The organism is Streptomyces sp. NPDC104106, from assembly GCF_055584345.1.
The window spans coordinates 1-56884 of the sequence record NZ_JBVJMF010000002.1 but is presented as its reverse complement, the minus strand read 5'-3'; the positions used below and the strand labels follow the sequence as shown (position 1 = coordinate 56884).

The 56884-nt window shown below is 71.9% G+C and carries 48 protein-coding genes, 1 tRNA gene, 1 rRNA gene and 2 pseudogenes (1 of these 52 cut by a window edge); 22 read left to right on the top strand and 30 right to left on the bottom strand.

The window, feature by feature from the left end; translation table 11 throughout:
• The 4 genes from ACZ60X_RS04285 to miaA form a co-directional block, all read right to left on the bottom strand.
• Window positions 1-615, bottom strand: partial view of a RelA/SpoT family protein gene (locus tag ACZ60X_RS04285; RefSeq protein WP_469593127.1) — the start only. It extends 1773 nt beyond the left edge of the window; the window shows 615 of its 2388 coding nt (coding positions 1-615); the start codon lies at window positions 613-615; its stop codon lies beyond the left edge, outside the window.
• 296 nt (window positions 616-911) lie between these two features.
• Entirely contained in the window at window positions 912-1787 is an 876-nt protein-coding gene (gene dapF / locus ACZ60X_RS04280; RefSeq protein WP_469593125.1) for a diaminopimelate epimerase, read from the bottom strand.
• Window positions 1788-1869: 82 nt separating this feature from the next.
• Window positions 1870-2343 (bottom strand): hypothetical protein, encoded by a 474-nt coding sequence (locus tag ACZ60X_RS04275; protein ID WP_469594365.1) that lies wholly within the window; start codon window positions 2341-2343, stop codon window positions 1870-1872.
• 641 nt (window positions 2344-2984) lie between these two features.
• Entirely contained in the window at window positions 2985-3923 is a 939-nt protein-coding gene (gene miaA / locus ACZ60X_RS04270; protein WP_469593123.1) for a tRNA (adenosine(37)-N6)-dimethylallyltransferase MiaA, read from the bottom strand.
• A 184-nt stretch (window positions 3924-4107) separates the two neighbouring features.
• Between miaA and ACZ60X_RS04265 the strand changes: the two genes are divergently transcribed.
• Together ACZ60X_RS04265 and ACZ60X_RS04260 are read left to right on the top strand one after the other, a co-directional pair.
• Window positions 4108-4401, top strand: a complete 294-nt coding sequence (locus tag ACZ60X_RS04265) for a hypothetical protein (RefSeq protein WP_469593121.1) — start codon at window positions 4108-4110, stop codon at window positions 4399-4401.
• Window positions 4402-4425: 24 nt separating this feature from the next.
• Window positions 4426-4725, top strand: a complete 300-nt coding sequence (locus tag ACZ60X_RS04260; protein ID WP_469593118.1) for an antitoxin — start codon at window positions 4426-4428, stop codon at window positions 4723-4725.
• A gap of 134 nt (window positions 4726-4859) precedes the next feature.
• On the opposite strand, the gene ACZ60X_RS04255 is transcribed toward ACZ60X_RS04260, so the two are convergent.
• Together ACZ60X_RS04255 and miaB are read right to left on the bottom strand one after the other, a co-directional pair.
• On the bottom strand, window positions 4860-5597 hold the full coding sequence (locus tag ACZ60X_RS04255) for a class III extradiol dioxygenase subunit B-like domain-containing protein (RefSeq protein ID WP_469593116.1): 738 nt from the start codon (window positions 5595-5597) through the stop codon (window positions 4860-4862).
• Window positions 5598-5685: 88 nt separating this feature from the next.
• Window positions 5686-7215 carry a tRNA (N6-isopentenyl adenosine(37)-C2)-methylthiotransferase MiaB gene (gene miaB, locus ACZ60X_RS04250; protein ID WP_469593114.1) on the bottom strand — a complete coding sequence of 510 codons (1530 nt, stop codon included), beginning with the start codon at window positions 7213-7215 and terminating at the stop codon, window positions 5686-5688.
• Between the two features lie 112 nt (window positions 7216-7327).
• On the opposite strand from miaB, the gene ACZ60X_RS04245 reads away from it, so the two are divergent.
• The 3 genes from ACZ60X_RS04245 to ACZ60X_RS04235 all read left to right on the top strand — a co-directional run bounded on the left by ACZ60X_RS04245 (window position 7328) and on the right by ACZ60X_RS04235 (window position 9925).
• Window positions 7328-7687, top strand: coding sequence for a DUF6204 family protein (locus ACZ60X_RS04245; protein ID WP_469593112.1), 360 nt, complete (start codon window positions 7328-7330; stop codon window positions 7685-7687).
• Window positions 7688-7768: 81 nt separating this feature from the next.
• Complete coding sequence (locus ACZ60X_RS04240; protein WP_469593110.1) at window positions 7769-8212, top strand: MarR family winged helix-turn-helix transcriptional regulator; 444 nt, start codon at window positions 7769-7771, stop codon at window positions 8210-8212.
• A gap of 270 nt (window positions 8213-8482) precedes the next feature.
• Window positions 8483-9925 carry a hypothetical protein gene (locus ACZ60X_RS04235; RefSeq protein WP_469593108.1) on the top strand — a complete coding sequence of 481 codons (1443 nt, stop codon included), beginning with the start codon at window positions 8483-8485 and terminating at the stop codon, window positions 9923-9925.
• Here the strand turns inward: ACZ60X_RS04235 and ACZ60X_RS04230 are convergent.
• A complete protein-coding gene (locus ACZ60X_RS04230) occupies window positions 9922-10350 on the bottom strand; it encodes a pyrophosphohydrolase domain-containing protein (RefSeq protein WP_469593106.1) in 429 nt (142 codons plus the stop codon). The genes ACZ60X_RS04235 and ACZ60X_RS04230 overlap by 4 nt on opposite strands.
• A gap of 106 nt (window positions 10351-10456) precedes the next feature.
• Between ACZ60X_RS04230 and ACZ60X_RS04225 the strand changes: the two genes are divergently transcribed.
• The gene (locus tag ACZ60X_RS04225) at window positions 10457-11455 is read left to right on the top strand and encodes a TAXI family TRAP transporter solute-binding subunit (RefSeq protein WP_469593104.1); all 999 of its coding nucleotides are present in this window, start codon (window positions 10457-10459) and stop codon (window positions 11453-11455) included.
• Between the two features lie 62 nt (window positions 11456-11517).
• Here ACZ60X_RS04225 and ACZ60X_RS04220 read toward each other — a convergent pair whose 3' ends face one another.
• Window positions 11518-12921: a sensor histidine kinase gene (locus ACZ60X_RS04220; RefSeq protein WP_469593102.1), complete on the bottom strand. Its 1404-nt coding sequence runs from the start codon at window positions 12919-12921 to the stop codon at window positions 11518-11520.
• Window positions 12922-12930: 9 nt separating this feature from the next.
• The gene (locus ACZ60X_RS04215; RefSeq protein ID WP_469593100.1) at window positions 12931-13617 is read right to left on the bottom strand and encodes a response regulator transcription factor; all 687 of its coding nucleotides are present in this window, start codon (window positions 13615-13617) and stop codon (window positions 12931-12933) included.
• A gap of 300 nt (window positions 13618-13917) precedes the next feature.
• Here ACZ60X_RS04215 and ACZ60X_RS04210 point away from each other — a divergent pair, with 300 nt between their 5' ends.
• From ACZ60X_RS04210 to ACZ60X_RS04175, 8 genes are all read left to right on the top strand, one after another.
• Entirely contained in the window at window positions 13918-14694 is a 777-nt protein-coding gene (locus ACZ60X_RS04210; protein WP_469593098.1) for an amino acid ABC transporter ATP-binding protein, read from the top strand.
• 94 nt (window positions 14695-14788) lie between these two features.
• Window positions 14789-15706, top strand: coding sequence for a glutamate ABC transporter substrate-binding protein (locus ACZ60X_RS04205; protein WP_469593096.1), 918 nt, complete (start codon window positions 14789-14791; stop codon window positions 15704-15706).
• Window positions 15707-15872: 166 nt separating this feature from the next.
• Window positions 15873-16520 (top strand): amino acid ABC transporter permease, encoded by a 648-nt coding sequence (locus ACZ60X_RS04200; RefSeq protein WP_469593094.1) that lies wholly within the window; start codon window positions 15873-15875, stop codon window positions 16518-16520.
• A complete protein-coding gene (locus tag ACZ60X_RS04195; RefSeq protein ID WP_469593092.1) occupies window positions 16517-17455 on the top strand; it encodes an amino acid ABC transporter permease in 939 nt (312 codons plus the stop codon). The genes ACZ60X_RS04200 and ACZ60X_RS04195 overlap by 4 nt, the downstream gene beginning before the upstream one ends.
• Window positions 17456-17664: 209 nt before the next feature.
• Window positions 17665-19269, top strand: a complete 1605-nt coding sequence (locus tag ACZ60X_RS04190) for an FAD-dependent monooxygenase (protein ID WP_469593090.1) — start codon at window positions 17665-17667, stop codon at window positions 19267-19269.
• A gap of 248 nt (window positions 19270-19517) precedes the next feature.
• Window positions 19518-19604: a putative leader peptide gene (locus tag ACZ60X_RS04185; RefSeq protein ID WP_324608114.1), complete on the top strand. Its 87-nt coding sequence runs from the start codon at window positions 19518-19520 to the stop codon at window positions 19602-19604.
• A 68-nt stretch (window positions 19605-19672) separates the two neighbouring features.
• Window positions 19673-20215: a cupin domain-containing protein gene (locus ACZ60X_RS04180; RefSeq protein ID WP_469593088.1), complete on the top strand. Its 543-nt coding sequence runs from the start codon at window positions 19673-19675 to the stop codon at window positions 20213-20215.
• Window positions 20206-20634, top strand: a complete 429-nt coding sequence (locus tag ACZ60X_RS04175) for a rhodanese-like domain-containing protein (protein ID WP_469594363.1) — start codon at window positions 20206-20208, stop codon at window positions 20632-20634. Before ACZ60X_RS04180 ends, ACZ60X_RS04175 begins: the two co-directional genes overlap by 10 nt.
• Window positions 20635-20682: 48 nt before the next feature.
• Here ACZ60X_RS04175 and ACZ60X_RS04170 read toward each other — a convergent pair.
• The 3 genes and pseudogenes from ACZ60X_RS04170 to recA form a co-directional block, all read right to left on the bottom strand.
• Window positions 20683-21125, bottom strand: a pseudogene (locus ACZ60X_RS04170) (FtsX-like permease family protein); the annotation flags it as partial.
• A gap of 72 nt (window positions 21126-21197) precedes the next feature.
• Window positions 21198-22052: a recombination regulator RecX gene (gene recX / locus ACZ60X_RS04165; RefSeq protein WP_469593085.1), complete on the bottom strand. Its 855-nt coding sequence runs from the start codon at window positions 22050-22052 to the stop codon at window positions 21198-21200.
• A gap of 7 nt (window positions 22053-22059) precedes the next feature.
• Window positions 22060-23187, bottom strand: a complete 1128-nt coding sequence (gene recA / locus ACZ60X_RS04160) for a recombinase RecA (RefSeq protein ID WP_469593083.1) — start codon at window positions 23185-23187, stop codon at window positions 22060-22062.
• 418 nt (window positions 23188-23605) lie between these two features.
• On the opposite strand from recA, the gene ACZ60X_RS04155 reads away from it, so the two are divergent.
• The 3 genes from ACZ60X_RS04155 to ACZ60X_RS04145 all read left to right on the top strand — a co-directional run bounded on the left by ACZ60X_RS04155 (window position 23606) and on the right by ACZ60X_RS04145 (window position 26220).
• Window positions 23606-23884 (top strand): polyprenyl synthetase, encoded by a 279-nt coding sequence (locus tag ACZ60X_RS04155; RefSeq protein WP_469593081.1) that lies wholly within the window; start codon window positions 23606-23608, stop codon window positions 23882-23884.
• The gene (locus ACZ60X_RS04150) at window positions 23874-24929 is read left to right on the top strand and encodes a polyprenyl synthetase family protein (protein WP_469593079.1); all 1056 of its coding nucleotides are present in this window, start codon (window positions 23874-23876) and stop codon (window positions 24927-24929) included. Before ACZ60X_RS04155 ends, ACZ60X_RS04150 begins: the two co-directional genes overlap by 11 nt.
• A 130-nt stretch (window positions 24930-25059) precedes the next feature.
• The gene (locus ACZ60X_RS04145; protein WP_469593077.1) at window positions 25060-26220 is read left to right on the top strand and encodes an oxygenase MpaB family protein; all 1161 of its coding nucleotides are present in this window, start codon (window positions 25060-25062) and stop codon (window positions 26218-26220) included.
• Window positions 26221-26310: 90 nt separating this feature from the next.
• Here ACZ60X_RS04145 and ACZ60X_RS04140 read toward each other — a convergent pair.
• The 5 genes and pseudogenes from ACZ60X_RS04140 to ACZ60X_RS04120 form a co-directional block, all read right to left on the bottom strand.
• A pseudogene (locus ACZ60X_RS04140) lies at window positions 26311-26929 on the bottom strand (AI-2E family transporter); the annotation flags it as partial.
• Window positions 26930-27143: 214 nt separating this feature from the next.
• Window positions 27144-27338, bottom strand: a complete 195-nt coding sequence (locus ACZ60X_RS04135; protein WP_469593075.1) for a DUF3046 domain-containing protein — start codon at window positions 27336-27338, stop codon at window positions 27144-27146.
• Between the two features lie 506 nt (window positions 27339-27844).
• The gene (locus ACZ60X_RS04130) at window positions 27845-28117 is read right to left on the bottom strand and encodes a hypothetical protein (RefSeq protein ID WP_469593073.1); all 273 of its coding nucleotides are present in this window, start codon (window positions 28115-28117) and stop codon (window positions 27845-27847) included.
• Between the two features lie 28 nt (window positions 28118-28145).
• Window positions 28146-28445: a hypothetical protein gene (locus tag ACZ60X_RS04125; RefSeq protein ID WP_469593070.1), complete on the bottom strand. Its 300-nt coding sequence runs from the start codon at window positions 28443-28445 to the stop codon at window positions 28146-28148.
• Window positions 28446-28534: 89 nt separating this feature from the next.
• The gene (locus ACZ60X_RS04120) at window positions 28535-28924 is read right to left on the bottom strand and encodes an SDR family NAD(P)-dependent oxidoreductase (protein WP_469593068.1); all 390 of its coding nucleotides are present in this window, start codon (window positions 28922-28924) and stop codon (window positions 28535-28537) included.
• 173 nt (window positions 28925-29097) lie between these two features.
• Between ACZ60X_RS04120 and ACZ60X_RS04115 the strand changes: the two genes are divergently transcribed.
• The 4 genes from ACZ60X_RS04115 (at window position 29098) to ACZ60X_RS04100 (ending at window position 37469) form a co-directional block, all read left to right on the top strand.
• The gene (locus tag ACZ60X_RS04115; RefSeq protein ID WP_469593065.1) at window positions 29098-30042 is read left to right on the top strand and encodes a hypothetical protein; all 945 of its coding nucleotides are present in this window, start codon (window positions 29098-29100) and stop codon (window positions 30040-30042) included.
• A 499-nt stretch (window positions 30043-30541) separates the two neighbouring features.
• Window positions 30542-35566: an ATP-dependent helicase gene (locus ACZ60X_RS04110; RefSeq protein WP_469593063.1), complete on the top strand. Its 5025-nt coding sequence runs from the start codon at window positions 30542-30544 to the stop codon at window positions 35564-35566.
• 180 nt (window positions 35567-35746) lie between these two features.
• A complete protein-coding gene (locus ACZ60X_RS04105) occupies window positions 35747-36592 on the top strand; it encodes an Fpg/Nei family DNA glycosylase (protein ID WP_469593061.1) in 846 nt (281 codons plus the stop codon).
• 112 nt (window positions 36593-36704) lie between these two features.
• Window positions 36705-37469, top strand: coding sequence for an SDR family NAD(P)-dependent oxidoreductase (locus tag ACZ60X_RS04100; protein WP_469593059.1), 765 nt, complete (start codon window positions 36705-36707; stop codon window positions 37467-37469).
• Here ACZ60X_RS04100 and ACZ60X_RS04095 read toward each other — a convergent pair.
• From ACZ60X_RS04095 to ACZ60X_RS04050, 10 genes are all read right to left on the bottom strand, one after another.
• On the bottom strand, window positions 37417-37803 hold the full coding sequence (locus ACZ60X_RS04095) for a hypothetical protein (protein ID WP_469593056.1): 387 nt from the start codon (window positions 37801-37803) through the stop codon (window positions 37417-37419). The two genes, ACZ60X_RS04100 and ACZ60X_RS04095, sit on opposite strands and share 53 nt — an antisense overlap.
• A gap of 152 nt (window positions 37804-37955) precedes the next feature.
• Window positions 37956-38426: a Dps family protein gene (locus ACZ60X_RS04090; RefSeq protein ID WP_469594361.1), complete on the bottom strand. Its 471-nt coding sequence runs from the start codon at window positions 38424-38426 to the stop codon at window positions 37956-37958.
• Window positions 38427-38624: 198 nt separating this feature from the next.
• Window positions 38625-38999, bottom strand: coding sequence for a helix-turn-helix domain-containing protein (locus ACZ60X_RS04085; RefSeq protein ID WP_469593054.1), 375 nt, complete (start codon window positions 38997-38999; stop codon window positions 38625-38627).
• 109 nt (window positions 39000-39108) lie between these two features.
• Window positions 39109-39654, bottom strand: a complete 546-nt coding sequence (locus ACZ60X_RS04080; protein ID WP_469593052.1) for a CinA family protein — start codon at window positions 39652-39654, stop codon at window positions 39109-39111.
• Window positions 39651-40409, bottom strand: a complete 759-nt coding sequence (gene pgsA, locus ACZ60X_RS04075; RefSeq protein ID WP_469593049.1) for a CDP-diacylglycerol--glycerol-3-phosphate 3-phosphatidyltransferase — start codon at window positions 40407-40409, stop codon at window positions 39651-39653. Before pgsA ends, ACZ60X_RS04080 begins: the two co-directional genes overlap by 4 nt.
• Window positions 40406-41878 carry a 30S ribosomal protein S12 methylthiotransferase RimO gene (gene rimO / locus ACZ60X_RS04070; RefSeq protein ID WP_469593047.1) on the bottom strand — a complete coding sequence of 491 codons (1473 nt, stop codon included), beginning with the start codon at window positions 41876-41878 and terminating at the stop codon, window positions 40406-40408. The genes pgsA and rimO overlap by 4 nt, the downstream gene beginning before the upstream one ends.
• 128 nt (window positions 41879-42006) lie before the next feature.
• A complete protein-coding gene (locus tag ACZ60X_RS04065) occupies window positions 42007-42849 on the bottom strand; it encodes a helix-turn-helix domain-containing protein (RefSeq protein ID WP_469593045.1) in 843 nt (280 codons plus the stop codon).
• A 278-nt stretch (window positions 42850-43127) separates the two neighbouring features.
• Window positions 43128-45902, bottom strand: a complete 2775-nt coding sequence (locus ACZ60X_RS04060; protein WP_469593042.1) for a DNA translocase FtsK — start codon at window positions 45900-45902, stop codon at window positions 43128-43130.
• Between the two features lie 124 nt (window positions 45903-46026).
• On the bottom strand, window positions 46027-46707 hold the full coding sequence (locus tag ACZ60X_RS04055) for a response regulator (RefSeq protein ID WP_053666336.1): 681 nt from the start codon (window positions 46705-46707) through the stop codon (window positions 46027-46029).
• A gap of 309 nt (window positions 46708-47016) precedes the next feature.
• Complete coding sequence (locus ACZ60X_RS04050) at window positions 47017-52473, bottom strand: HAMP domain-containing protein (RefSeq protein ID WP_469593039.1); 5457 nt, start codon at window positions 52471-52473, stop codon at window positions 47017-47019.
• Between the two features lie 409 nt (window positions 52474-52882).
• Between ACZ60X_RS04050 and ACZ60X_RS04045 the strand changes: the two genes are divergently transcribed.
• Window positions 52883-55642, top strand: a complete 2760-nt coding sequence (locus ACZ60X_RS04045) for a SpoIIE family protein phosphatase (RefSeq protein WP_469593037.1) — start codon at window positions 52883-52885, stop codon at window positions 55640-55642.
• Window positions 55643-55685: 43 nt separating this feature from the next.
• Here ACZ60X_RS04045 and ACZ60X_RS04040 read toward each other — a convergent pair.
• From ACZ60X_RS04040 to rrf, 3 genes are all read right to left on the bottom strand, one after another.
• Window positions 55686-55761: transfer RNA gene (locus tag ACZ60X_RS04040), tRNA-Thr, on the bottom strand.
• 84 nt (window positions 55762-55845) lie between these two features.
• Window positions 55846-56508, bottom strand: a complete 663-nt coding sequence (locus ACZ60X_RS04035) for a DegT/DnrJ/EryC1/StrS family aminotransferase (RefSeq protein ID WP_469594359.1) — start codon at window positions 56506-56508, stop codon at window positions 55846-55848.
• Window positions 56509-56624: 116 nt separating this feature from the next.
• A 5S ribosomal RNA gene (rrf, locus tag ACZ60X_RS04030) occupies window positions 56625-56741 on the bottom strand.
• Between the last annotated feature and the right edge of the window lie 143 nt (window positions 56742-56884).

Genomic DNA, 56884 nt, shown 5'->3' with positions numbered 1-56884 from the left:
CACGCCGAGCGTGCGCATGTTGTGCAGCCGGTCGGCGAGTTTGATCGACATCACGCGCACGTCGCTGCCGGTGGCGACGAGCATCTTGCGGAAGGTCTCGGGCTCGGCGGCGGCCCCGTAGTCGACCTTCTCCAGTTTCGTCACCCCGTCGACCAGGTAACGAACCTCCTCGCCGAACTGTTCCCGCACCTGGTCGAGCGTCACATCGGTGTCCTCCACGGTGTCGTGGAGCAGGGAGGCGGTCAACGTCGTGGTCTCCGCACCGAGTTCGGCGAGGATCAGCGTCACGGCGAGCGGGTGTGTGATGTACGGTTCGCCGCTCTTGCGCATCTGGCCGCGGTGCGAGGACTCCGCGAGGACGTAGGCGCGGCGCAGGGGGTCGAGGTCCGCGTCGGGGTGGTGGGCGCGGTGTGCCTCCACGACATGGCCGATGGCGTCGGGCAGTTTGCCGCGGGCGGCCGGACCGAGCAGCGCGGCCCGGCCGAGCCGGCGCAGGTCGATCCGGGGCCGGGACTTCCTGCGGTCCGCCCGGGGCACGGCGGGGGCGGTGGCCGCCGCGGCCGCTGTGGGCGCTACCGGGCCAGGGGTCGCAGGGTTCGTGGCCTCCGCACTCATGGGCACCTCCGGCTCGTGGACCGGCGGACGGGGCTCCAGGGCGCACGCGGCTCAGGGATGGCGACGTTCTCCCCTGTCCGTGCCGGTGCTTGATGCTACCGAGCCCACCACGTGCTACCGACCGCCTCCGGCCGAGCGTGAAACGGATCACCCATTCGAGCGACGAGAAGGAGGTTTAGGTTTTGCGCCACGCGGCCGAGGCCCGTCGCTGGTTCTTCCTCGGCCGGGTACGTCCCCAGGCGCCGCGCATCGCTGTTCCGGGCGCCCGGGGCCGCTGCCGTGATGGTGACGCGAGGTCAGCGGAGGGCGCTTTCCAGCCATTCGGCGTCGATCTCGCCCTCGGCGACGATCACGGCCGGGCCGGTCATCTCGATCTCGCCGTCGGGCCGCTCGGTGATGACCAGGCGTCCGCCGGGCACGTCCACGGTGTAGGTGGCCGGGGTGCCGGTGACCGCCGGGTCGAGGCCGTCGCGCCGGGCGGCGGCCACGGCGACGGCACACGTGCCCGTGCCGCAGGACCGGGTCTCCCCGGAACCGCGCTCGTGCACGCGCATGGCGACGTGGCGGGGGCCGCGGTCGACCACGAACTCGACGTTCACCCCGTCGGGGTAGGCCCGCGCCGGGCTGACCGGAGGCGGGTCGAGAAGCCGGCCCGCGTCCGCGAGGTCCTCGACGAAGGCGACCGCGTGCGGATTGCCCATGTTCACGTTCCGCGCGGGCCAGCTGCGCTCGCCGACGGTGACGGTGACCTCGCCCTCGGGGAGGCGGGCCCGGCCCATGCCGACGGTGACGTCCCCGTCCTTCGCGAGGTGGACGGAGCGCACGCCCGCGCGCGTGGCGATCGCGAAGTCACCTTCGGCCACATGCCCGGCGTGCTGGAGGTAGCGCGCGAACACACGAACGCCGTTGCCGCACATCTCGGCGATCGAGCCGTCGGCGTTGCGGTAGTCCATGAACCACTCGGCCTCCGCGGCCATCGCCCTGGCCTCCGGGTGCGCGGCGGACCGTACGACATGCAGCACGCCGTCGCCGCCGAGGCCGGCCCGGCGGTCGCACAGGGCGGCGACGGCGGCCGGGGTCAGGTCGAAGGCGTTGCCGGGGTCCGGGACGATCACGAAGTCGTTCTCGGTGCCGTGCCCCTTGAGGAAGGGGATGCGCGTGCGCGTGCTCATGCCTCGATCGTACGTGGCGCCGCGCTGGTGGCGCCGATGGGAGGGGGGAGGCCGGGGAGGGAGGCGCAGCGGGTCGGGGCGCTCAGCGGAGCCTCGCGACGCGCCACACCGCGAGCACGACCACCACGGCCACCAGCAGCATGTACGCCAGCACGACCCGCCAGTCCGGCTTGCGGCCGGAGCCGCGCGCGGGCAGGCCGGGCCAGGTGTAGCCCACCCGGCGGGCGGCCATCATGCCCCAGCCGGCCGCGCACGAGCAGATCAGCAGGCCGAGCATGGCGATGACGGCCCCGCTGTCGCCGAAGTCGAAGGCGAGCGGGAAGGCGAACATCAGGGAGCCGACGGCGGACAGCCCCACGATGGGGGCGAGCTGCCAGATGCGCAGGCGGCGCTGCGGACGCAGCTCGACCTCGAACTCGGGCCCGCTCTCGTACATCTCCTCGGGCTCGGGTCCGTCGGCCGTCACCCCGTCCGGGGTCTCCTCGGGGCCGTCGTCGGCCAGCCGGTCCCCGGGCAGGCGGTCCTGGTGATCCGCCTCGAGGCCGCCCCCGCCCAGGCGGTCGTCGGCCACCCCGTCCGGGGTCTCCTCGGGGCCGTCGTCGGCCAGCCGGTCCCCGGGCAGGCGGTCCTGGTGATCCGCCTCGAGGCCGCCCCCGCCCAGGCGGTCGTCGGCCACCCCGTCACCGGTCAGGCCGTCGTCCGCCTGAGTGCCGACCGGCACACCGTCGTCCGGCACACCGTCGTCCGGCACACCGTCGTCCCGCAGACCGTCATCGGTCAGGTCGCCGCCGATCGCCGTGCCGCGGGGCAGGCCGTCGGCGGGCAGCCGGTCACGGGCCGACCGGTCCTGGGTGAGCCGCTCGCCGGTCAAGCCGTTCCTGTCGGGGAGGTCGCCGGTCGGCCGGACGGCCGCCGACCGGTCGCCGGCGGGCCCGCGCTCGCCCGACCAGTCGTCGGCGGAGCGGTTCTCGGCGGGGCGCCGTCCGGCCTGTCCGCACGCGGCCGTGCGGGCCGCGGCCGGGTCCGGTCCGGCACCGGCGGTGGTGACACGTTCGGTACTTGGTGCGGTGTCGCGAGGGCCGGCCTCCATCGCCACGCGCCCTCCCAACTAGGCTCCACTTGGTCGATCGAAGCACGATGATGGCACGGCGCCGAAGGCCCCGATGACCGGCGGCGCATCCCGATGCCATGACGTGATCAGGCTGTAACCGGTCGTTCGAGCAACGCCAGCGCCTGGTGCGGAAGTTCCCCGCGGTCAGCCGCGGCCCCACTCAACCAGTGCACCCGGGGATCGCGCCTGAACCACGAATCCTGGCGGCGCGCGAAGCGCTTGGTCGCGCGCACGGTCTCGGCCCGCGCCTCCGCGTCCGTGCACTCCCCGGCGAGCGCCGCGAGCACCTGCTGGTAGCCGAGCGCGCGCGACGCCGTGCGCCCCTCGCGCAAGCCCTGCGCCTCGAGTGCGCGCACCTCGTCCACGAGGCCGGCCTCCCACATCCGGTCCACGCGGCGCGCGATGCGCTCGTCCAGCTCCGGACGCGCGACGTCGACACCGATCTGGACGGTGTCGTAGACCGAGTCGTGGCCGGGAAGGTTCGCGGTGAAGGGCCGGCCGGTGATCTCGATCACCTCCAGCGCCCGGACGATCCGGCGGCCGTTGCTGGGCAGGATCGCGCGCGCTGCCCCGGGGTCGGCGGCGGCCAGCCGGGCGTGCAGGGCGCCGGAGCCGCGCAGCGCCAGCTCATCCTCCAGGCGGGCCCGGACCTCGGGGTCGGTGCCGGGGAACTCCAGGTTGTCCACGGCACCGCGGACGTACAGGCCGGAGCCGCCGACCAGAATCGGCCAGCGCCCCTCGGCGAGCAGGGCGTCGATCCGGGCGCGGGCGAGCTTCTGGTACTCGGCGACGGAGGCGGTGACCGTCACGCCCCAGATGTCGAGCAGGTGGTGCGGGACGCCGGCGCGCTCCTCGGGCGTCAGCTTGGCGGTGCCGATGTCCATCCCCCGATACAGCTGCATCGAGTCGGCGTTGACGACCTCACCGCCGAGTTGCTGGGCGAGGAAGACGCCGAGATCGGACTTTCCGGCCGCGGTGGGTCCGACGACGGCGATGACGCGGGGGGTGGGGAGTGCACTGCTCACCGCACCAGTTTCGCAAACCTCGCGGTGAGGCCTCGAACGAGTTACGTGACGGGTGCGTTCTCCCGTCGTTGGCCCGTGGCGAGATACCGCCGTTCGGCTCACCGGAGGCGGTGACCCGGGCGGCGCAACCGTACGCACCGGGTGACGCGGGAATTCGCCCGCACGAGTACCGTATGGAGTGAATATGGGCGTGTTTGCTCGGATCTTCGGCAGGTCGAAGGCGACTCCGGAGACGTCGGACGCCCCGGCACAGGCCGGTGCGGAGCCGGAGGGGGCCGAGGCGGAGGAGGTGGAGTCGGCGGCGACGGAGGAGGCCGGTTCGGCGGAGGCGAGGGGTGCGGCCGGGGACGGGCGTGAGGACGCGGCAGCGCAGCCGGACGCCGGTGCGGACGAGGCGTCCGACGGCTCCGGTATCCCCAAGCAGCAGTCCGCCGAAGAGGCCGCCGACAGCGCGACCGGCGAAGGCGCCCGCAGGTAACTGTCCCGCGAGGGAAGGTGGATCATGGGTCTGTTGGACAACATGAAGGCCAAGCTCGGCCCGGCCAGGGACAAGGTGTCGGACCTCGCGCGGCAGCACGAGGAGAAGGTCCAGCACGGCATCGACAAGGCCGCGAAGGCGGTCGACGAGCGGACCAAGGGCAAGTACAGCGACAAGATCCAGGCCGGCACGGGCAAGGCCAAGGACGCGTTCGACCGCCTCGCGCACAAGGAGGGCACCGGTCCGGAGACGGCCGGCCCGGGCGCGGCCGGTGCGGACCCGGCGGCGCCGCCCCGGCCCCAGGAGCCGCCCACGGCTTCCTGAGCCCTCTGAACGGCGTTCGTACGGCGTTCAGGGCAGAGGCGGGTCGGCGGACGGTCGCGAAGCGGCACCAGCGCTTCGCGACCGTCCGCCGTTGCCGTGCCCTCTGCTCCGCACACCCCATGTGCTCACGGGGCTCACGACCAGGTGGCGACCACGTACCCCACGCCGTAGGGCGCGTCCTCGTACAGCAGCGCGCCGGTGAGGTCCGCACCCTCGGCGGCACCGGCCAGGACCTGCCAGGGGGCGCGGCCGCAGGCCTGCAGTTCGGCCGCCAGCCGGGGGTCCAGCGCGCGGAGCGCCGCCAGGTCCGCGGTGCCCAGCGCCCGCGCGACCTCCGCGTCGAAGGGAGCCGCTCGCTCGTCCAGGTAACCGGGCGCCTTGAGGGTGCGGCGGGCACTGGCGTCGCCCATCACCAGCAGCGCCACCCGGTCGGCCCGGGCGCCGATCTCCCGCCCCGTCCCGAGGCACCGCTCGGGCTCCAGCGGCTCCCCGACGCCGAGTCCCTCGACGGGGGCGTCCGCCCAGCCGGCGCGCTGCAGCAGCCAGGCGCCGACGGCCAGCGACGGCGGCAGTTCGCGCTCGGCGACGGCGCCCGTGGCCGGGCCCTCCACGGCGTTCGTGACCGGGCCCAGCCGTACGGCCATGTCGACCCCGAATCCGCTAAAGGAGCCCGGCGCGCCCTGCGCGAACGCTCCGCGTCCGCGCCGCTCGGCCGGTCCCAGCACCACGAGGAGGTCCGGGCGGGCGGCGGCCAGCACACCCAGCGCGTCGGCACAGGCCGCGCGCGCGGCGTCCATCTCGGGTGCGGCCCCCGCGGCGACCTCGGGAACGAGCAGCGGAGGACAGGGGCAGACTGCGGCGGCGACAAGCATGACCGGCAGCGTACGCCGCGCCCCGGCCGGGCGCCGACTCAGTCGGCCCCACCTTGTTGAACATTGCACGAGAGGCCGGTTCAGGCCCTCAGTCGCAGCCGCAGCCGCTTCCCGTGGCGACCGGCAGGGGCTCCGGCGCCCCGATCCGCGGCAGGCCCAGCATGACGCCGGCCGGCTTGGCGGCCTCGGCGGCGTTGCGCTTCTCCCAGGCGTCACCCGCGCGCGTGCGGCGCACGGAGAGGGCGGGGCCCTCGGCGAGGAGGTGGTGCGGGGCGGCGTACGTCACGTCGACCGTGACGACGTCGCCGGGGCGGACCTCCTGGTCCGGCTTGGTGAAGTGGACCAGGCGGTTGTCGGGGGCGCGGCCGGACAGGCGCTGGGTGGCGCCGTCCTTGCGGCCCTCGCCCTCGGCGACCATCAGCTCCAGGGTGCGGCCGACCTGCTTCTTGTTCTCCTCCCAGGAGATCTCCTCCTGAAGGGCGACCAGCCGCTCGTAGCGCGCCTGGACGACCTCCTTGGGGATCTGGTCCTCCATGGTCGCGGCCGGGGTGCCGGGCCGCTTGGAGTACTGGAAGGTGAAGGCCTGCGCGAACCTGGCCTCGCGGACGACGTGCAGCGTCTGTTCGAAGTCCGCCTCGGTCTCGCCGGGGAAGCCCACGATGATGTCGGTCGTGATGGCGGCATGCGGGATGGCGGCGCGGACCTTCTCGATGATCCCGAGGTAGCGCTCCTGCCGGTAGGAGCGGCGCATGGCCTTCAGGACCGTGTCCGAGCCGGACTGCAGCGGCATGTGCAGCTGCGGCATGACGTTCGGCGTCTCGGCCATCGCCGCGATCACGTCGTCCGTGAAGTCGCGGGGGTGGGGGGAGGTGAAGCGGACGCGCTCCAGGCCCTCGATCGTCCCGCAGGCGCGCAGCAGCTTGCTGAAGGCCTCGCGGTCGCCGATGTCCGAGCCGTAGGCGTTGACGTTCTGGCCGAGCAGGGTGATCTCGCAGACGCCCTCGGAGACGAGGGCCTCGATCTCGGCGAGGATGTCGCCCGTGCGGCGGTCCTTCTCCTTGCCGCGCAGGGCCGGGACGATGCAGAAGGTGCAGGTGTTGTTGCAGCCGACGGAGATCGACACCCAGGCCGCGTACGCGCTCTCGCGCCGGGTCGGCAGGGTGGAAGGGAACGCCTCCAGCGACTCCGCGATCTCGACCTGCGCCTCCTCCTGCACGCGGGCGCGCTCCAGCAGGACCGGCAGCTTGCCGATGTTGTGCGTGCCGAAGACGACGTCCACCCAGGGCGCCTTCTTCACGATGGTGTCGCGGTCCTTCTGCGCGAGGCAGCCGCCGACCGCGATCTGCATGCCGGGCCGCGAGGCCTTCTTCGGCGCGAGCCGGCCGAGGTTGCCGTACAGCCGGTTGTCGGCGTTCTCGCGGACCGCACACGTGTTGAAGACCACGACGTCCGCGTCGCCGTCGGAGTCCTCCGGGGCCCGCACGTACCCGGCCTCTTCCAGCAGTCCGGACAATCGCTCGGAGTCGTGGACGTTCATCTGGCACCCGTAAGTGCGCACTTCGTAGGTCTTGGGTCCCTGAACGTCCACGTCGAGGCTCCGGTCACTGCTGCTGGTCATGCCTCAAGGGTAAGGGCCTGCCGACGGCGGTCCGCCCGACCCGGTTCGCGGGGCCGTTCCGGGCGCGGAAACCAGGTGGAGCCGGCGCGCGGGGTGCCTCTAGGGTCGCGGGATGAGTACACGCACCTTCCGGATCACCGTCCGCGGCGCCTTCGACGGACTCACCGACGCCCAGCGGGCCGCCCTGCTGGCCGACGCCGCCGAACACGATGTGCTGCGCGCCGCGTTCACGCCCGAGGGCACCCTCACCTACGACATCGCCGCCCGCCCCGCCTTCGTCTTCCGGTTCTCCGACACCGGCGAGGAAGAGGAGGACGTCCTGGAGGCGACCGAGCGGGCCGAGGAAGCCGCGAAGGCCTGGCTGACCGAGCACGGCTACGGCTTCAAGAACCTGCGCTCCAGCGCCGAGGACCTCTCCCAGGCGCCCCTGGGCAAGCGGCAGCGGCGCGCGGCACGTTCCGACGGGCCATGAACTTGAGCACTCAAGGAGTTATCAATAGCTTCCGGCGAGAGCGGACAGCGGGACGAGGACGAGAAGGAGAGCGGGGCGGCGATGAGTGACGCCCTCGACACGGCCCTGCGGCTGGTCAGGGCGCAGGCGGCGCTCGTGCGGCGCTTCGACGCCCGGCTGGGCGGGCTGCACGGGGTCAGCCTCGCGGACTTCACCCTGCTGCTACGGCTGGGAGAGGCGCCCGGCGGACGCATGCGGCGTGTGGATCTCGCCGAGTCCCTGGGCCTGACCGCCTCCGGGGTCACGCGCGGGCTGGCTCCGCTGGAGCGGATCGGGCTGGTCAGCCGGGAACCGGACGCCCGTGACGCGCGCGTGGCCTACGCGTCGCTGACCGCGACGGGCCGCGCACGGCTGACGGAGATGCGCGCCACGGCCGACGAGACCGCCGCCGAGGTATTCGGCGCCCGGGCGTGGAGCGGCGAGGACGTCGCGCTGCTGTCGCGCCTGCTGACCCGGCTCGGCGGGACGGGCCTGGGCGGTCACTGAAGGCCGACCCGGGCACGACGGGTGGCCGTACGCGTCCGCGGGCGGCCACCCTCAACAGGGCGGGAAATCGCGGGATTTGGTCGCCGACGGTCCGAACGCCCCGTGAGACAGCTCACGTTCGGTTGTGACCGGATGGTGTGGGACCGGTGGGGACACCGTGGCATGCTCATGGTCGACAACGGGTTACCGGCCAGTTCTACCCATGAGTAGCCAGTTCGCCGGCGCCTCTCTGCCACCCCCACCCACACAGGACCGACCTTGCGCAGACGCATGAGGCACAGGCGTGCCCTGCTGCCCGCCTTCGCCGTGACCACCCTCATCCTCACCGCGGCCTGCTCCTCGCCCGCACCACACGCCGGGTCCACGGCTGCCGGCGGGCACGCGGAGCGCGTCACGGCGGACGCCCAGGCCGCCGACGGCCCGGACCGCTCGCTCACCGTCGCCGCCGCTCCCGCCGCCGCCCCGACCGCCACGGCCGGCCCGTCCGGCACCGGGCAGCGGGCCCGCAAGACGACGCTCGCCGTCAGCTCCTACGACAGCCGCACACGACGGGCCGTACTGACCAACCGACCATCGGGGCAGGGGAGTTCACACGCCACCCCCTCTCCGACGGACACGTCCTCCGCCGTCCCGCACCGCGCCGCCGTGGGCGATGTGATCGCCAGCGCGCCCGCGCCCGGGGCGCCGCACGGCCTGCTTGCCAAAGTCACCCATGTGCTCGGCACCTCGGGCCGCGGCACGGAGGTGCAGACGGAACCGGCCACGCTCAACGCGCTGCTCGGCGACGACACCGCGAAGGGTGCCGTACCGGTCGACCCGTCCTCCTTCGCCGTCGCCAAGCTGCTGCCCGATGTGCAGGTGTCCTGGGCGAAGAGCGGTGACGTACGGGTCGGGCCGAAGGGCGCGACCGTACCGCTCGGCAGCCTCAGGCTCGATGTGCGCGCCACGGTACCGACGGCGGCGGACGCCCCGGCCTCGGCGCAGGCCTCGGTGCGCGGCTTCGTCCAGGTGGCCCCGCGGGTCGACTTCGCCTACGGCGGCACCGGGGCCGGCACGGCGCCCGGCTCGGCGTACCTGGGCGTCTCCGGCAGGTGGACCTCCGGCTGGTCGGTCGGGGGCCGCGTCACCGCGACCACCGGCGCCCCCCTGCGGATCCCGTTCGCCACGCTGCGCGCCGACCCCGTCCTCCAGGTCGGCCCCGTCCCGGTCGTCGTCAACCTCGACCTGACCACCTACCTCCAGATCAGCGGCGACGGACGGGTCACCGTCGATGTCGAGCAGAGCCTCGAGGGCGCCTTCACGGCGGGCGGCACCTTCGGCCCCGCCAGGGGATGGACGCCGGTCAGCTCGTCCGACATGACGAGCACTCCCGTCCACGCGTCCGTCACCACCGCCGGAAGCGTGCGGACCACCCTCGGCGCCGAGGCGTCGGTCGGCCTCTACGGCGCCGTCGGCGTCACCGCCGACCTGGCCCCGTACCTGCGCGGCGAGGCCTCCGGCACGGCCTCGGCCTCCACCGGCACGGCCGGGCTGGCCTGGCGGGTGTACGGCGGGGTCGATCTGTCCGGGGCCCTGCGGCTCCAGCTGTCCGTCTTCGGTACGCCGGTCGTCCGGCGGGACGTCCCGCTCGGCACGCTGCACCGCGAGTGGAAGCTGGCGGGCGGCACCCTCGGCTCTCCCGCGGCCGGCGCGCGCACGCCAGGAGCCGCCTAGGCGCTCCGCTCCGTGGCGTCCTGCCGTACCGCCGGTATCCAGCCCTGGTGGCGCAGCACCGCGGCGACGTCCGGGGCCCGGTAGTGCTCGCCCTTGAGGACCTTGCCGTCGGCCCGGCGGGCGACCTGTCCGTCCGGGCCGAGCTTGCTCATGTTGGCGCGGTGGATCTCGGCGATCACCTGGTCGAGGTCGATGCCGTGGACGAGCGCCGTGCCGTACGCGACGTAGACCACGTCCGCCAGTTCGTGCGCGAGCTTGTCCAGCGGGCCGTCGACCGCGACCTCGGCGACCTCCGCGGCCTCCTCGGCGAGCAGTTCCCCACGGTGCGCGGCCAGCCGGGGGTCCACCTCCGTCGGCGTACTGCGGGCGTCGAGGCCGAAGGCCTGGTGGAACTCACGGACGAGGTCGGCGGGCGAAGTGCTCATGCGACGACTCTAACGGCCGCCACTGACAACGCCGCTGGCGTCCGCACCGCCGGGAAGTGCCCCCCGGCCCTGGTCAGCGCCGTGCCCCGGCTGGCAGGATCGCCGCATGTCGAAGGTGTTCCCCCGGCTCGGCAGGCGCCGGGCGCTGCCGGTCGCGGCCGCCGGGGCCGTGGTGCTCGGGCTGCTGCTGTGGTGGCTGCTGCCGCTGGGCGAGAAGCCGCCGAGCGGCACGATCGTCTTCAGCACGGGCACGGCCTCGGGCGTCTACCAGGAGTACGGCGAGCGGCTGCGCACCGAACTGGCCAGGGACATGCCCGGCCTGAAGGTGAAGCTCCTCACCAGCGCCGGTTCGCAGGAGAACGTGCAGCGGGTGGCGACGGGCCGGGCCGACTTCACCATCGCGGCGGCCGACGCCGTGGAGACGTACGAACTGGCCCACGGCAGCGGGGCCGGGCGGCTGCGCGGGGTGGCCCGGCTCTACGACGACTACGTGCATCTCGTCGTGCGCCGCGGCTCGGGCATCAAGAACGTGGCGGACCTGCGGCACAAGCGGGTGGCGACCGGGCTGCCCGACTCCGGGGTGCGGCTGATCGCGGACCGGGTGCTCAGGGCCGCCGGGATCGACCCGCGCAGGGACATCACCGCGGTCGGGGACGGCATCGACACCGGACCCGAGCGGCTGCGCGAGAACAAGATCGACGCGTTCTTCTGGTCGGGCGGGCTGCCCACCAAGGGGCTGGTCCGGCTGGCGAGACAGGCCGCCTTCGCGTTCGTGCCGATCGACGTCGATCTCGTCGCCAAGCTCCACGACGAGGGCCAGCAGACCCGTTACTACCGGGCCACCAACATCCCCGAGTCGGCCTACCCGGCCGTACAGCAGGGCAGCCAGGTCCCCACGATCGCCGTCTCCAACCTCCTGATCACCCGCACGGACGTGGACCCCCGGCTCACCGAGTGGATGACCCGCACGGTCATCAAGAGCCGCGACGGCATCGGTGCCCACGTCCACTCCGCCCAACTGGTCGATCTGCGCACCGCGATCTACACCGACCCGTTGCTCCTGCAGGAGGGCGCCCGTCGTTACTACCGATCGGTGAAACCATAGGCTCCGGCGAGGCCCGGCACCGCCGTGCGACCGGCCTCGCGCAAGCCCCCGGGCCCCGCCGTTCAGCGCTCCCGGTGTCTTCGCACCCGCACCGTCACGCGCAGGCCGCGCGGCTCGTGATGGCCGTAGTCGATCGAGCCGCCGCCCGCCGCGAGCAACGCGCGCGTGATGGACAGGCCGAGACCCGAGCCCTTGATGTTCTGGTGGCGTCCGCTGCGCCAGAAGCGGTCGCCCACACGCGCGAGTTCGTCGTCGGTCAGGCCCGGGCCGGTGTCCGTCACCACGACCGTGGAGCTGTCCCCGTCGGCGGTCACGGCGACCGCGACCGTGCCGCCCTCGGGGGTGAACTTCACGGCGTTGTCGATCACCGCGTCCAGGGCGCTGGACAGGGTGATCGGGTCGGCCCAGGCCGTCGTGGGCGGGCAGTCGGCCGTCAGCCGGACGCCCTTGGCGTCGGCGGCCGGAGCCCAGGCCGCCACCCGCTCCCCGGCCAGCGCGCCGATGTCGGTCAGCCGCAGGTCCGCCCCGGCGTGCTCGGCCAGCGCCAGGTCGAGCAGGTCGTCCAGTACCTGCGCGAGGCGCTTGCCCTCGGTGCGCACGGAGGCGATCTCCTCGTTGTCCTCGGGGAGTTCGAGGGCGAGCAGTTCGATGCGCAGCAGCAGCGCCGAGAGCGGGTTGCGCAACTGGTGCGAGGCGTCGGCGACGAAGGCGCGCTGCTGCTCCAGCACGTCCTCGACATGGTCCGCCATCTCGTTGAACGAGCGGGCCAGCCGCCTGAGTTCCGGCGGGCCGCCGGCCGCCGCGACCCGGGACTTCAGGCGTCCGGTGGCGATGTCGTGGGTGGTGGCGTCCAGCACCCGCACCGGCCGCAGCACCCAGCCGGTCAGCCGCAGCGCGGCGCCGACGGCGAGCAGCATCGCCGCGCTCTCGCCGACCGCGACGACCAGCCAGCTGTGCAGGGTCCGTGACCGCATCTGACCGGTGGGCGAGTCGGTGACCACGACCGCCACGACGTCCCCGTCCCGGATCACCGGTGAGGCGACGACCAGCCGGCTGCGCTGCCAGGGCCACACCTGCCGCGGGTCATGGCTGCGCCGGCTGAGCAGCGCCTCCTCGAAGGCCTCGCGGACCTCACCCTTCCGCGGTACGAACCAGTCGCCCGGAGCATTGGCCATGGCGGAGCCGTTGCGGTAGAAGACGCCCGCGCGGATGCCGTAGACGCCGTAGTAGCTGTCGAGTTCGCTGCGCAGCGCTTCCAGGCGGTCGTCCGTGCTCGTGCGGCGGGAGCCGCTCGGACCGTCGGTGACGAACTGGGCGAGCGCGGCGAAGCGCGCCGTGTCGTCGATGCGGTCGAGGACGACCCTCTGTTGCTGGGCGGCGGCCACGCTGATGGCGAGCGGCAGGCCGAGCGCGAGGAGGACGGCCGCCAACAGGACGATGAGCAGCGGCAGCAGACGTGCGCGCACCCGGCCCCGCTAGGCGGCCGGCGCGACGAGCCGGTAGCCGACGCCGCGTACGGTCTCGATCAGCGCGGGCATGCGCAGTTTGGCGCGCAGCGAGGCGACGTGCACCTCCAGGGTGCGTCCCGTGCCCTCCCAACTGGTGCGCCAGACCTCGCTGATGATCTGCTCCCGCCGGAAGACGACGCCCGGGCGCTGCGCGAGCAGGGCGAGCAGGTCGAACTCCTTGCGGGTCAGTTGGACCACCGAACCGGCCACCGCGACCTGCCGGGTGGGCAGTTCGATGCGGACCGGGCCGAGCAGCAGGGAGCCGTCGCCGCCGGGCCCCGCGTCCTCATGGGCGGTGCGCCGGCTGACGGCGTGGATCCGGGCGAGCAGTTCCCCGGTGTCGTACGGCTTCACGACGTAGTCGTCGGCGCCCAGGTTGAGCCCGTGGATGCGGGAGCGGACGTCGGAACGCGCGGTGACCATGATCACCGGGGTGCCGGTGAGCTTGCGGATCTTGCCGCAGACCTCGTAACCGTCCTGGTCGGGCAGGCCGAGATCGAGCAGGACGACACCGAAACCGCTGCCCTCGGGGACGAGCGCCTGGAGCGCCTCCTCGCCGCTGCGCGCGTGTGTGACGTCGAACCCGTGCCGGGCGAGTACGGCGGACAGGGCCGCGGCGACGTGGTTGTCGTCCTCGACGAGCAGCAGTCTCATCCCGGCCCCCTCCGGTTCAGCGGTCGTACGGTGTGGGTTCGCGTGCGTCGTGCAAGGCACGCGCGCGTGCACCATGGCAGTGACGCCGATGGACAAGGACGGCGTCAAGAGCGTTCCGGTTGCCTGTCGCTTCCGTTATCCGGCCGATACGCGCGCCGGTGACGGCTGCTACGACCCGTGTCCGGCCCGTGTCCGAGTGCTACCGGATCGTGATGCTCAGATCTCCCTCAGATGTGATGACGCAGGTCACACCCGCTCATTACTGTCCTGCGAAACCGAGCAGGACGGAGCCCGAGAGCGATGACCGAAGCAGCGCTGGCCGAGGAAGACGCGGTCGCGTCCGACGAACTGGTCGTCCTGAAGAGCGTCAACAAGCACTTCGGCGCGTTGCACGTGCTCCAGGACATCGACCTGACGATCGCCCGCGGCGAGGTCGTCGTGGTCATCGGGCCCTCCGGGTCCGGAAAGTCGACTCTGTGCCGCACGATCAACCGCCTGGAGACGATCGACTCCGGCACCATCACGATCGACGGCAAGCCCCTTCCCCAGGAGGGCAGGGAGCTGGCCCGGCTGCGGGCGGACGTCGGCATGGTGTTCCAGTCCTTCAACCTCTTCGCGCACAAGACCGTGCTGGAGAACGTGATGCTGGGCCAGCTCAAGGTCCGCAGGACGGAGAAGAAGCAGGCCGAGGAGAAGGCGCGGGCGCTGCTCGACCGGGTCGGCGTGGGGACCCAGGCCGACAAGTACCCCGCCCAGCTGTCCGGCGGCCAGCAGCAGCGCGTCGCGATCGCGCGGGCGCTGGCGATGGGCCCGAAGGTCATGCTCTTCGACGAGCCGACCTCCGCCCTCGACCCCGAGATGATCAACGAGGTCCTGGAGGTCATGCAGCAGCTCGCCCGTGAGGGCATGACGATGGTCGTCGTCACCCACGAGATGGGCTTCGCGCGCTCGGCAGCGAACCGGGTGGTCTTCATGGCCGACGGCCGGATCGTCGAACAGGCCGCGCCCGAGCAGTTCTTCAGCAACCCGCGCAGCGACCGGGCCAGGGAGTTCCTGTCGAAGATCCTGCACCACTGACACCACCGCCGGCTCCCTCCCCCGCGGCTCCGCCTCACGTATGCGGCCGTCGTCTCCCGCGTCTCCGTACCTGCCGACTCGAAGGATGTCCACCATGAAGCTCCGCAAGTCCGTCCCCGCAGCACTGCTCGCCACCCTGGCCCTGGCCCTGACGGCCTGCGGCGGCCAGTCCGGTAACGCCGGCGACCAGCCCGCCGGCGGGAGCACGGGTGCGAACACGCCGAAGCTGCCCACGTACGCCGTCGCGAGCGACGTGAAGATCGACTCCGCCACGCTGAAGAGGGCCCAGAAGGCGGGCAAGCTCGTCATCGGCGCCAAGAACGACCAGCCGTTCCTCGGCTTCGAGGACACCACCGGCAAGCGGTCCGGCTTCGACATCGAGATCGCCAAGATGGTCGCCGCCGACCTCGGCTTCAAGGCCGACCAGATCGAGTTCAAGACCGTGGACTCCAACGTCCGCGAGACCGCCATCTCCAAGGGCGAGGTCGACCTGTACGTCGGCACCTACACGATCAACGACGAGCGCAAGAAGCAGGTCGGCTTCGCCGGCCCGTACTTCATGGCCGGCGCGGACCTGCTCGTGCGCCAGGACGAGAAGGGCATCACCGGCCCCGACACGCTCAAGGGCAAGACGGTCTGCTCCATCAAGGGCTCGACCCCGCTGCAGGAGATCAAGAAGCCCAAGTACGGCGCGAAGACCGTCGAGCTGTCGAAGTACTCGGAGTGCGTGCAGCAGCTGCTCAACAACGAGGTGGACGCCGTCACCACCGACGACGCGATCCTCAAGGGCTACGCGGCCCAGCGCAAGGGCCAGCTGAAGGTGGTCGGCAAGCCGTTCACCAAGGAGCCGTACGGCGTGGGCATGAACAAGGACGACAAGGCGCTGCGTGACGCCGTCAACAGCGCGCTGGAGAAGCACGAGAAGAACGGCGACTACCAGAAGGCGTACGACGCGACGCTCGGCCTGTCCGGCTCCCCGTACACGCAGCCGCCGGCCGTCGAGCGCTACTGACGCCCGCTGAGACGTCGCCCTCGCGGCGTCGAGTGAGCCGGCCGCCGTCCGTCCCGTGCCCCGCGCGGGGCCTGCGGCGGCCGGCCGGCCCGTCCCGGCGACGCCTTCCGGCGCGTCGATCCCGGCGCGGCCTGCCCTGCCCGCACACCGCCACGAGGACCTCCCCGTGAACGTATTGCTCGACCATCTCGCGGACTTCCGCGAGGGGTTCATAGGCACCGTCCTGCTGACCCTCGCCAGCGGACTCCTCGCCATGACGCTGGGTGTCGTCATCGCCGGGTTCCGCGTCTCTCCGATCCCTCCGTTGCGGATGTTCGGGACCGCGTGGGTCACCCTCTTCCGGAACACCCCCCTGACCCTGCTCTTCCTCGTCGCCTGGTTCGTCGTCCCGGTCGTCTTCGCACCGGGCCTGAGCCCGTGGGCGAAGGCCCTGCTGGCCCTGGGCTTCTACACCTCGGCCTTCGTCTGCGAAGCGGTGCGGTCGGGCATCAACACCGTGCCCATGGGCCAGGCGGAGGCCGCCCGCTCCCTCGGCATGACCTTCTCGCAGACCCTGCGCGTGATCGTCCTGCCGCAGGCGACGCGCACCGTGATCGCCCCGCTCAGCTCGATCTTCATCGCGCTGACCAAGAACTCCGCCATCGCGGGCGCGTTCAGCGTCACCGAGATGTTCGGCGTGCAGAAGCTGCTGAGCGACCAGGGTTTCGCCATCACGTGGATCTTCCTGTGGGTGGCCCTCGGCTATCTCGTCATCACCTTCTCGATCAGCGGCCTGTTCCGGCTGCTGGAGCGGCGTCTGGGGGTCGCGCGATGACCGCGAGTGTGCTGTACGACGCGCCGGGCCCCAAGGCCCGGGTGCGCAACCGCCTGTACACGCTGCTCGGCACCCTGGCGCTGGCCGGGCTGCTGGTCTTCGTCGTGTACCGGCTGAACGCCAAGGGCCAGCTCGACCCCAAGATCTGGAACATCTTCAACAACGCGGGGGTGCGCACCAACATCCGCGACGGCGTGCTGACCACCCTGAAGGTGTTCGCCGTCGCCGGCGCGCTGTCCCTGGTCCTGGGGCTGCTGCTCGCCGTGGCACGGCTGTCGGAGCACCGGCCGGTGCGCTGGTTCGCGGCCGGCTTCATCGAGCTGTTCCGTGCCGTACCGCTGCTCATCACGATCTACGCCCTGTGGGTGCTGTTCCTCACCTACAAGAACGACCTCGGCGTGGTCGGGGACAACAGCGCGTTCTGGGGCCTCGTCATCGGCCTGACCGTCTACAACGGCTCGGTGCAGGCCGAGGTGTTCCGCGCGGGCATCAACGCCGTGCCCCGGGGACAGGTGGAGGCCGCGTACGCGCTGGGCCTGCGCAAGTACCAGGTGATGACGATGCTCCTGCTGCCGCAGGCCGTCCGCTCCATGCTGCCGACGATGATCAGCCAGCTGGTCGTCACGCTGAAGGACACCTCGCTCGGCTACGTGATCACCTACACGGAGCTGCTGTTCGCCACCCGGACGATGGCCAACAACATCATCGTCAACGGGGAGAACCCGTTCACGGCGGTCACGATCGTGGTCGGCGCGATCTACATCGCGATGTGCCTCGCCCTGTCCTCGGTCGCGACCTGGATCGAGCGGCGGGGACGCCGGGCCAGGACGGGTGTCGCCGTGGCGGCCGCGGCCGAGCCGGCCGCGGCACCGGGAGTGCTCGACGCCGCGGCGGGCGCGCTCGGCCCCACCACCGAACGCGAGCCGCGGGCCTGACGGCCCGGCACCTCCACGGCGGCTGGTTCCCGGCGCACCGGGAACCAGCCGCCGGCCACGGCCGGTCCGTATGTCGCCGATGACCGCCTGCCTCGCTTGACGACAGCCCCGGCAGTGGGTTGCATACGTTCTGTGATCGTTCGCCCTGCTCCCCCGCTGTGTTCGCATCAGTCCGCCAAGGCACCGCTGCGGACAGGGGGCGCCACGCCGTGGACCCGGTGATCGTCGTCGGAGCGGGGCCCGTCGGGCTCACGCTCGCCCTGGCGCTGGCCCGCCAGGAGGTGCCGTCCGTCGTCCTGGACGAGGGCCCCGGCAAGGACGAACCCCGCCCGGCGCGCACAGTCGTACTGCGCGAGGACACGGCCGCACTGCTGGAGCGGCTGACCGGCGTGCCGCTGGGCGAGTACGGCGTGCGCTGGGCCGGCTGGCGGTCCCTCAGGCGCAAGCAGGTGATGAGTGAGGTCGACTTCGCCGAGGCGGGCCCCGCCGCGCCGCTGCACATCGCCCAGCACGTCCTCACCGGGGCCCTGCGCGCGGCCGTGGCCGGCGAGCCACTGGTGAGCATGGCCGTGGACAGCCGCCTGGACGCGATCGAGCAGGAGCGTTCCGGCATCACGGCCCACACCCGCGGCCCCAAGGGCACCTGGTGGCGCGGCAGTTACCTGGTCGGCTGCGACGGCCCGCGCTCCACGGTGCGCAAGCTCCAGGACATCCGCTTCCCGGGCCGTACGGCGGTGGAGCGGCACGCGGTCGCCGCGCTGCGCGCGGAACTTCCGTGGCCGGGTCACGCGTTGCTCCATCGGACGCCGCCGTGGCGGCAGTCCGGGCCCTCGGCCGGGGAGGTCACCGCCCGCCCCCTCCCGGACGGCGTCTGGCGCCTGGACTGGCTGCTGCCGCCCGGCAAGGACCTGGTCACGCCCGAGATCCTGGTCGCCCGGGTCCGGGAGACCCTCGCTGGCTGGACGAACGGCTCCACACCGCCCTACGACCTGCTCGACACCGGGGTCCACGCGGTACACCACCGGCTGGCCCGCCGCTGGCGCGCCGGCCGGGTGTTCCTCGCCGGGGACGCGGCCCATCTGCTCGGCGCGCTCGGCACCCAGGGGCTCGACGAAGGCCTCCGGGACGCCGACAACCTCGCCTGGAAGCTGGCCGCGGCCTGGCACCACGGGCACCACGAGGCCCTGCTGGACAGCTATCAGACCGAGCGGCGCGCGGTGGTCGCCGCCCGGCTGCGCGCCGCCGACCAGGTGCTGCCCGCGCTGCGCGGCACCGGCGGGCTGCGCCAGATGGTGCCGGGCACGGCCCGGGGCCATGACGCGCTGCTCACCGACGGTCACTTGGGGCGCGGGCTGCTCGGCGCGCCGGGGTCGTACGCCGACTCGCCCCTCGCACCTCCGCCGCTGGAGGGCGAGATCCCGGTCGAGACCGCGCCCGGCGCACCGGTCACCGACGTCCGGGTCACCGCGGAGGACGGTTCCTTCGTCCGGCTGCGCGACCGGCTCGGCCGAGGTGCCCTGCTCGTGATCCTGATCGCGCCGGGCACGGGCGTGTGGGACCGCAAGCACTGGATGTCGGCCGGGGTGATGCCCCGGCTCGCGGCGGCGGTGACCGCGCTGCCGCACCCCGCCGAACTGCTGGTCGCCGAGAACTACCCGGGTGCGCCGGCGCACAGCGTGCTGCTCGTGCGCCCCGACGGCCACCTGGTCACGGCGCTGAGCGGGGTCCGCCCGGCCGACCTGTACACGGCCGCGGAGGCGGCGGTGGGCGGCACGGTGAAGGAGGAGGCGCAGGCCGCCTCCGGAGCGCGGTGACGGACACAAGGTGCCCGCTTCCGGCGCGCGGTGACCGACAGGTGGTGGCCCCTTCCGGCGCGCGGCGCCGGACCTGTCGTGGCCACTCCCGGCGCTCGACGACGGCCGAGGCACGGCGCGCGGTGGCGGGCGCGTCACGGGCCGTCTTCGCCGGGCGCCGGCCGGGCGCCGATCGCGCGCCGGTGACGCTCTGTCCACATGGTGACGGTCGGTTGACCGACGTGCGGGCACATGCTGTACTCCGGACCATGACCGACACCCGCGTGCGCCTGTGGCGGAGGGTCCACATGGACCTCGTCCGCTACGCGGGCTGCGTGTGTCGCCCGTCCTGCTGAATTCGCCACCTCTTCCCTCTCCGGGCGCCGTCGCGCGCCCGTTTCGCGAACTTCCCAGGACGGTGCACGTGTCTGTCTCCCCCGCTTCCGTGTCCCCCGCCTCCCTGGGCGCCGCTTCGGCGCCCACCCAGGCGGACCTGCTCGACTTCGCCCGGCATACGGCCGCCGACACCGGGCTCCTCGCCTCCCTTCCGCTCGATCCGCAGGGCCGCACCTGGGTGCGCCTGGCGGGTCCGGGCGGCAGCGAGGCCTGGCTGATCGGCTGGCCGCCCGGCGCCGGCACCGGCTGGCACGACCACGCCGAGTCGGTCGGCGCCTTCGTGACGGCCTCCGGCGAACTCAAGGAGAAGTCCCTCGCCGCCCGGCTGCCGACCGACGGCTGGCAGACCCTGGAGCTGACCGACGGCATCGACCGGGAACGCCGCCTGCCCGCCGGCGAGGGCCGCGCCTTCGGCCGCCACCATGTCCACGAGGTCCGCAACGAGTCCCGCACCGCGCACGCGATCTCCGTCCACGCCTACTACCCGCCGCTCCCCCGTATCCGCCGCTACAGCCGCACGGGCCCCGTACTGCGCCTGGAGCAGGTCGAGCGCCCGGTGGACTGGCAGTGAGCGCGGCGAACGACCCCGTGGGCGGGTCGCCGGTCGGCATCGACGCGTTGCTGCAACGGGTGCGCGCGGGCTACCGGCGCATCGAGGCACGCGCGGCTCACGAGGCGGCGCAGCGCGGGGAGGCCCTGCTGGTCGACATCCGCTACGCGGCCCTGCGCGAGCGGGACGGGCTGATCCCCGGTGCCCTCGTCATCGAGCGCAACGAACTGGAGTGGCGCCTCGATCCGCAGGGCAGCCACCGGGTGCCCGAGGCCACCGGCCACGACCTGCGCGTCGTGGTCATCTGCAACGAGGGCTACGCGTCCAGTCTCGCCGCCGCCTCCCTCCACCAACTGGGCCTGCACCGGGCGACGGACCTGGTGGGCGGCTTCCAGGCGTGGCGAGCGGCGGGCCTGCCGGTGAACCCGCCGATGCCCTGACCACCCCGCCGTTCCGCCGTACAGCGCACGCGCGGCTTCCGTCCAGCGCTATTCCTTCGCGCTGGACACCGTGACCGCGCGCACCCGCAGCGCCGGCCGTGCCGTAAGCGCGCTTCCGACGAGGCCGAGAAGGCCGGGCACCGCGACGACGGTGACGTAGAGCAGGGGCGTGACCTTGGGCGCGGCCCGGCCGGTCATCCCGGCGCTGAACGCGCTGAGCCGGCGAGCGCGATCCCCCTGCCGACCGAGGTGGCGAGGAGCAGCAGGCTCGGCACCTCGGTGCGCAGCATGCGCAGCACCTGGAGGCGGGTCGCCCCGGCGAGCCGGAGCAGGGCGAACTCCCGGACGCGTTCCGACACCGACATGGCGAGCGTGTTGACGACGGCGAGGGCGGTGAAGACCAGCACCAGGCCCATGGCGAGGTAGTTGACCTCGGCGTTCGTCTGCTGCCGGTCGGCCCGCGGGGCGTCGGCGGCGGGCGGGGAAAGGAGGGCGCCGATCCCGCCTCGGTCATCGAGAGCCCCCGCCCCGAGGGCCTCGGCTGCCGAGGCGTTCCCAGGAACTCAGACGTCCATGTCCCCCAGGAACTCGGTGTCCTCGCCCTCTTCCTCCAGGGCCTGGCGGACGACGCGCAGGGCCATGCCCTCGGAGTAGCCCTTGCGGGCGAGCATCCCGGCGAGGCGGCGGAGCCGCTTGTCACGGTCGAGGCCGCGGGTGGCGCGCAGTTTGCGGTCGACCAGTTCGCGAGCGGTCGCCTCTTCCTGTTCGGAGTCGAGCTGGCCGACGGCCTCGTCGATCAGCTCCGAGTCGACCCCCTTGGTGCGCAGCTCCCGTGCGAGCGCCCGGCGGCCGAGACCACGGCCGTGGTGCCGGGACTCCACCCAGGCGTCCGCGAACGCGCCGTCGTCGATCAGCCCGACCTCCTCGAACCTCGACAGCACCTCCTCGGCCACGTCCTCGGGGATCTCCCGCTTGCGCAGGGCATCGGCGAGCTGCTTGCGGGTGCGCGGGGTCCCGGTGAGCAGGCGCAGGCAGATCGCCCGTGCCCGCTCAGCCGGGTCCCCTGAAGACTCCCCCCGCTCGGCCCTCGACGAGGAAGGGGCGCCTTCGTCCTCCCCGGGCGCGTCTGCGAAGCCGCGCCGCCGCCGGCCCCGGCCGCCGCCCTTGCCACCCCGGCGGCCGACGCCGTCACCGCCGTCACCGCCGTACCCGCGTTCGCCGCTCCCGCGGGGCCCGCCGGGCCCGCCGGGTGCGTCGTGCCCGTCGTATACGCCGTACGAGCCGTGCTCGCCGTACCGGTCGGCCCGGTGTCCGTCGCCGCCGTCCGGGGCGGAGTCCGGGTAGCCCCCGGTGCCCCTCCCCCGTGGGGCACCGGGGACGGCGTACTCGTAATCGGCCCAGTCGGTTCGTCGTGTCACGGGTCCGTCAGCTCTTGGCGGTGGCGGCCTTGGGCTTGGCGGCCTTGGCGGCTGCCGGGGCGGGCACCGCCTTGGCGTCGTCGGTGGCCGCGGTGGTGACCGCCGCGTCCGTACCGGGCTCGGTGGCGGGCTCCTCGGGGCGGACCCCCACGCCCAGCTTCTCCTTGATCTTCTTCTCGATCTCGTTGGCCAGGTCGGGGTTGTCCTTGAGGAAGTTGCGCGCGTTCTCCTTGCCCTGGCCGAGCTGGTCGCCCTCGTACGTGTACCAGGCGCCGGCCTTGCGGACGAAGCCGTGCTCCACGCCCATGTCGATCAGGCCGCCCTCGCGACTGATGCCCTGGCCGTAGAGGATGTCGAACTCTGCCTGCTTGAAGGGCGGCGCGACCTTGTTCTTGACGACCTTGCAGCGGGTGCGGTTGCCGACCGCCTCGGTGCCGTCCTTCAGGGTCTCGATGCGGCGGATGTCGATACGCACCGAGGCGTAGAACTTCAGCGCGCGGCCACCGGTCGTGGTCTCCGGGGAGCCGAACATCACGCCGATCTTCTCGCGGAGCTGGTTGATGAAGATCGCGGTGGTCTTGGACTGGTTGAGCGCGCTGGTGATCTTCCGCAGCGCCTGGCTCATCAGCCGGGCCTGGAGACCCACGTGGCTGTCGCCCATCTCGCCCTCGATCTCCGCGCGCGGGACGAGCGCGGCGACGGAGTCGATGACGATGAGGTCGAGGGCACCGGAGCGGACCAGCATGTCCACGATCTCCAGAGCCTGCTCGCCGTTGTCCGGCTGGGAGAGGATGAGGTTGTCGATGTCGACGCCGAGCTTGCGCGCGTACTCGGGGTCGAGAGCGTGCTCCGCGTCCACGAACGCGACCTGGCCGCCGGCCTTCTGGGCGTTGGCCACGGCGTGCAGGGTCAGGGTCGTCTTACCGGAGGACTCCGGTCCGTAGATCTCCACGACACGGCCGCGCGGCAGGCCACCGACGCCGAGGGCGACGTCGAGCGCGGTCGAGCCGGTCGAGATGACCTCGATGGGCTCCTTCGACCGCTCGCCCATGCGCATGACCGCGCCCTTGCCGAATTGCCGTTCAATCTGTGCGAGCGCGGCGTCGAGCGCCTTCTCGCGGTCGGTTCCTGCCATGGGTTCCACCCGGTTTGCTTGAGTCGATCGCTTCACGTCAAAGACGCTAACGCCTGCCACTGACAATGCGCCCCGACGCAGGCCTGGCCTGTGGATAACCAGGGGACATCTTCCCGCGAAACGGGACGAAACCCACCACCTAGAGCCTCGCCTGAGCCTCCATAAGAATAGATGTTCGATTTTCATGTCAAGCGCACCCCGCGCTGCCGGAACGAAAGGTCCCGGGGCCGGGCGAGCGCCCCTTTCGCCAGGCCCTGACCGGGAACCGTACGCCCTGGCGAACCGGTCACCCGATGGTGCTCCGGGCGCCGGTTCCGCCGCCGCCACCTGCCCCAGGCGGCCATGCTCACGTGAGGCGATGTGGGACCGGCATCGCCGGGCGTAACGGCGGCGAGCCGTGCGGAGTGGCGGGAGAGGCATGGCACAGGGAGGGAGCCGCCGCGGCGGCCTGGACGAGCATGTCGTGCTGCTGGCGGCGGGCGTGGCCGACCTGGCGGTGAGCACGCTGGGCTCGGCCCTGACGACGGTACGGGGGCTGCTGCGCCGCTCGGACGCCGCGGAACTGGCGTCGGCGGCCGAGCAGGATCTGGTGGCGCGCGGCCGGCTGGCCCTGGACCGGTGCGCGAGCGTGCCCCCGGCCCACCTGGAGATCCTCGCCCGGCACGCGCGCGCCCGCCGGGGTGCCCATGGCGGCTGAACGGTGGGACGCGGCCGCGTTCCGTACCCGTGTCGACCAGGTGCTGCGCGACTTCGTCGCCCAGGAGGCCGGTCTGCTGGCCGACGTCGATCCGGCTCTCGGTCCCGTGGCCGGCCAGCTGGAGTCGGCGGTCACGGACGGCAAGCGGCTGCGGGCGGCGTTCTGCTACTGGGGCTGGCGCGCGGCCGGCCAGCCGGACAGCGACGCGCTGGTGCGGGCCGCGGCCTCCATGGAGCTGGTGCACGCCGCCGCGATCGTGCACGACGACCTGATCGACGACAGTCCGCTGCGGCACGGCCGGCCCACCGCCCATCTGGCGCTGCGCGGTGCCGTGAGCGGACATCCGCGTCCCGGCGCCGCCGCGCGGTCGCTGGCGATGCTGGTCGGTGATCTGCTGATGTCACTGGCCGGGCAGTCGTTCGTCACCTGCGGCCTGCCCGCCGCGTACCTGGCCCGCGCCCGGCCGCTGTGGTCGCTGCTGGCCCGGGAGCTGATCGCGGGCGAGTGCCTGGAGATCCTGCACACGGGGGCCGTCCCGGACACCGCGGCGTCGCTGAAGGTGATCCGGTACAAGACCGCCAAGTACACCGTGGAGCAGCCCCTGTTGATCGGCGGCACCCTGGCCGGGGCCGGCGAACGGCTACGGGCGGGCTACTCGGCGTACGGGCTGCCGCTCGGCGAGGCCTTCCAATTGCGCGACGACCTGCTCGGCCTGTTCGGGGACCCGGAGCGCACCGGGAAGGCCGACTCCGACGACGTATGCGGCCGCCGGCCCACCGCGCTGCTGGCGGAGACCTGGCGCATCGCCGGAGCGGACGAGCGGGAGCACCTGCGGTCCCTGCTGGGCCGGGGCGAGCCGGACCGCGTGGGCCTGGACGCCGTGCGGGAGGTGATGCGGCGGCTCGGGGCTCCGGACCGCGTCGAGAACATGATCTCCGCGCGCGTGGCGGAGGCGCTCGACGCCCTCCACGAGCTGGACGTGCCCGCGCCCGCCACCGACGCCCTGACCGCGCTGGCGCACGCGGCGACGGTCCGCCCGTACTGACGGGGCTGACCGGCTGACCGGGGGGACGCAGCCTCTCCCCGCCCACATCCACGGCCCCACGGCCCACGGCCCGCGAGCAACTGACCCCTGCCCCTGGCCTTCGTGACTTCCCGGACAAGGAGCCCCTGCCATGACCTTCACCGAGGCTTCGATGGACGCCCTGCGGGAGACCGGCGACGAACTCGCCGACGCCACCGTCGCCACCCTCTTCGCGCGCGGGGAGGTCGGCACCTTCAACACACTGATGCGGTACGTCTCCACGGCCGGCGCTCCGCTGCCGGACGGCCTGCCCGACGTGGCCCGCGAGTACCTGCAGGCGACGAGCGTGCCGCCGACCTGGATCGACTGGGGCGAGATGGAGAGGGCGCGACTGTTCTTCATCGACAACAACGTGCACATCTCCACGGCGCTGTCCTTCGCGGCCATGCCCGCCTGTTACGTGGTCCCGCACGTGGCACGGCTGCTGTCGGGCACGCACTCGCTGAAGTACCCCTCCAAACGGATGGCGGAGACGGGTCAGTTCACCGTCTACCTGATGCAGCCCGACGCTTTCGAGGCGGGCAGCCGCTTCGTCCCGGCGGCCCAGAAGATCCGGCTGCTGCACGCGTCCATCCGCCACCATCTGAAGCGCGAGAACCGCTGGGACACCGCGGCCCTGGGCGCGCCGATCTGCCAGGAGGACATGATCGGCGGGCAGATGTTCTTCTCGCTGCTGGTCCTCGACAGCCTGCACCGCCTGGGCATCCACATGACCACGGAGGGCGCGCAGGCCTACTACTACGCCTGGCGGGTGGTCGGGGCGATGCTCGGCGTCGACCAGGAGGCGGTGCCGAAGACCCTGGAGGAGGCGCGGAGCTTCCTGGACCTGTACATGATCCGTCACATGGGCCCGTCGGAGGAGGGCGCGGAGCTGACGCGACAGCTCATCGACCTCTACGAGGAGGTCGTGCCCGGCACCCTCTTCGACCCGATCGTCTCGGCCCTCGTCCGCTACCTGATCGGCGACACCTGCGCCGACTGGCTCGGGGTGCCCCGCACCCGCTGGGACACCCTGGTCAAGGCCGTCCCGCACCTCCTCGGGGTGCTGGAGACCATCGAGGACCGCTCCCCGCTCGGCGCCTGGGCCCTGGACCGGCTCGGCCATCTGACGACGGTCTTCGAGCTGTCCTCCCTCACCCGGGGGCGCGTGATGCACTACGCCATCCCCGAGCACCTCAAGAAGGACTACGGCGTCACCGACGCGGTGCCCCGCACCAGGCGCTGGACGCCGCCCGCCGCCACGGTCTCCTGACCCTGGCCCCCGCTGCCGCCGCCCTCTCCCGGCCAGGTGCCGGGCGCCGCTGCTCCCGCCGGCGTACGGCGCGTGCCCCGGCCGGACGACGACCGCCGGGATGGCGATCAGCGCGCCGACGGCACCGAGCAGCGCGGTGCCCGCGATGACCGAGCCGAAGGCGACCGCCGGGTGGATGTCGACCGACTCGGCGGTCAGCTTGGGCTGGAGCATCTAGTTCTCGAACTGCTGGTAGACCACCACGAAGATCAGCACCCACACCGCGTACCAAGGGGCCACGGTGAAGGCGATCAGCATCGGCAGCGCGCCCGCGAGGTACGTCCCGATGGTGGGGATGAACTGCGACACCAGCCCCACCCAGACACCGAGCACGGGCGCGTACGGCACGCCGAAGGCCTGGAGCAGGATGTAGTGCGCGATGCCGGATATGAGGGCCATCAGGCCACGCGAGTACAGATAGCCGCCCGTCTTGTCGACGGCGATCTCCCAGGCCCGCAGCACCTCGGCCTGGCGTGCGGGCGGCAGCACGGAGCACAGCGCGCGGCGCAGCCGGGGGCCGTCGGCGGCGAAGTAGAACGAGAACAGCGCCACCGTCAGCAACTGGAATGATCAACAGTCCGGTGAGCTGGTGGAAGGCCCACGTGCCCAGCTGGAACACGGCGACCAGGGCCAGCGCGAGCACCATGGCGCGCGGCAGCCAGCGCGGCATACGGCCACCACTCGGAACGGCGGCGCCCGGGACCGGGGGCCGGTCGGGCGCTGTCGTGCCGGTGGATGCCGTGTGCCGGGTCAGCGGCTCGTTGTCCTCGTCAGTGCGTGCCACGGGCCAAGTCTCGCCGAGGCCACCGACAACAGGCGTCCACCTGCGGTTTCGTGACCGATCAGTGCCCTGACGACGCCGCCTCTGGAGGAAGGGGAGGGGGTCAGCGCCGCTCGCCGGGCACGTCCATGACGGTGCAGACCACCCGCCAGACATCCTTGGCGTCCCAGCCCGCGTCCAGCGCCTCGTTCACCGTGCGTCCGCCCAGCTCCGTCATGACGTGATCGCGCGCGAAGGTGTCGGCGTACCCCGGACCGAAGTGTTCCGCCATCCGCTGCCAGAAGACCGTCAACCGCATGAATTCCGCTCCATACCCACCTTGACCTGCATGTTTCCAACCTCTCACGCCCCCGCACGACCGTCAGGGGGTTTCCAGGGAGTTCGCCTCCCCGCTGAGACAAGCATGCATGGCGGCGCGACCTCGTGTGCCTGCGTCGTGGGGCGCTGGGAAGTCGCGGTTGCATGCACTGCTACCGCTGCTGTCGGCGGACCCTGGGCCCCGGAACTGACGGCGCGGGTTCGTCGCCACGGGCGTTCTTTGGCCGGCGCGCGGTCAGGATGCTTCTGCGGGGGCGGGTCCCAGTGACCTGATCGCGGCGTCGATCGCGGTGACCAGAAGCGCCGGGTCGTGTCCGGCGCGTCCCGCAGCCCGAGCACCGTGGTGAACAGCGATTCCACGGCGGCCTCGGCGTCGAGGCCGATTGGGTCCGTCGCCCGCACCCAGGCCTCCCCGGTGAGCACCTCCCCGCCCGACGCCGGCACCGCCCGACGCAGCATCCTTCCCCGGCCGGCCTTCAGTGCCGCTTACGTGCCACGTCCGCCTGTACCGCCCGCCTGCGGCTGCGCCCAGGTACGACGGAGCCCTCCCTGGAAGGGATCGTCGACGAACGACCGGTAGAGCGTGTACAGCCTGACGCCGACGCCGCTCACGGAGGCGTCTTCCTGGAGGTCGGCGCCGGCCCATTCGGTGACGACGATCGCGCGCTCGCCATCAGAGGTCAGGTGGACGTGCTCCGCGAGCAGGCCCGACGCCGGCACCGCCACGGTCCGCGCATGGTCCTCCGCCACCGTGCTCACGCCGAAGACGGCAGCCGGTCGCAGCCGGTCACATCGTGTCGTGGACCACACTGCCGTCAAGACGAGTTCGAATCAGCCCGGGACGCTCGATATCAGGCACCAATGTGTCGACACGGCTGACGACCCCGGTACGTCGGGCACGAGCCCACGCCAGGTGCTCGTCATCGTTGGTCCACTGCGCGTAGAAGAAGAGACTCGCCCCGTCCAAGGACACGAAGACGTGCTGTGCCAGACGCCCGGAAGGTGTACCGGCCGCGGTCCACTCGTCAACCATGGCGTCAGCGGCCGCGCGTGATCGTTCGGCAGTACCGGTAAGCCACTCGCTCATCAAAGCTGTTCCGGCCTTTGGGTGCCGGAGATCCACAAAGCGTGTCATGGCCGTTGAGTCTCATACGTCAAGCGCAGTTGAGGTCAAGGTCAACGCCCCAACACAGCGCCGCCGTTGCTGTTGAGGAACTCACCCGTGATGTAACCGGCTTCCGGAGACGCGAGGAAGGCGACGGCTGCCGCGATGTCCCCGGGCTCCCCCACCCGGCCGACCAGAGTCTGGGACCGACGCCTGGCGAGCTCCCCCTCGTCGGCCGAAGCGCCGAAGAACGCGGTACCCGCGATGAACCCGGGCAGCATGACATTGGCTGTCGCACCATGCGGTCCCAACTGCTGGGCCAGCGTGTGATTCCACGCCATCAGGGCCGCCTTGGCCGCGCCGTAGGCTCCGTTCCCCCGGAGAGCGGCCACGGAGCCGATGGTGACGACGGGACTTTCGGGGGTATCAGCGCGGGACGGCCCGGGACGCGGAGGGCTCACACATCCGCACAACAATGCAGGTCATCGCACTGACCCACCAAAATCTCCGCGGGCCGGCGGATCTCCTGCTCCCAGGAAGACCGTCAACCGCGTGACCCCGGTATCCCGCCCCTGGGGGTGGGCCCCGGCCGGGACCGCTTGCCGAGACCGCTTTCCGTTCTACGGTCTGACGCATGGCCGACACCGGAGCTTCCCCGCTCCCTCCCACGCCCCAGGCGCGCTCCCCGCTCTTCCGCGCCGAACAGTTCGTATGGCTCACCGCGCGCGTGCTGGAGCAGCGCCTCTTCGCGTACCACTTCCTGCACGGCGCCCCGGACGCCGTGGAGGCGGCGCTGGACGCCTACCGCAACGAGGACGGCGGGTACGGGCACGCGCTGGAGCCCGATCTGCGCGGACCCGTGAGCCAGCCCCTGCACACCGCGCACGCGCTGCACGTCCTGGACGCCATCGGGCGCTGCGGCGGGCAGCGGGTGGAGCGCGTGTGCCGTTATCTCACCTCCGCCTCCACGGCGGAGGGCGCCCTTCCGGCGATCCACCCCAGCCAGCGCGGCTATCCGGCGGCCCCGTTCGTGCCGGTCGTCGACGACCCGCCCAGCGACCTGCTCGCCACCGGGCCGGTGGTCGGGCTGCTGCACCGCAACGAGGTGTGGCACGCCTGGCTGTTCCGGGCCACGGACTTCTGCTGGCAGGCAGTGGACTGCCTGGAGAAGTCCCACCCCTACGACGTGCAGGCCGCCGTGGCCTTCCTGGACGCCGCTCCCGACCGCTCGCGCGCGGAGGCCGCCGCCGACCGGCTGGGCCGCATGGTGCGCGAGCAGCGGCTGGCGGTCCTCGAACCCGACCGGCTCGACGCCTACCCGGTCGCCTCCGGTTACGCCCCCGGCGAGCACCACTTCCCGCACGACTTCGCGCGCAGCCCGGACTCGCTCGCGCGCGCGTGGTTCACGGACGGCGAGATGTCCCGCTCCCTCGACCACCTGACTGCCGAGCAGCAGGACGACGGCGGCTGGCCCGTCCGTTGGCGCCGGTGGGCCCCGGCCCCCGCACTGGAAGCCCGCTCCCAGGTGACGATCAAGGCACTGCGGACCCTGAGGGCGTACGGCCGCTTCGTGGGCTGAGCCCACCGGAGGCGGCGGCTCTCAGGTGACGGGCGACGGACAGCACGCGCGCGAGCGCGAAGCCGGCCCCGTCCCCGCGCGCGTACCGCGAAGCCGGCTCCGTCCCCGCGCGCGTATGGCGAGGCCGGCGCCGTCCCCGCGCGCGTATGGCGAGGCCGGCGCCGCCGCGACGCCGGCTCCGGCCGTCCGGACCCAGCCGCGGCTGGACGGTCGGCCGCGCAGCCACGCGGCGGCAGCCGGTCAGGGGCCGGGTCGCCAGCCGCAGCGGCCTCCCGGCGGAAGCCGGTGCTTCTTCCCTCCTGTCCGCAGCGGCCCGTGGCAGGACGTCGGCGGGCCGGCGCGTCGCCCCCTCGGCGGCGGGCCACCCGGTGGACCGGCCGACCGGTGCGGCGGGGCCGAGGAAGCGCGAGGCGGCCCGCGGCCGTCGGCCATTGCCCCGGAGCCGACAGCGTCTTCGCAGGTCAGCGCGATTGTCAGTGGCCGGGTGCAGGATGGACGCATGGTCAGCTCCGCACACCGAGCCCTCGACGGCTTCTCCCCCGCGACCCGCGGCTGGTTCACGGGGGCGTTCTCCGCGCCCACCGCGGCCCAGGCAGGCGCGTGGCAGGCCATCGGGGCGGGTTCGGACGTCCTGGTGGTGGCCCCGACCGGCTCGGGCAAGACGCTGGCCGCGTTCCTCGCCGCCCTGGACCAGCTGGCCTCGACCCCGGCCCCGGCCGACCCGAAGAAGCGCTGCCGGGTGTTGTACGTGTCCCCGCTGAAGGCCCTCGCGGTCGACGTCGAGCGCAATCTGCGCAGTCCGCTGACCGGTATCCGACAGGAGTCCGTGCGCCTCGGCCTGCCCGAGCCCGAGGTCAGGGTCGGCATCCGCTCCGGCGACACCCCGGCCGCCGAGCGCCGCGCGCTGTCCACGCGCCCGCCGGACATCCTGATCACCACGCCCGAGTCGCTGTTCCTGATGCTGACCTCGGCCACGCGCGACGCGCTCACGGGCGTGGAGACGGTGATCCTGGACGAGGTGCACGCGGTCGCGGGCACCAAGCGCGGCGCGCATCTGGCGCTGTCCCTGGAGCGGCTGGACGAGCTGCTGCCGCGGCCGGCCCGCCGGATCGGCCTGTCGGCGACCGTGCGCCCGGTGGACGAGGTGGCCCGCTATCTCTCGCCGCGCCGCAAGGTGGAGATCGTCCAGCCGGAGTCCGGCAAGGAGTTCGACCTGTCGGTGGTCGTCCCGGTGCAGGACATGGGCGAGCTGGGCGGCTCTCCGGCGGCCGACGCCGCGGACGGCGCCGAGAAGCCGTCGATCTGGCCGCATGTCGAGGAGCGGATCGCCGACCTGGTCCAGGCCCACCGCTCCACGATCGTCTTCGCCAACTCCCGGCGCCTCGCGGAGCGCCTGTGCAACCGGCTCAACGAGATCGCGTACGAGCGTGCCACCGGCGAGCCCCTGGCCGAGCACCACGCCCCCGCCCAGCTGATGGGCGGCTCGGGCGCGGCCCAGGGCGCCCCCCCGGTCATCGCCCGCGCGCACCACGGCTCGGTCTCCAAGGAGCAGCGCGCGCTGGTCGAGGAGGACCTGAAGGCGGGTCGGCTGCCCGCGGTGGTCGCCACGTCCAGCCTGGAGCTGGGCATCGACATGGGCGCCGTCGACCTCGTCGTCCAGGTCGAGTCCCCGCCCTCGGTCGCCTCCGGCCTCCAGCGCGTCGGCCGCGCGGGGCACCAGGTGGGCGCCGTCTCCACCGGTGTCGTCTTCCCCAAGTACCGCGGTGACCTCGTCCAGGCGGCCGTCGTCACCGAGCGGATGCGCTCGGGCTCGATCGAGTCCCTGAGGGTGCCCGCGAACCCGCTGGACGTACTCGCCCAGCAGCTGGTCGCCATGACCGCCCTGGACACCTGGCAGTTCGACGACCTGCTCGCCGTGGTCCGCCGCGCGGCGCCCTTCGCCTCGCTGCCGGAGTCGGCGTTCACGGCGGTCCTCGACATGCTCGCCGGCCGCTACCCGTCGGACGCGTTCGCGGAGCTGCGCCCGCGCGTGGTGTGGGACCGCGTGACCGGTGAGGTCACCGGCCGGCCGGGAGCCCAGCGCCTCGCCGTGACCTCCGGCGGCACGATCCCCGACCGGGGCTTGTTCGGCGTCTTCCTCGCCGGTTCCGACCCGAAGAAGGGCGGCGGCCGGGTCGGCGAGCTGGACGAGGAGATGGTGTACGAGTCGCGGGTGGGCGATGTCTTCACCCTGGGCACCAGCTCCTGGCGCATCGAGGACATCACGCGCGACCGCGTCCTGGTCTCCCCCGCGCCCGGCGTCCCCGGCCGCCTCCCCTTCTGGAAGGGCGACCAGCTGGGCCGCCCGCTCGAACTGGGCCGCGCGGTGGGCGCGTTCCTGCGTGAGGTCGGCTCCCTGCCCAAGGAGGACGCCAGGCTGCGCCTGCTGACGGCGGGCCTGGACGCGTGGGCGGCGGACAACGTGGTGTCGTATCTGGACGAGCAGCGCGAGGCCTGCGGCCATGTGCCGGACGACCGCACGATCGTCGTGGAGCGCTTCCGCGACGAGCTGGGCGACTGGCGGGTGGTCGTCCACTCTCCCTTCGGCGCACAGGTCCACGCCCCCTGGGCGCTCGCGCTCGGCGCCCGCCTGTCCGAGCGGTACGGCATGGACGCGCAGGTCATGCACGCCGACGACGGCATCGTGCTGCGCCTGCCCGACGCCGACCTGATGGGCCTGGACCTGCTCGACCAGGAGCCGATGAAGGCCGGCACGGAGTACGACAGTGAGCAGGCGCCGGTCGGCGCGGCGGACGTCGCCTTCGACAAGGGAGAGATCGACCAGATCGTCACCGACCAGGTCGGGGGCTCCGCCCTGTTCGCCTCCCGTTTCCGCGAGTGCGCCGCCCGCGCGCTGCTGCTGCCGCGCCGCAACCCCGGCAAGCGCACGCCCCTGTGGCAGCAGCGCCAGCGCGCGGCGCAACTGCTGCAGGTGGCGAGCGAGTTCGGATCGTTCCCGATCGTCCTGGAAGCGGTCCGGGAATGCCTCCAGGACGTCTTCGACGTCCCCGGGCTCGTCGAGCTGATGGGCGACCTCGAGTCCCGCAAGGTCCGCCTGGTCGAGGTCACCACTCCGGAGCCGTCCCCGTTCGCCCGTTCCCTCCTGTTCGGTTACGTCGCCCAGTTCCTGTACGAGGGCGACTCCCCGCTCGCCGAGCGCCGCGCCGCCGCGCTGTCCCTGGACTCCCGTCTGCTCGCCGAGCTGCTCGGCCAGGCGGAGCTGCGCGAGCTGCTCGACGCCGAGGTGCTGACCGAGCTGGAGCGCGAGCTGCAGTGGCTCACCGAGGACCGCCGGGTCAAGGACGTGGAGGGCGTGGCCGACGTGCTGCGGCTGCTCGGTCCGCTGACCGACGCCGAACTGGTCGCGCGGGGCGCGGACCCGCACTGGGCGCGGGAGCTGGCCGGGGCCCGCCGGGCCATCAGGGTCCGGATCGCCGGCGCCGACCACTGGGCGGCGATCGAGGACGCCGGCCGGCTGCGGGACGCGCTCGGCACGGCGCTGCCGGTCGGCGTGCCCGAGGCCTTCACCGAGCCGGTCAAGGACCCGCTCGGCGACCTCCTCGCGCGCTATGCCCGTACGCACGGCCCGTTCACCTCGGCCACGGTGGCGGCCCGTTTCGGTCTCGGCATCGCCGTGACCGAGGGTGCGCTGCACCGGCTCTCGGCCGGAGGCCGGGTCGTCCAGGGCGAGTTCCACCCCGCCGGCATCGGCCAGGAGTGGTGCGACGCGGCCGTACTGCGTCGTCTGCGCCGCCGCTCCCTGGCGGCCCTGCGCCATGAACTGGAGCCCGTCCCGCCCGCCGCGCTCGCGCAGTTCCTGCCCCAGTGGCAGCACATCGGCAAGGGCCACGGGCTGCGTGGGATCGACGGACTGGTGCGTGCCGTCGAGCAGTTGCAGGGCGCCGCCGTGCCCGCGTCCGCGCTGGAGAAGCTGGTCCTGCCCTCCCGCGTGGCGAGCTACACGCCCGCGATGCTCGACGAGCTGACCGCGGCCGGCGAGGTGGTGTGGGCCGGCGCGGGCGCCCTGCCCGGCAAGGACGGCTGGGTCTCCCTGTATCTGGCGGACGCGGCTCCCGTGCTCCTGCCGCCGCCGCATCCGCTGGAGCTGACCGCGCTCCACCAGTCCGTCCTGGACGCGCTCCACGGCGGCTACGGCCTGTTCTTCCGCCAGATCGCCGACCAGGTGCGGGCCACGACCCACCCCGACGTCACCGATCCCCACCTGGCCGACGCACTGTGGGACCTGGCCTGGTCCGGGCGGCTCACCAACGACACCCTCGCCCCGATGCGCTCCCTGCTGGGCTCGGGCCGTACGGCCGGCTCGACGGCGCACCGCGCCAAACGGTCGGTCCCGCGCGGGCGTTACGGCTCCCTGACGGCCGCAGCCCGCCCCGCCTCCCGCTCGGGTCCGCCGACCGTCGCGGGCCGGTGGTCGCTGCTGCCCGCGGCGGAACCGGACGCCACCGTGCGCGCCCACGCACTCGCCCGCACCCTCCTCGACCGGCATGGCGTGGTCACGCGCGGGGCGGTCGCCGCGGAGGGCGTCGAAGGCGGTTTCTCGGCGGTGTACCGGGTGCTGTCGGCGTTCGAGGAGAGCGGCCAGGCCCGGCGCGGCTACGTGGTCGAGGGGCTGGGCGCGGCACAGTTCGCCATGGACGGCGCGGTGGACCGCCTCCGCGCGGTGGCCAACGCCCGCGACCGCGGCGAAGGCCTGCCCGTCCCCGGCCACGGGAACAGCTCGCACCAGACCGGCTTCCCCGACTTCTCGAACGGCTCCGGCGGCAGCGACGGCGGGCCCCATGGCCACGCCCTCCCCGGTGTCTTCGACGGCGCGGACGGCGGCCTCGCCCACCCCGGCCTCGACGGCGACTTCACCTGGCCGCCGGTGGAGCCCCCGCCCGGCCCCGGCGAGTACGTCTCCCCCCGCGACCTGGCCGACCCCTTCGCCTCCCCCGGCTACGGCGGCCCCCGGGGCGGCGGCACCACGGCCTACGGCTCCCCGGCGCCCCGGAGCTACGGCAGCTACGGCAGCTACGGCAGCTACGGCAGCTACGGCAGCTACGGCAGCGGTCGTACGGGCTCGCCGTCCCCCGACCCCCGAGCCGTGGTGCTCGCCGCGGCCGACCCCGCCAACGCCTACGGCGCCGCCCTCGCCTGGCCGGAGTCACCCACCGGCGCCGGGCACAAGCCGGGCCGCAAGGCAGGCTCGCTGGTCGTCCTCGTGGAAGGCGAGCTGACGCTGTACATGGAACGCGGCGGCAAGACCCTCCTCGCCTGGCCCGCCGCCCCGGACGTCGAGGCGTCGGAGGACACCCGGCTGCGTACGGCGGCCGAGGCCCTGGCCGGAGCGGCCCGCGCGGGCTCGCTCGGCACGGTCACGGTCGAGCGGATCAACGGCGCCCAGGCCCTGACCTCGCCGATAGGCGCCCTCCTGGAAGGAGCGGGCTTCGTGGCGACACCGCGCGGCCTGCGCCTGAGAGCGTGACGCCCCGCCGCGAGAGCCGTGACGGGCGATGCCACGACGGCACGCATCACGACGGCAGGCACCACCAAGGCTCGCGCCAGGCCAGCAGGCGCCATGCTGTGTCGCCGACCCTCCGCGGGGCCGTCGTCGCTGGTCCCGCCCGCAGCCCGCAGCCGCCCACCCTCATGGCACCCTGGACGCATGCCCGAAGGTGACACGGTCTGGCAGGCCGCGCGGCGGCTGCACGAGGCCCTCGCGGGCAAGGCGCTGACCGTCAGCGACTTCCGGGTGCCGAAGTACGCGACGGTCGACCTCACCGGCCGCGCGGTGCTGAGCACGGTTCCGCGCGGCAAACACCTGCTCACCCGCTTCGAGGGCGGCCTGACGCTGCATACGCACCTGCGGATGGAGGGGGCGTGGAAGGTGTACGGCAGCGGGGAGCGCTGGCGGGGTGGTCCGGCGTACCAGATCCGTGCGGTCCTCGGCACCGCCGACCGCACGGCGGTGGGCTACCGCCTCCAGGTGCTGGAGCTGCTGCGCACGCAGGAGGAGGAGCGGGTCGTCGGCCATCTCGGCCCGGACCTGCTGGGCCCGGACTGGGACCCCGACCGCGCCCTGGCCAACCTCCTCGCCGACCCGGCCCGCCCGCTCGGCGAGGCCCTGCTCGACCAGCGCAACCTGGCCGGTATCGGCAACATCTACAAGAGCGAGCTGTGCTTCCTGCTCGGCGTCACTCCCTGGCTGCCCGTCGGCGCGCTGTCCCCGGACCGCGCGGAGCAGCTGCCGCCACTCGCCAGGAAACTCCTGGAGGCGAACCGCGACCGCCCGGTCCGCCAGACCACGGGCCTGCACCGGTACGACCTGTTCGTCTACGGCCGCGCGCCCCGCCCGTGCCTGCGCTGCCACACTCCCGTCCGCGCGGCCGACCAGGGCGACGGCTCCCAGGACCGCCCCACCTACTGGTGCCCGACCTGCCAGACGGGTCCCGCCCCCGCACCCGGCACACCACAACGCTGGAAGGACCGCTACCCCCGCCGCCCGCGCTGAACCCCTGCCCCTGAGCCACTCCCGACCCGACCGGAACCTGGGCCGACCCCGATCCCACGCACAGCCCGCCCGCCAATTGACGGTTCGTCAGAAACACTCGTACGGTCACTTCATGGCTCTCACGGCGTACGACCTCACCGGCCGCACCGCGTTCGTCACCGGAGCGGCCGGCGGAATCGGCCGGGCCTCCGCCGTGCTGCTCGCCGAGGCAGGGGCGACGGTGCACTGCGCCGACCGGGACGCGGAGGGGCTGGCCGGCACGGCGGAACTGATCGGGAAACGCGGCGGCACGGCCCGTACCCATGTCCTGGACGTCACCGACCGGGGCCGGCTGGCCGAGGCCGTCCGGTCCTGTGGACGCCTGGACGTGATGGCGGCGATCGCCGGGATCATGCACAGCAGCCCGGTGCTGGAGACCCGCGACGAAGATCTCGACCGGGTGCTGGACGTCAACTTCAAGGGTGTGCTGTACGCCTGCCAGGAGGCGGCTCGTGTGATGCTCGACCGGGAGACCCGGGGCAGCATCGTCACGATGGCATCCGGTGCCGTGGACACGGGCGGCCCTGGGCTCCTGTGCTACGGCGTGGCGAAGGCGGCCGTCGTCCAGCTCACCAGGACCCTTGCCGCCGAGGTGGGCCGGCATGGCATCCGGGTCAACGCGGTCGCACCGGGCTGGATCCGCACCCCCATGACCGAGCGCCACGATCGCGCGGCGCAGGCGCACACCGAGGCCACGATGGCCCGGATCGCCCCCCTCGGCCGGGTCGGCGAGCCGGACGACGTCGCGCACACGGTGCTGTACCTGGCGTCGGACGCCTCGGCGTTCACGACGGGCCAGATACTCCGTCCGAACGGGGGGGTGGCGATGCCGTGGTGATGTTTCCGGCCCCCCTCGCCTCCTCGATGCCCGCGGCGTTCTCGATGCCTCCGGCGTCCCCGTCGGCCCCGGCGTCCGCGCCGCCTCCGGCACCCCCGCCACCCCCGGTGTCCCCGGTGCGCCAGGCCGACACCCAGCGTCCCGTCGGCAGCGCCCCGGCCGCCCGCCCCTTGGGCACACAGTGCACGGGCAGTACGCTCAGCCCCCAGCCGCCGGCCACGACGGCCCCTTCCAGCACCCCCGAGCCCTGCCCCAGCGCCAGCCGCAGCCCGGCCCACCACCACACGCTCGTGAGCCCCAGTCCGAGTGCCCAGCGCACTATCCGCGCCACCATGGCCGCCACCACCTCCTGCGGGACGCTAGACCGCCGCCCGACCGGCGCGGGAGGCGCACTGCGGGCTTACCGGTGCACACGCACCTGAGCGTCGCCCCAGGCGGCCCTCGCGGCGCAGGACAGCCCCACAGCAGAGGGCGCGGAACTCGCGCTTACGCGTTCTCCGCCTGGAACATCCAGTGGTGCTTCTCCAGATCCGCGGTGATCCCGATGAAGATGTCCTGGGAGACCGGATCCGGTTGCCCCGTGGCCTCGACCCGCTCCCGCATCCGGGTGATCACCGCGCCGAGCGCCTCCACCATCGTCCCGACCGCGTCGCCGTCCTTGATCCAGCCCGCCGGGGTGCTGCCGATACCGCTGCCGGAGGACACCGTTGCGGCACGGCCGTCAGGCGGCACACCGAGGGCCGAGGCCCGCTCGGCCACCGTGTCGGAGTGGGTGCGCGCGGAGGCGACGACCTCGTCCAGTTGGAGGTGGATGGACCGGAAGCGGGGCCCGACGACGTTCCAGTGGATCTGCTTGGCGACCAGGGACAGGTCCACCAGGTCGACGAGGGCGCCCTGGAGCGCCTCGGACACGGTCTTCAGGTCCGCGTCGGCCAGCGGGCTCTTCACGACGTACATCCGCTCTACCTCCGGTGCTTCGGCGTCGTCACGTCTCTCCACCATGACGGCACCGCCCAGACCCGGCAAACGCACGCCCAACCGGTCCCGGAACGGCAGAAACCCCGGTCGGCTCCCCAGGTCTCCCTGGGGCAGCGGGCCGGGGCCTCACTCGCTTGCGGATCCGCGTACCGGATCACCAGGCCGCGCGCGCGAAGCTCACGCGGCGACCACGTCCACCGCCTCGGCGGGCGCCTTGATGGTCACCCGTTCCGGTGGCACACCGGTCACCGACACGGAACCCAGCATCGGACGGACCGGCGTGGGGACGGTCTCGGTGGCCGCGGCGGACTGGGCCAGCTCGGCGAGCGCCAGCTCGTCGCTCACCTCTCGCATGAGTTCCGACATCCGTACGTCCAGCGCGTCGCAGATGGCGGCGAGCAGCTCGGAGGAAGCCTCCTTCTGCCCCCGCTCCACCTCGGAGAGATAGCCGAGTGAGACTCGGGCGGACGAGGAGACTTCGCGCAGAGTACGGCCCTGGCGTTGGCGCTGCCGACGCAGCACGTCACCCAGCAGGCGACGGAGCAGAATCATCGGTGGCTCCCTCCTCGGACCGCGTAGCCGCATCCTTCTCGCCCCACCGTACCGCCTCGCGCCGCGGCCGTGCGGGGAGCGATGTCGTGTTCACTCAGGGCTGCAAACATCAAAACCCCCCGTTCCGTTCCGTATCCTGTGCCCGCTCATTCCCGGTCTGTTCGCCCGCAAGCTCCTTCAGAAGCAGTGCGAGTACGCTCCGTACACTCTCCATACGAATTTCCGCACGGCTGCCGTTCAACCGCAGAGCCTCCACTTTTCCGCCAGCGGCAGAACCGGGGCGGTCCGTGAGGGGCCCGTCGACGGCCACGAACACCGTGCCGACGGGCTTGCCGCCCTGCGGGTCGGGACCGGCGACCCCGGTGGTCGCGAGGCCCCAGTCGGCGCCCAGAGCCTTCCGTACTCCGGCCGCCATCTGGGCCGCGACCTGCGGGTCCACCGCTCCCTGTTGTGCCAGCAAGGTGGCGTCGACGCCCAGCAGCTCGTGCTTGAGCTCCGTGGCGTAGGCAGTGACCGAACCCCGCAGCACCTTGGACGCTCCGGGGACCTGAGTGATCTCCGCCGCCACCAGTCCACCGGTGAGCGACTCGGCGACGGCAAGGGTCTCGCCCCTCACGGTCAGTAGCCGCACCAGGTCGGTGGCTGTGGAACTCACGCTTCCTCATCCTCCAACGCAGCCGCGCGCTCGGCGATTCCCCGGCGGCGCAGCACAATGGCTTGTCTTACGTAGTCGAGGCCGGTGACGACGGTGAGGACGACCGCCACAGCCATCACCCAGAACCTCAGAGTCGCCAGCCATCCCGTCAGTGCCAGGACGTACATCCCGACGGCGACGCCCTGGGTGAGCGTCTTGAGCTTGCCGCCCCGGCTGGCGGGGATCACGCCGTAGCGAATGACCAGAAAACGCAGCAGGGTGATGCCGAGTTCCCGGCCGAGGATCACGATGGTGACCCACCACGGCAGATCACCGAGGGACGACAGGCAGATCAGCGCCGCTCCCATGATGGCCTTGTCGGCGATGGGATCGGCGATCTTCCCGAAGTCGGTGACCAGGTTGTAGGTGCGTGCCAGATGCCCGTCGAACAGGTCGGTGATCATGGCGACGGCGAAGGCCGCCCAGGCCAGCGAGCGCCAGGCCGGGTCGTAGCCGCCGTTCGCCAGCATCAGTGCCACGAAACCGGGCACCAGGACCAGCCGGAGCATGGTCAGCAGATTGGCGACGTTCCACACGCTCGCCTGGTTGACGGCCGCGGCCGCGATCTTCCCGCCGCGCGCGGGCTTGCCGTCGCTGTCGGGACCTGGAGCAGAACCGGAGACCTCGGACCGCGCGCCGTCGGCAGCGGCGGCCGAACCCCGGGCGCTCTGGGCACCTGAGGAGCCGCCCGCGGCGGATGCCGGGACTCCGGTCATCTGCCCGCCTCCTCACTACACCCGAGCGAGCCGGCCAGCGGCTCGGCCACCAGGTCGACACCTTCCGTACCGACCACCTTCGCCTCGACCATACGTCCGACGCTCAGGCCTTCGCCGCTCGTGAGCAGCACCTGGCCGTCGGTCTCGGGCGCCTGGTGCGCGGCGCGGCCGTAGACGCCCTCCTCCTCGTCGACGGACTCGACCAGGACACGCACCGTCTGCCCGACGCGCTCCTCGGCACGCTGCGAGACCAGCTCCTGCGCCAGCCGGGACACCCGGGCCAGGCGCTCGGCGACGACGTCCTCGTCCAGCTTGTCGTCGTACGTCGCCGCCTCCGTGCCCTCCTCGTCGGAGTAGCCGAAAACACCGATGGCGTCCAGCCGGGCGCCGTTCAGGAAGCGCTCCAGCTCGGCGAGGTCTGCCTCGCTCTCGCCGGGGAAGCCGACGATGAAGTTGGAGCGCACACCGGCCTCGGGGGCCTTGGTACGGATCGTGTCGAGCAGCTCCAGGAAGCGGTCGGTGTCGCCGAAGCGGCGCATGGCACGCAGCACGTCGGGCGCGGAGTGCTGGAACGACAGGTCGAAGTACGGCGCGACCTTGGGCGTCGAGGTCAGGACGTCGATGAGACCCGGGCGCATCTCGGCCGGCTGGAGGTAGCTCACCCGCACCCGCTCGATGCCGTCGACCTCGGCCAGCTCCGGCAGCAGGGACTCCAGCAGGCGGATGTCGCCCAGGTCCTTGCCGTAGGAGGTGTTGTTCTCGGAGACCAGCATGATCTCCTTCACGCCCTGTTCGGCCAGCCAGCGCGTCTCGTTCAGCACGTCGCTCGGGCGGCGCGAGATGAAGGAGCCGCGGAAGGATGGGATGGCGCAGAAGGAGCAGCGCCGGTCGCAGCCGGAGGCGAGCTTGACCGAGGCGACCGGGGAGCCGTCGAGACGGCGGCGCAGGGGAGCGCGCGGGCCGGAGGCGGGCGCGACGCCCTCCGGGAGGTCGGCGGGGCCGTGACCGGGCAGCGCGACGGACGCGGCCGACTCCTGGCGCTCGGCCGGGGTGATCGGCAGCAGCTTGCGGCGGTCGCGCGGGGTGTGGGAGGCGTGGATGCCGCCGGACAGGATGGTCTGCAGGCGGTCGGAGATGTCCGCGTAGTCGTCGAAGCCGAGCACGCCGTCGGCCTCGGGCAGCGCCTCGGCCAGCTCCTTGCCGTACCGCTCGGCCATGCAGCCCACCGCCACGACGGCCTGGGTTCTTCCGCGGTCCTTGAGGTCGTTGGCCTCCAGCAGGGCGTCGACGGAGTCCTTCTTCGCGGCTTCGACGAAGCCACAGGTGTTGACCACGGCGACGTCGGCGTCCGCGGCGTCCTCGACGAGCTGCCAGCCGTCCGCCTCCAAACGGCCTGCGAGCTCCTCGGAGTCCACCTCGTTACGAGCGCAGCCGAGAGTGACGAGTGCGACGGTACGGCGTTCAGGCATGGGCTCAAGACTACTTTGTCTCACCGACAGCCCACGTCGACGGGGTTGGCCGATCTTGGCCGACCCCGTCACATCCGCTCTGCCGAAGGGCCGTCCCACCCGCCGTGGGGCTGGCCCCGAAGGGTGCGTCAGCCCGCCACCGGGTCGCCCTTCGTGTAGGTGAGGCGCTCCACGGTCCCCGGCTGGAAGTTGTCGTCGATCTTCTTGCCGTTGACGTACAGCTCGATCGCACCGGCGTCGCCGAGAATCAGGTTGATCTTGGAACTGTCCTGGAAGGTCTTGGACTGGCCCTTGGCCAGCAGCCCGTCGAACAGCATCCGGCCGTTGTGGTCCTTGGCCGAGATCCAGCTACGCCCCTTGGGGGCGCTGACCTGCACGGTCACCTTGTCCTGGGGCGCCGCCGCGATGGCGCTGTCGGAAGGTTCGGGGCTCGGCGCGACGGGCTTGTCCTTCTTCGGGGTGGGTGAGGCGGACTTCGGGGTGGAGGACGTGGCGCCCTCGGCGACCTGCGTCCTGGAGCCGTTTGCGCCGTCGCCGCCCTTGAGAGCGGTGAAGCCGACGAAACCGATCACGACGACGATCGCGGCGACCATGGCCGCGGTCCAGTTCGGCCCGCGCCGCTCGGGGCGGATCCGCTCCGCCTCGAACAGGGGTGCCGCCGGGGTGGGTGCGGGACGGCCGCCGTGCTCGGCGTCGTACTGGGCGATCAGGGGCGCGGGATCCAGGTGGACCGCCTTGGCCAGCGTACGGATGTGCCCGCGCGCGTACACGTCACCGCCGCAAGGGGCGAAGTCGTCCGCCTCGATGGCGTGCACTATGGCGATACGGACACGAGTGGCACTGCTGACGTCGTCCACGGTGAGCCCGGCCGCGATCCGCGCCTGCTGGAGAGCGCGGCCCACGGAGACGCGGGCCTCCTGGGACTCGTCTGGGAACGGACGCTCGTCTTCAGGGGAGTTGCCGATGGACACGGGGGCGCCTTTCGAGCGTGTAGCCACCTGTGCTGGAAGCTCAGTCTAGGGGGGGTGCGAAAGGGTGAGGCAACCGGGCGGTGGAACTTTGTACACCATAGGAATGGCCGGACATTCCTATGATTCGACAGGCAGGTACCCCATGGTGGGACGCCAAACTGTCCTTTCGCTCAACTGGACGTACGGCGAAGGGAAACGGTTGCCCGCCGATCTCTAACGGGTGGATCACGGCGCTCCGCCACCCGGGCCCACCCGCGTCGATCTGACGGCCCTTCGCGCTACCCGTCAGACTCCCCCCGAATCACCGCCAGCACTCCGTCCAGTTCGTCAGGCTTCACGAGAACGTCACGTGCCTTGGAGCCCTCACTCGGTCCCACGATGTTGCGGGACTCCATGAGGTCCATGAGCCGCCCGGCCTTGGCGAAGCCGACGCGCAGCTTGCGCTGGAGCATGGAGGTCGACCCGAACTGGGTGGAGACGACCAGCTCGGCCGCCTGGCACAGCAGGTCGAGGTCGTCTCCGATGTCCTCGTCGATCTCCTTCTTCTGCTTGGTGCCCACGGTGACGTCGTCCCGGAAGACCGGCGCCATCTGGTCCTTGCAGTGCTGCACGACGACCGCGACCTCGGCCTCGGTCACGAAAGCGCCCTGCATACGGGTCGGCTTGTTCGCCCCCATCGGCAGGAACAGGCCGTCGCCCTTGCCGATCAGCTTCTCGGCGCCGGGCTGGTCCAGGATGACCCGGGAGTCGGCCAGCGAGGAGGTGGCGAAGGCCAGCCGGGAGGGCACGTTGGCCTTGATCAGACCGGTGACCACGTCGACCGACGGGCGCTGGGTGGCGAGCACCAGGTGGATGCCGGCCGCACGCGCGAGCTGGGTGATGCGCACGATCGCGTCCTCGACGTCGCGCGGCGCGACCATCATCAGGTCGGCCAGCTCGTCCACGATCACCAGCAGGTACGGATACGGCTGCAGCTCGCGCTCGCTGCCCTCCGGGGGCTTGGCCTTGCCCTCGCGGACGGCCTTGTTGAAGTCGTCGATGTGCCGGTAGCCGTAGGCCGCGAGGTCGTCGTAGCGCAGGTCCATCTCGCGCACGACCCACTGGAGCGCCTCGGCGGCGCGCTTGGGGTTGGTGATGATCGGCGTGATCAGGTGCGGGATGCCCTCGTACGCGGTCAGCTCGACGCGCTTGGGGTCGACCAGGATCATCCGGACGTCCTCCGGGGTCGCCCGCATCATGATCGAGGTGATCAGGCAGTTGATGCAGGACGACTTGCCGGAGCCGGTGGCGCCGGCGACCAGCATGTGCGGCATCTTCGCCAGCGAGTGCATGACGTACCCGCCCTCGACGTCCTTGCCGAAGGCGACCAGCATCGGGTCGTCGTCCTCGGCGGACTCCGCGAGCCGCAGCACGTCGCCGAGGTTGACCATCTCCCGGTCGGTGTTCGGGATCTCGATGCCGACCGCCGACTTGCCGGGGATGGGGCTGATGATCCGCACGTCCGGGCTGGCCACCGCGTACGCGATGTTCTTGGTCAGGGCGGTGATCCGCTCGACCTTCACTGCGGGGCCCAGCTCCACCTCGTAGCGGGTGACCGTCGGGCCCCGGGTGAAGCCGGTGACGGCCGCGTCGACCTTGAACTCGGTGAAGACCTGCGTGAGCGAGGCGACGACCGCGTCGTTGGCCTCGCTGCGCGCCTTGCCGGGACCGCCGCGGGTGAGCAGGTCCAGGGAGGGCAGCGCGTACGTGATGTCGCCGGAGAGCTGGAGCTGCTCCGCGCGCGCGGGCAGGTCGCGGGGCTCCTCAGGGGCCCTCTTGGTCAGGTCGGGGACCTTCCCGGTCGTGGGCTTCTCCTGCTTGGGGCGCGCGGCCGGCACCGGCGAGGGGGCGGGAGCCGGCGCAGGCTCCGGGATGGGCTCCGGTGCGGCCTCCGGCGCAGGCACCGGGGTGGTTTCCTCGCGCCCCCCGATGCTGACGCCCTGGGTGAGGTCGGCGACCAGCGGGGAGGGCGGCATGCCGTGCAGCACCGCGCCGTCGAGCGCGGCGGCGGCCGCTGCCGCGACGTCCACGGCGTCCATCTGGCGTTGCGGATCCGGCTGGGGCACCGCGGAGCGCCTGGGGCGCCCGCGACGCTGCGAGAGCGCCTCTTCCTCGGCGCTGTCGGGGTCGTACGCCTGGGGGGCGCTCGAACGCCTATGGGGGCGCGCGGGCAGCGCCTCGCGCCACTGCTCGTCGTAGCGCGCGTCGTCCTCGCCGTACTCCTCGTAGACCTCGTCGTCGTGCAGCACGCCCAGGCGCACGCCGAGCGCCCTCAGTCGCTGCGGGATGGCGTTGACGGGGGTGGCGGTCACGACCAGCAGACCGAAGATCGTCAGCAGCACCAGCAGGGGTACGGCGAGGACGTCGGTCATGGTGTACGTCAGCGGGGTCGCCGCCGCCCAGCCGATGAGGCCACCGGCGTCCCTTATCGCCTGCATGCCGTCGCTGCGCGCGGGCGAGCCGCAGGCGATGTGCACCTGGCCGAGCACGCCGATGACGAGCGCGGACAGACCGATCACGATCCGCCCGTTGGCCTCGGGCTGCTCCGGGTGCCGGATGAACCGTACGGCGATCACCGCGAGCAGTATCGGCACCAGCAGGTCGAGCCGGCCGAAGGCGCCGGTGACGAGGATCTCCACGAGATCGCCGACGGGGCCCTTCAGATCGGCCCAGGTGCCGGCCGCGACGATCAGCGCGATGCCGAACAGCAGCAGGGCGATGCCGTCCTTGCGGTGGGCCGGGTCGAGGTTCTTCGCGCCCTGCCCTATGCCCCGGAAGACGGCGCCGACAGCGTGCGCGGCACCGAGCCAGAGGGCGCGCACCAGCCGGTACACGCCCCCGGTGGGGCTCGGTGCCGGCTTCGGCGGCGCGGCCTTCTTCGCCGGTGCCTTCTTCCTGGCGGGCGCCTTCTTGGCCGGGGCCTTCTTCGCTGCGGCCTTCCTCGCCGGAGCCTTCGCGGGAGCCGCCGCCTTCTTGGCGGGCTGCTTCTTGGCTGCGGAGGGACGTGAGGCCATGGGTGTGAGGTTACCGGGGGAGACGACAGCCGACACGTGTGCCCGCAGCTTCACCCGTTCGTGTCGCCCTTGCGGCGACACGAAACTGACGCGCGCTCATGGGCAACCGCTGTCCGGGAGTACGTCAGTTCTGCGCGGGCACCGAGGAACCGCCCGCTCCGGCGCCCGGCTCCAGGGCGTCCAGCGCGCGGCGCAACCCGGTGAGCTTGCGCTCCAGATGGGCCGCCGTGGCCACCGCGGCCGCGTCCGCCGAGTCGTCGTCCAGCTGCTTGGACAGCGCCTCGGCCTGCTCCTCGACGGCCGCGAGCCGCGCGGACAGTTCGGCGAGCAGCCCGGCCGACTCCTTGCCGCCGACCGCGCCCTTGCCGCCGCCCTCCAACTGGAGCCGCAGCAGTGCCGCCTGCTCGCGCAGCTGGCAGTTCTTCATGTACAGCTCGACGAAGACCGAGACCTTCGCGCGCAGCACCCACGGGTCGAACGGCTTGGAGATGTAGTCCACCGCACCGGCCGCGTAGCCCCGGAAGGTGTGGTGCGGGCCGTGGTTGATCGCCGTGAGGAAGATGATCGGGATGTCCCGGGTCCGCTCCCGCCGCTTGATGTGTGCGGCCGTCTCGAAACCGTCCATGCCCGGCATCTGGACGTCCAGCAGAATGACCGCGAAATCGTCCGTGAGCAGTGCCTTGAGCGCTTCCTCCCCGGACGATGCCCGCACCAGCGTCTGATCGAGCGCCGAGAGGATCGCCTCCAGCGCCAGCAGATTCTCCGGCCGGTCATCGACCAGGAGGATCTTGGCCTTCTGCACCATGGCCCGCCCTCCTCGCCCCGGCGGTACACCGGGCGCCGCCCCAGGGGACGACTCCCTTTCGCCGCCCGTCCTTGTGCCGGTCATCGTAGCCGCACCCCGCCCGTCGCCACACCCTGTCACCGCGATGTCACTGTGCACGTAGCGAAAACGCCGCAGCGGCCGGAAAGGTTCCCGGAATCCGGCATTCCCATACGCGCACGGCTCCCTCGCGCCCTACTTTCGCAGCCACCTCACAGGGGCAACTCCCGGCGCCCGCGGGAGGTTCCCCGGGTGTTCACATCCCGGGCACCCTCCCGCGTCACCCAGGCGTCACTTGACGCCCATCCACTGCTGCATCACGGCCAGCAGATGGTCCGGGTCGACCGGCTTGGTCACGTAGTCCGAGGCGCCCGACTCGATCGCCTTCTCCCGGTCGCCCTTCATCGCCTTGGCCGTCAGGGCGATGATCGGCAGGCCCGCGAACTGCGGCATCCTGCGGATCGCCGTGGTCGTCGCGTACCCGTCCATCTCCGGCATCATGATGTCCATCAGCACGACCGCCGCGTCGTCGTGCTGCTCCAGCACCTCGATGCCCTCACGGCCGTTCTCGGCGTACAGCACCGACAGCCCGTGCTGCTCCAGCACGCTGGTCAGCGCGAAGACGTTGCGGATGTCGTCGTCGACGATCAGCACCTTCTCGCCGCCGAACCGCACCGCGCGCGCGTGCTGCGCGCCGCCCTCCTGCTCCACGGCCGACCAGTGCTCCGGCCGGGGCTCGCCCTGCGGCAGAGCGCGGCGCCGGCGCCGGAAGAGCGCCGCGGGACCGTTCTGCGTCTCCCGGTACGACTTCACCTCGGCCGGCGTCTCGATCTCCGCGGCGGACAGCTCCGAGGACTGCCGCGCCTCGGAGGCGAGCAGCTCGCCCGCCTCCAGCGGCGGCACGGACTGCTGGTAGCCCTGCGGCGGCAGCTCGCTCGGGTGCAGCGGCAGGTAGAGCGTGAACGTCGAACCGCGGCCCGGCTCGCTCTGCGCGTGGATCTCACCGCCGAGCAGCTGCGCGATCTCCCGGGAGATCGACAGGCCGAGGCCGGTGCCGCCGTACTTGCGGCTGGTCGTGCCGTCCGCCTGCTTGAACGCCTCGAAGATCACCCGCATCTTGCTGGCCGCGATCCCGATGCCCGTGTCCGTCACCGAGAACGCGATCAGCGGCGCCTCCGGGGTGGTCAGCGAACCGGCCTCCAGCAGCTGCTCCCGGATGCCCACCGGCACGTCTGCGCCGGCCGGCCGGATCACCAGCTCCACGGAGCCGGAATCGGTGAACTTCACCGCGTTCGAGAGCAGGTTGCGCAGCACCTGGAGCAGCCGCTGCTCGTCGGTGTGCAGGGTCGCGGGCAGCTCCGGCGAGACCCGTACGGACAGGTCCAGCCCCTTCTCCGCGGTCAGCGGCCGGAAGGTGGCCTCCACGTAGTCCACGAGCTGGACGAGCGCGATGCGCGTCGGCGAGACGTCCATCTTGCCCGCCTCGACCTTCGACAGGTCCAGGATGTCGTTGATCAGCTGGAGCAGGTCGGACCCGGCGCCGTGGATCGTCTCGGCGAACTCCACCTGCTTCGGCGAGAGGTTGCCCTCGGCGTTGTCGGCGAGCAGCTTGGCCAGGATCAGCAGCGAGTTGAGCGGGGTGCGCAGCTCGTGCGACATGTTGGCGAGGAACTCGCTCTTGTAGCGCATCGACACCGCCAGCTGCTCGGCGCGCTCCTCCAGGACCTGCCGGGCCTCCTCGATCTCGGTGTTCTTCACCTCGATGTCGCGGTTCTGCCGGGCCAGCAGCTCGGCCTTCTCCTCCAGCTCGGAGTTGGAGGCCTGCAGCGCCTTCTGCCGGCTCTCCAACTCGGCCGAGCGCTCCCGCAGTTGCTCGGTCAGCTCCTGCGACTGCTTCAGCAGCTGCTCGGTCTTGGTGTTGACCGAGATGGTGTTGACGCTGGTCGCGATCATCTCGGCGATCTGGTTGAGGAAGTCCTTCTGGATCTGCGTGAACGGCGTGAAGGAGGCCAGCTCGATCACGCCGAGCACCTTGCCCTCGAACAGCACCGGCAGCACGATCACCTGCGCGGGCGGGGCCTCCCCGAGCCCGGAGGAGATCTTCAGATAGCCGCTCGGCGCGTCCGAGACCAGGATCGTGCGCTTCTCCTGGGCGGCCGTGCCCACCAGCGCCTCACCGGGCCGGAACGACGTCGGCATGGAGCCCATCGAGTAGCCGTAGGAACCCAGCATCCGCAGCTCGTAGTTGTCCTCGCCGTTGCCCACGCCCTTGCCCTCCACCAGCGGCATCGCCAGGAAGAACGCGCCGTGCTGCGCGGAGACCACCGGCGTCAGCTCGCTCATGATCAGCGAGGCGACGTCCTCCAGGTCGCGGCGGCCCTGCATGAGGGCCGAGATCCGGGCCAGGTTGCCCTTGAGCCAGTCCTGCTCCTTGTTGGCGATCGTCGTGTCACGCAGGTTGGCGATCATCTTGTTGATGTAGTCCTGCAGCTCCTGGATCTCGCCGGAGGCGTCCACGTCGATCTTCAGGTTCAGGTCACCGCGGGTCACCGCGGTCGCCACGCGCGCGATGGCCCGCACCTGCCGGGTCAGGTTCCCGGCCATCTCGTTCACCGACTCGGTCAGGTCCCGCCAGGTGCCGTCGACGTCACGCACGCGTGCCTGGCCGCCGAGCTGCCCCTCGGTGCCCACCTCACGGGCCACGCGCGTGACCTCCTCGGCGAAGCTGGACAGCTGGTCAACCATCGTGTTGATCGTCGTCTTCAGCTCAAGGATCTCACCGCGGGCGTCAATGTCGATCTTCTTGGTCAAGTCGCCCTTGGCGATGGCCGTCGTGACCATGGCGATGTTGCGCACCTGACCGGTCAGGTTGGACGCCATCTGGTTCACGGACTCGGTGAGGTCCTTCCAGGTGCCGGCCACACCGGGGACGCGCGCCTGGCCGCCCAGGATGCCGTCGGTGCCCACCTCACGGGCCACCTTGGTGACCTGGTCGGCGAAAGAGCTCAGCGTCTTCACCATCGTGTTGATGGTGTCGGCGAGCTGCGCGACCTCACCGCGCGCCTCGATCGTCACCTGTCGCGTCAGGTCGCCGTTGGCGACGGCCGAGGCCACCTGGGAGATGTTGCGCACCTGCATGGTCAGGTTGTTGGCCATCAGGTTGACGTTGTTGCTGAGGTCCTTCCAGATACCGGTGACACCCTGCACGTGCGCCTGGCCGCCCAGAATGCCCTCCGTGCCCACCTCACGGGCCACGCGGGTCACCTGCTCGGCGAAGCTCGACAGTTGATCAACCATGGTGTTGACCGTCGTGACCAGCTCAAGGATCTCACCCTTGGCGTCAACAGTGATCTTCTTGGACAGGTCGCCCTTGGCCACCGCCGTCGTGACCTCGGCGATGTTGCGCACCTGGATCGTCAGGTTGTTCGCCATGAAGTTCACGGACTGCGTGAGGTCCTTCCAGGTGCCGGAGACGCCCTGGACCTCGGCCTGACCGCCGAGGATGCCCTCCGTGCCCACCTCACGGGCCACCCGGGTGACCTCCTGGGCGAACGACGACAGCTGGTCCACCATCGTGTTCAGGGTGTTCTTCAGCTCCAGGATCTCCCCGCGCGCGTCCACGGTGATCTTCTGGGAGAGGTCACCGCGGGCCACGGCGGTGGCGACCTGCGCGATGTTGCGCACCTGGGCGGTGAGGTTGCCGGCCATGCCGTTCACGGAGTCCGTGAGGTCACGCCACACACCGGCCACCCCGGGCACCTGCGCCTGACCGCCCAGCCGGCCCTCCGTACCCACGTCCCGCGCCACCCGTGTCACCTGGTCGGCGAAGGCGGACAGTTGATCAACCATCGTGTTGATCGTGTTCTTCAGTTCGAGGATCTCGCCGCGCGCGTCGACGTCGATCTTCTGCGACAGGTCGCCGCGCGCCACGGCCGTCGTGACCTGGGCGATCTGCCGCACCTGGGAGGTCAGGTTGCCGGCCATGAAGTTGACGGAGTCCGTCAGCTCCTTCCATGTGCCCGACACGCCGTCCACCCGGGCCTGCCCGCCGAGGCGGCCCTCCGTGCCCACGTCCCGGGCCATGCGCGTGACCTGGTCGGCGAAGCTCGACAGCTGGTCGACCATCGTGTTCACGGTGTTCTTCAGCTGGAGCATCTCGCCGGAGACGTCGACGGTGACCTTCTGCGAGAGGTCACCGTTGGCCACCGCCGTGGTCACCTGGGCGATGTTGCGCACCTGCCCGGTGAGGTTGCGGAATGCGGTGTTGACGGAGTCCGTCAAGTCCTTCCACGCGCCGGCGGCACCGGGCACCTGCGCCTGACCGCCCAGCTCGCCCTCGACGCCGATCTCCCGCGCGACCCGCGTCACCTCGGCACCGAACGCCGACAGCTGGTCCACCATCCCGTTGACGGTGTTCTTCAGCTCCAGCATCTCGCCGGCCACGTCCACCGTGACCTTCTGCGACAGGTCACCGCTGGCCACAGCGGTCGTCACGGCGGCGATGTCCCGTACCTGCGTCGTCAGGTTCCTGAAGACCGTGTTGACCGAATCCGTCAGGTCCTTCCAGGTGCCGGCCGCACCCGGCACGTTCGCCTGACCGCCGAGCCGGCCCTCCGCGCCGACCTCGTTCGCCACGCGCGTGACCTCGTCCGCGAAGATCCGCAGCGTCTCGGTCATCTGGTTGATCGTCTCGGCGAGCTGCGCCACCTCGCCGCGCGCCGGAACCGTCACCTTCTGGGACAGGTCGCCGTTGGCGACAGCGGTCGTGACCTGCGAGATCCCGCGCACCTGCGCGGTCAGGTTGCCCGCCATCGTGTTGACGGAGTCGGTCAGCTCCTTCCACACGCCGGCCACCCCGGGCACCTGCGCCTGGCCGCCCAGGATGCCCTCCGTGCCCACCTCGCGGGCCACCCGGGTCACCTCGACCGAGAAGGACGACAGCTGCTCCACCATCGTGTTGACGGTGTTCTTCAGCTCCAGCATCTCGCCCGCGACATGGACGGTGACCTTGCGTGACAGGTCACCGCGCGCGACCGCCGTCGTCACCAGCGCGATGTCGCGCACCTGCGCGGTCAGCCGGTTCGCCATGGTGTTGACGGACTCGGTGAGGTCCTTCCACGACCCCGACATCCCGCGCACCCGCGCCTGCCCGCCCAGCTTGCCCTCGGTGCCCACCTCGATGGCCACGCGCGTGACCTCGTCGGTGAACGTCGACAGCTGGTCCACGAGATTGTTGACCGTACGGCCGACCTTCAGGAACTCACCCCGCAGCGGATGCCCGACGCCGTCGTCCGGCGCCTGCGTGCGCAGTTCCATCCGCGGCGACAGATCACCCTCGGCGACCGCCGTGAGCACCCGGCTGACCTCCGAGACCGGCCACACCAGATCGTCGACCAGCGCGTTGGAGGCGTCGATGGCCGTCGCCCAGGAGCCTTCGCAGGCCCCCGTCTCCAGCCGCTCCGTGAGCTTTCCCTCACGCCCCACCATGCGCCGTACCCGGGACAGCTCCCCGGTCAGATGCATGTTCCGGTCGGCCACCTCGTTGAAGACGGCCGCGATCTCCGACATCACGCCGTCCCCGGAGACGGTGAGCCGCTTGCGGAAGTTCCCGTCACGCATCGAGACGAGAGCAGCCAGCAGCCGGTTCAGGGCAGCCGTGTCCACGGCGGTGGTGCCGCCGCTCCTGCCCAGGGACGGTCCGCCTTTCGCGCGCGCCTTCGTGCCACGCGTCGCCGCGCCAGACTCCACTGTGTCCCTCCCGGAGGGGTAGACCGCTACTGCTGTGCTCTGCCGCTTCCGCTCCGGCATGCCGGTCATCGACATACCGGATACTTCCGCGCTCCCGTTACTCCTGCGTATTTCTGCCAGACGAGATCCGGCCACACCAGAGGCTGCTGCCCGCCGTACACGGAACGCACGCAGCCCGACCCGACCTTCATCAGAAGCTTGCCCAGTGTTTCACTCAGGCCGAACCAGGCCATAACAGTTCGGCAGCTTCGCACATCGCCCGCACACCGTGGGGGGTAACACCGGCGACCGGCATCCGCTCGGACCGCGAAGGTAAGTAACCTTGCATGCGGCTGTCCAGCCGCACCGGTCCGACCGGCTTGGGCGGTGGCACGAGAACGAGCGGGCATCGGAGGGGCGGCCGCAGACCATGACCACCGGAGTGATCCCCGGGGGACAGCCCCCGGAGCCGCAGCCCACGGGCGGGCTGATGCCGCAGCAGCGGCGCGAGCCGGCCGAGGAGGCTGCACTGCACGTCGACAACCGGCCGAGGAGTTCTGTGATCACCGCGCGCGCGGCCGCCACCTTCGAGCCCGTCGGACGATCGGTCGCGACAGCCCGGTCCTTCGTCCGCGACACCCTCCAGGGCTGGGGCTTCGCCGACATCGTCGACGACGCCGTCGTCCTCACCAGCGAACTCGTGACCAACGCGGTCGTCCACGCGGGCACGCACGCGGACGTGCTGTGCCTGCGCACCGACGAGGGCGTGCGCATCGAGGTCTCCGACCGCTACCCCGAGCGCGAGGTCCCCCTCCAGAGCGCCGCCGCCACCATGGGCAGCCCCGACCGTGAGGGCGGCCGCGGCCTGCAGCTCTGCGCGGCCCTCGCCGCCCGCTGGGGCGTGGACTACACCCCCACCCACAAGAACGTCTGGTTCCAGCTCAACCTCCCCCAGCGCCCGGTCGGCACCCGCACCGCCGGCCCGTCCCTGCCGGCCGAGTTGCTCCCGCTGGCCGACGGCCGCGTCCGGGTCGCCGTCCTGCAGGTCGACCGCAAGGGTGCCATCACCGCCTGGAACGAGGATGCCGAGGAACTCTTCGGCTACCCCTCGTCCGAGGTCGTCGGCAGACCCCTCACCGAGCTGGCGGCCTGGCCGCACACTCCCGGCACCAGCACCGGCGTCGCCGAGGCCCTCCAGCTCTCCCGCTGGGAGGGCAGCTACGGCATCCGCGGCGCCGACGGCCGCGTGGCTCCGGTCTACGCCTCCCACCTCAGGGTCCGCGACACCGGCGGCGAGCCCTCCACGGTCTGCCTCCTGGTACGGGATCACGAGCGGGCCGTGCTGCAGACGCCGACGCGCGTCCCCGCCGGCGACCAGAACCAGAACGCCGACGGCAAGAACACCGACCCCTTCGAGGTGTTCATCGGCTCCCCCGCCCCCGACGACCTCGACGGACTGCTCCAGCGCACGGTGGAACGCGCCCGCGACATGCTCGACGGCGACTCCGCCTTCCTGCTGCTCGCCACGGACGACGAGACCGAGCTGGAGGTCCGCGCCTCCACCGGCCTGCCCTCCGCCCGCCAGCGCTTCGCGCGCGTGCCCGTCGAGGCCGGCCCCGGACGGTACGGCTCCGCTCGCATGCCCGCAGTCCACGACGACCTGACGGCCGTACCCGGTGCCGTACCCCTGCTGTCCGGCACCGGCATGCGCTCGGTCGTCACGGTCCCGCTGAAAGTCGAGGGCCGCCTGACCGGCTCCCTCGGCGTCGCCGCCGAAGCCCCCGGCAGGTACTCCAACGAAGAGGCCCTGCGCCTGCAGTTCGCTGCCGACCGCATCGCCCTGGCCGTCGAATCGGCCCGCCTCGGCGAGCTGGAACGCCTGCGCCGCGGCTCCCTCAGCTTCCTGGTCGAGGCCTCGGACCTGCTGGCCGGAACGCTCGACCGCGACCAGACGCTGGCGCTGATGGCCCAGATGACGGTCCCGACCCTGGCCACCTGGTGCGCCGTCTACACGATCGCGGACCAGGCCTCGGACCCGTACCTGTCGTACGTGCTGCACGAGGACGAGGAACTCATCGACGGCATCAAGTCGCTGCTCTCGAAGATCGCCCCGCCCGACCCGGTGCCCACCCCCGGCGCCCGCGTGTGGGCCGTTCCCGCCGAAGTGGCCCACCAAGCGGCCCTGCGCACCTCGATGCGCAGCCTCGGCCTGTCCGGCGGCCCCACGCACCGGGTCTCCTCCAGCATCGGCCCCACCCTCGCCACCGCCTCCGCGGTCGGCGGTGAGACGGTCGTCCTGCCGCTCGTCGCCCGCAACCGCGTCATCGGCATGCTCGTGCTCGGCAAGCCCACCGACGAGCATTTCCGCCAGGAGATCCTGGAACTGGCCGAGGACCTGTCGCGCCGGGCCGCCCTCGCCCTGGACAACGCCCGCCTGTACTCGGAGCGCACGGCCATCAGCCAGGCCCTCCAGCGCAGCCTGCTCCCGCCGGGCACCCCGCACATCGACGGCGTCGAGGTGGAGGTCATCTACCGCGCGGCCGGCGAGGGCAACGAGGTCGGCGGTGACTTCTACGACCTCTTCCCCATCGGCAACGGCGCCTACGGCTTCGCCATCGGCGACGTCTGCGGTACGGGCCCCAACGCGGCGGCCGTCACCGGTCTCGCCCGGCACGCCCTGCGGCTGCTCGCCCGCGAGGGACTGTCCGGACCGGCGGTCCTGGAGCGCCTCAACTCGGCCATCCTGGACGAGGGCGACCGCAGCCGCTTCCTGACCCTCCTCTACGGCGAGCTGCGCCTCCAGGAGGACGGGAGCGCCGAGCTGAAGGTCGTCTGCGCCGGCCACCCGCTGCCGCTGCGCCTGCGCCAGGACGGCACGGTGACGCCGGCGGCCGAACCCCAGCCGCTGCTGGGCGTCATCGAAGACCTGGAGCTGTACGAGGAGACGGTCACCCTCGACCCGGGTGACGTGCTGCTCTGCGTCACGGACGGCGTCACCGAACGCCGCGAGGGCACGCGCATGCTGGGCGACGACGGCCTCGCCGACGTCCTCACCACCTGCACGGGACTGACGGCGGGCGCGGTCGCGGCGCGCATCATGCGCGCGGTGGAACGCTTCGCGTCCGACGCCCCGTCGGACGACATGGCGATCCTGGCTATGCGGGTCCCGGGAATCCAGCAGGACGCGTGAAAGCACGAAAAGGCCCCACCCGAAAGGGTGGGGCCTTTTTCACTGGAGCCCCCAAACGGAATCGAACCGTTGACCTTCTCCTTACCATGGAGACGCTCTGCCGACTGAGCTATAGGGGCCTGTCGTTTTCGAGGTTTCCCTCGCGGCGACAAAGGAACTCTACCCCGAACCGGCCCGAGTTCCCAAATTCGTTCGGGAGCCGGTCAGAAGGCGGGCTGGAGGAGTCCGCCGAGCGCGTTGCACGCGGAGACGACGCGCTGCATCTCGCGCTTGGTGAGCGAGGCGTCCACGGGGAGGGCGAGTGTCTCGTCGGCGGCCAGCTCGGTCTCGGGCAGCGAGACGCACCGCCGGAATTCCGGCAGCCGGTGCACCGGCGTCTTCACGGGCACCCGGCACTCAACGCCCCTGACCCGCAGGGCCCGTGCGAAGGCGTCCCGGTCCGGCCGGCCGTTCCCCGGCACCCTCACCACGTACTGCTGGTAGGTGTGCCCGTCCCCACCGTCCGGCGTGCGTACGCCCTTGAGCTTGGCGTCGAGGTACGCGGCCCGCTGCCGGCGCTGCGCTGTCTCGTCGTGCGGCACCTCGGACTCCCCCTGCTCCAGCACCAGCACCCCCTGCCGCTGCCCGAGCGCGTGCAACCGCCCGATGTCCGCCCGCCGTCCGAAGCGGTGTACGGCAACGACCGCCGCTGTACGAGGAGTTAGGGCCGCCTCGACGGCACCGGGATCGAGGCAGTACGTCACCGGGTCTATGTCGGCGAACACCGGAAGCGCGCCGGCCAGGGTCACGGCCTCGGCGACCTCGACGTTCCCGAAGGCCGGTACGACGACCTCGTCACCGACTCCGACCCCGGCGGCCCTGAGCATTGCGGCAGTTCCCATGTGCTGGATGCTCGGCGCGCAGGGTGAACGACGCGTTAAGCGGAACGTAAAAAGGTCGGACCCCGAACCGAAGTTCAGGATCCGACCTTTTTGGAAGAATTGTTCGGCGGTGTCCTACTCTCCCACAGGGTCCCCCCTGCAGTACCATCGGCGCTGTGAGGCTTAGCTTCCGGGTTCGGAATGTAACCGGGCGTTTCCCTCACGCTATGACCACCGAAACACTATGAAACAAACAACAACCATCGGCTGTTCGTGGTTTCAGAACCAACACAGTGGACGCGAGCAACTGAGGACAAGCCCTCGGCCTATTAGTACCGGTCACCTCCACACGTTACCGTGCTTCCAGATCCGGCCTATCAAC

Excerpts from the sequence above, each read along its gene's own strand:
- dapF (WP_469593125.1), bottom strand. The coding sequence starts at position 1,787 with ATGAGCACGCGCACGCGCATCCCCTTCCTCAAGGGGCACGGCACCGAG.
- ACZ60X_RS04265 (WP_469593121.1), top strand. The coding sequence starts at position 4,108 with ATGGGCGTGTTTGCTCGGATCTTCGGCAGGTCGAAGGCGACTCCGGAG.
- ACZ60X_RS04260 (WP_469593118.1), top strand. The coding sequence starts at position 4,426 with ATGGGTCTGTTGGACAACATGAAGGCCAAGCTCGGCCCGGCCAGGGAC.
- ACZ60X_RS04255 (WP_469593116.1), bottom strand. The coding sequence starts at position 5,597 with ATGCTTGTCGCCGCCGCAGTCTGCCCCTGTCCTCCGCTGCTCGTTCCC.
- miaB (WP_469593114.1), bottom strand. The coding sequence starts at position 7,215 with ATGACCAGCAGCAGTGACCGGAGCCTCGACGTGGACGTTCAGGGACCC.
- ACZ60X_RS04245 (WP_469593112.1), top strand. The coding sequence starts at position 7,328 with ATGAGTACACGCACCTTCCGGATCACCGTCCGCGGCGCCTTCGACGGA.
- ACZ60X_RS04240 (WP_469593110.1), top strand. The coding sequence starts at position 7,769 with ATGAGTGACGCCCTCGACACGGCCCTGCGGCTGGTCAGGGCGCAGGCG.
- ACZ60X_RS04235 (WP_469593108.1), top strand. The coding sequence starts at position 8,483 with ATGAGGCACAGGCGTGCCCTGCTGCCCGCCTTCGCCGTGACCACCCTC.
- ACZ60X_RS04230 (WP_469593106.1), bottom strand. The coding sequence starts at position 10,350 with ATGAGCACTTCGCCCGCCGACCTCGTCCGTGAGTTCCACCAGGCCTTC.
- ACZ60X_RS04225 (WP_469593104.1), top strand. The coding sequence starts at position 10,457 with ATGTCGAAGGTGTTCCCCCGGCTCGGCAGGCGCCGGGCGCTGCCGGTC.
- ACZ60X_RS04215 (WP_469593100.1), bottom strand. The coding sequence starts at position 13,617 with ATGAGACTGCTGCTCGTCGAGGACGACAACCACGTCGCCGCGGCCCTG.
- ACZ60X_RS04210 (WP_469593098.1), top strand. The coding sequence starts at position 13,918 with ATGACCGAAGCAGCGCTGGCCGAGGAAGACGCGGTCGCGTCCGACGAA.
- ACZ60X_RS04205 (WP_469593096.1), top strand. The coding sequence starts at position 14,789 with ATGAAGCTCCGCAAGTCCGTCCCCGCAGCACTGCTCGCCACCCTGGCC.
- ACZ60X_RS04195 (WP_469593092.1), top strand. The coding sequence starts at position 16,517 with ATGACCGCGAGTGTGCTGTACGACGCGCCGGGCCCCAAGGCCCGGGTG.
- ACZ60X_RS04185 (WP_324608114.1), top strand. The coding sequence starts at position 19,518 with ATGACCGACACCCGCGTGCGCCTGTGGCGGAGGGTCCACATGGACCTC.
- recA (WP_469593083.1), bottom strand. The coding sequence starts at position 23,187 with ATGGCAGGAACCGACCGCGAGAAGGCGCTCGACGCCGCGCTCGCACAG.
- ACZ60X_RS04155 (WP_469593081.1), top strand. The coding sequence starts at position 23,606 with ATGGCACAGGGAGGGAGCCGCCGCGGCGGCCTGGACGAGCATGTCGTG.
- ACZ60X_RS04150 (WP_469593079.1), top strand. The coding sequence starts at position 23,874 with ATGGCGGCTGAACGGTGGGACGCGGCCGCGTTCCGTACCCGTGTCGAC.
- ACZ60X_RS04145 (WP_469593077.1), top strand. The coding sequence starts at position 25,060 with ATGACCTTCACCGAGGCTTCGATGGACGCCCTGCGGGAGACCGGCGAC.
- ACZ60X_RS04135 (WP_469593075.1), bottom strand. The coding sequence starts at position 27,338 with ATGCGGTTGACGGTCTTCTGGCAGCGGATGGCGGAACACTTCGGTCCG.
- ACZ60X_RS04125 (WP_469593070.1), bottom strand. The coding sequence starts at position 28,445 with ATGAGCGAGTGGCTTACCGGTACTGCCGAACGATCACGCGCGGCCGCT.
- ACZ60X_RS04115 (WP_469593065.1), top strand. The coding sequence starts at position 29,098 with ATGGCCGACACCGGAGCTTCCCCGCTCCCTCCCACGCCCCAGGCGCGC.
- ACZ60X_RS04110 (WP_469593063.1), top strand. The coding sequence starts at position 30,542 with ATGGTCAGCTCCGCACACCGAGCCCTCGACGGCTTCTCCCCCGCGACC.
- ACZ60X_RS04105 (WP_469593061.1), top strand. The coding sequence starts at position 35,747 with ATGCCCGAAGGTGACACGGTCTGGCAGGCCGCGCGGCGGCTGCACGAG.
- ACZ60X_RS04100 (WP_469593059.1), top strand. The coding sequence starts at position 36,705 with ATGGCTCTCACGGCGTACGACCTCACCGGCCGCACCGCGTTCGTCACC.
- ACZ60X_RS04095 (WP_469593056.1), bottom strand. The coding sequence starts at position 37,803 with ATGGTGGCGCGGATAGTGCGCTGGGCACTCGGACTGGGGCTCACGAGC.
- ACZ60X_RS04090 (WP_469594361.1), bottom strand. The coding sequence starts at position 38,426 with ATGTACGTCGTGAAGAGCCCGCTGGCCGACGCGGACCTGAAGACCGTG.
- ACZ60X_RS04085 (WP_469593054.1), bottom strand. The coding sequence starts at position 38,999 with ATGATTCTGCTCCGTCGCCTGCTGGGTGACGTGCTGCGTCGGCAGCGC.
- pgsA (WP_469593049.1), bottom strand. The coding sequence starts at position 40,409 with ATGACCGGAGTCCCGGCATCCGCCGCGGGCGGCTCCTCAGGTGCCCAG.
- rimO (WP_469593047.1), bottom strand. The coding sequence starts at position 41,878 with ATGCCTGAACGCCGTACCGTCGCACTCGTCACTCTCGGCTGCGCTCGT.
- ACZ60X_RS04060 (WP_469593042.1), bottom strand. The coding sequence starts at position 45,902 with ATGGCCTCACGTCCCTCCGCAGCCAAGAAGCAGCCCGCCAAGAAGGCG.
- ACZ60X_RS04055 (WP_053666336.1), bottom strand. The coding sequence starts at position 46,707 with ATGGTGCAGAAGGCCAAGATCCTCCTGGTCGATGACCGGCCGGAGAAT.
- ACZ60X_RS04045 (WP_469593037.1), top strand. The coding sequence starts at position 52,883 with ATGACCACCGGAGTGATCCCCGGGGGACAGCCCCCGGAGCCGCAGCCC.
- ACZ60X_RS04035 (WP_469594359.1), bottom strand. The coding sequence starts at position 56,508 with ATGCTCAGGGCCGCCGGGGTCGGAGTCGGTGACGAGGTCGTCGTACCG.